This is a genomic window from Galbibacter pacificus, assembly GCF_029603165.1.
GTDB classification, from domain to species: Bacteria; Bacteroidota; Bacteroidia; order Flavobacteriales; family Flavobacteriaceae; genus Galbibacter; species Galbibacter pacificus.
The window spans coordinates 576,715-634,385 of record NZ_JAQSVC010000002.1 but is presented as its reverse complement, the minus strand read 5'-3'; the positions used below and the strand labels follow the sequence as shown (position 1 = coordinate 634,385).

Sequence of the window (57,671 nt, the reverse complement as noted above, 5' to 3'; positions counted from 1 at the left end):
TATAATATTTTTTTGTAGATTTAGAACAGATTTTAACAGCACAAAATTTTGGACCAACTAATTAAGATTCTAATTGTCGAGGACAATGTAATCATTGCAGACGACATGCAATCCATGCTCGAAGACATCGGGTACGAAATCGTGGCAAACGTAGTAGATTATGAAAGTGCCGTAGAAGCACTCTCAAGCCAAGATATAGACCTAGCGCTCGTGGATATTGTTCTCGCATCGAAAAAAACAGGGATAGACCTGGGAAAACATATCAGGCAAAATTACAACATCCCCTTTATTTTTGTAACCTCAAACTCAGACAAAGCTACCGTAGAGAATGCTAAGAGTGTAAAACCAAACGGTTATTTGGTAAAACCATTTGAACAACAGGACCTTTTTACTTCAATAGAGATCGCGCTTTCCAATTTTAACGATGAGACATCGGTTATTACGGAAAGATCGGCCGTAGAAGAAGAGGACGATGGCAAAATGGTTTCCAACTCCGTATTGCGAAATTCAATCTTCGTTAAAAAGAACCAACATTACTACAGGATTCCTTTTGACGATATTCATTATGTCAAAGCAGATAATGTATACCTTGAAGTTTATACCGAAGACAAAACCTTTTTGGTTCGGTCGGCTTTAAAGGATTACCTGGAAAAATTGCCTTCCAAGCAATTTTACCGTGCTCATAAGTCGTATATTGTTAATATCGATCAAATTGAAGCCATCAATACAAAAGACATCATGATAAATGGGAAAAACATTCCCATTTCCAAGGAATTTAGGGAGTTTATTCTTTCAAATATGAACTCTTAAAATTTCGTTAACAACACAATGTAGTCTTTTAACCACATAAAAAGAGGAGTATACAACAATAATTTTTTAGTATTAAGTAAGCAGTATATATTTGGAGTGTTGTTAGTTAAAAATTGATTAAGCCCCAATATATCAATTAAAAACGCAAAGCCTTAAACCTATACTATTACTTACTACTACCTACCTAATTAAATGGTATTTAAAAAGAGTTTTAGAGCAATCTAAAACTCTTTTTTTTGTTTTCAACTCAACCAAGAATAGAGAGCCAAAATTTACCAGAAAGTATGTTTGCGAACATATTTGTGCTTTATACAACACTATATGCCGTTTACACAACAAAAATTATTATTCCTCTAAAAGAAGCCATAAGTTAGCCCTGTTGATAATTAAAAAGTTGGTTAATAGCAAAGACAACTTATTTTTTCATAATGTTATTATAAAAGAGTTTTAAGTCCCCCCTTAAAACTCTTTTTATTTTAAAAGGCAGTCAATTGCTTACATGTAAAAATGTATTATTCTTCACAGAATTTCATATTTAAACTTTTTTACCACATAAAACTCTTCTTATACAACAAAAATTTACTTTTTTCGGTTATATAGACTAAGTTTACCGCGCTGTTAAGATGTTAATTATATAATAATGACGCTTGGAGGATTAATTATTATATATGTTATCTGAAAAAAAGCCTAAATATTGCATTTAGGCTTTTTTAAAGTTTTATATTGATGGCCAACCAGCCTGGAACATGTATTCGACCTATAAAGGCCGGTTCATGCCACAGTGCCAACGGAAAATAAAAGCCCATTTTATGGGATTAAAGTTAGAAATAGCATTGCAACGCTACACAACATATAAAAAGACCGTTTTTTTGTTCTTGCTGCTTAATGCAGTTGTAATTTGCTATGCCCAAAAGGGCGATACCGTTAACAACGATCCTTTAAAGGAGTTTTTAAAGATTAATTCTATCGAAGAACGTTTCAATTACTTTTTTAATACTAATAACCGTTACCAGATTAGCTCGGCATATACTTGGCTGGATTCCATAAACAAACCTTTAATTGAAGCCGAAAAATACAAGGATTCTGTTACCGTATTTAAGTACAAGACTATTTTGGCCCAGCTTTATTACGATGTTGGAAACTACGATAAAGGGGCTTTAATAGCCGAATTGCTATATCAAAAAGAAGGAAAACTGGGCAGGGAAGTAAAAATACAGTTGCTTAAAACGCTGGATAAGCTTTATGAAGAGCTGCAATTGTACGACAAGCAATTGGAAATTAGAAGGGACCTTAAAAATGCCGGGGTAGCTATTGTCCTGTATGATGTATATGCAGAATTGGGCTTGTACAGACAAGCAATGATGGAATATGTAATTGCCAATAAAACCAAACTGGAAACAAGCAACGACGAATTTTATAAGGCAAAGTATTACAACGATCTTGGAGTTTATCTTTTAAAAGATGGTTCCATATACACGGCGCTAAAAGACATAGAAACTGCCAAAAAAAGCATCGATAATTACCTAAAGGATACCAGTATCAGTGTCGACAGGTTTAACGAAGCCGTCTTCTTAAAAGGTAAAATAGAAAGCAATTTAGGAAAATGCAAAATGTTCCAGAGCAAATTCAAGGATGCACTCCCTTATTTAGAGGCTGGGGTTTCTGCCAGTAAAATACACGATAATGGCATGTATTCCAAAACCACGGTCGATTTATGGGGCAATATTGCCGAATGTTACCTGGAAATTAACAATCTTGAATTGGCAAAGGCATATCTGGACAGTATTGTCCAGCAGCAAAAAGTAGTAAAGTCCAACTCGGTTAATTACAATCGCTTACGGGCCAATTTTTACTTAAAAGACAGTTCCCCCGATTCTGCTTCGCTTTTTTTTAAAAAATATGTAAAACTTAAAGATTCGGTAGATTATAGCAGTAGAAAGAAGCAATTGCTGAGTCTTTTGGTGCAATTCGACCTTAAAAACCAAAAAGAAACCATAGAAAGGCAACGCCTTAACCTTGAAAAAAATAAGGCAGAGATTTTAGAACGGGAAAAGGCAATCTATCTAAGTGTTTCTGCGCTGGCATTATGTATACTTTGTGTAATTGGGTTGATTGTTGCGTATTTAAAAAGTACAAAAAACAAACGCCTAATTGAAAACCAAAAGCGAATTATAGAAAACTCGTTAATAGAAAAAGATTCCCTGCTCAAGGAGATCCACCACCGCGTAAAAAACAATTTACAGGTGGTATCGAGCTTGTTGAGCATTCAAACAAAAAATACCAAAAGCAAGTCGGCCATAAATGCCTTGGAAGAAGGTAAAAGCCGGGTAAAGGCAATGGCATTGATTCATCAAAAATTATATCAAAATGAGGATCTTTCGGTCATTAAAATGCAGGAATACATAGAATCGTTATCGGCAAGCATTCAATCCGTATACAAAAAAAACGGAGACAAAATTCACATACACATCAATGCAGAAAGTTCAGAACTGGACGTAGACAGGGCTATTCCCATTGGTTTGATTTTAAACGAGCTCATTTCCAATTCTTTTAAATATGCATTTGAGCACGGCAACAAAGGAAACATATACATTAGCTTGATAAAAGAAGAAGACAACAGAATATTGTTTGAATATAAAGACGATGGCATGGGGCTCCCCGAAGGATTCGATACCGAAGTGTCCGGCTCAATGGGAATGAACCTAATAAGAAGGCTTGCCAATCAGCTCCGTTCCAAAATAAATATCGACAAGAATTTACAAGGTGTTCGTTTTTGGTTTTATTTCGATTAAATTTCCTTAATTTTAGGCTGGGAAATCATGATTAATTATGATTTTGTGCTTTGTTTAATCAAAAAATCAAACTGATGAAGATTACATTTTACGGACATGCTTCTTTAGTAATCCAAATAGACGACATACATATTTTGGTAGACCCGTTTATTTCGGGCAACGAAAGGGCTTCGCACATAGATCTCGATGCCATAAAAGCCGATTATATTTTGGTAACCCATGCCCATGGAGATCATGTCCTGGATGTCGAAAACATTGCCAAGCGAACAGGCGCAGTAGTGGTCTCTAATGCCGAAATAGCATCTCATTACGGTAAAATGGGCATTGAATCGCACCCAATGAACCATGGTGGAAATTGGGACTTCGAGTTTGGTATTGTAAAATACGTAAACGCAATACATTCGTCCTCCTTTCCCGATGGCTCTTATGGCGGACAACCCGGCGGATTTGTAATAGAGAGCGAGCATAAAAACATTTACATAGCCGGCGATACCGCACTTACAATGGACATGAAGCTCATTCCGTTGCGCACCAAGTTAGACTTGGCTATTTTGCCCATTGGGGATAATTTTACAATGGGTGTGGAAGACGCCATTACGGCTTCAGATTTTGTTGAATGCGATAAGGTTCTTGGTTATCATTTTGATACTTTTGGATATATTGAAATTGACCACGAAGATGCCAAAAAACAGTTTTATAATGCCGGAAAAGACTTGATGCTATTAGAAATTGGTGAAAGTATAGAACTGTAAATGAAGGCATCTTATAAAAAACATTTACTTCATTTTAAACGTCCCAGCGGAACCTCAAGAGGGATACTTACCCATAAGGAAACTTGGTTTATTGTTATTGAAGATGAAGGAAAAACCGGTATTGGCGAATGCGGTATTTTACGCTCGTTAAGTATTGACGATACTCCAGATTATGAAGAAAAGCTTAATTGGGTCTGTAAGAATATACAATTGGGAAAAGAAGCCTTGTGGAAAGCTTTGTTGGAGTTTCCCTCAATACAGTTTGGTGTAGAACAAGCTTTTTTATCACTTCAGAGTAAAAATAAATTTGAATTATTCCCTTCAGATTTTACACAGGGAAAAAGCGCAATCTCCATAAATGGACTCATTTGGATGGGCGAAGAAAAGTTTATGAACCAGCAAATTTCCGAAAAAATAGCGGCTGGCTTCAATTGTATAAAAATGAAAATTGGCGCCATTGATTTTGATACGGAATTCAAACTCTTAAAGGCCATAAGAAGTAGCTTTTCAGCAAAAGAAATAGAACTTCGCGTAGATGCAAACGGTGCATTTTTTCCAAATGAAGCCTTATCAAAATTGGAAAAACTAGCAACGCTGGATATCCATTCCATCGAGCAGCCCATAAAACCCGGCCAATGGAAAAAAATGGAACAGTTGTGCCAACAAACTCCGCTGGCCATTGCTTTGGATGAAGAATTAATTGGCATTTTTGATGTAACAAAAAAGCAAGAACTGCTACAAACTATCAAGCCACAGTACATAATTTTAAAACCAAGTTTAATTGGCGGTTACAAAGGCGCAGAAGAATGGATCTCACTTTGCAATAATATGGATATAGGTTGGTGGGTAACAAGTGCCTTGGAGAGCAACGTAGGGCTCAATGCCATAGCTCAATGGACGTATACCTTGAAAAACCCATTGCCGCAAGGTTTGGGAACGGGCAGTTTGTATACAAACAATATAGATAGCCCGTTGGAGGTTAAAAATGGTGCCTTGCATTACAATACCCAAAAAAACTGGAACAAAAATTTAATTACAAGTTAATTCCCATTAAAGGGATTTTATTTTATAGCATATGTATTTAAAACAGGTATTTAATTACAAACACGAATTTTGGCGGTATTTATTGGTATCGCTTATAATAATAGTTGTAAGTCAGATAATGCAGATTCCCTTTGTCCTAGCCATTGTTTACAAAGAGGGTGCGGGCGTCCTTACCAGTGGAGACACTACTGCGCTATTGAGCGTACTGGAACCCAACCTTAATTTGTTTTTAATGCTGTTGCCATTTGCGGTTTGTTTACCGCTTTTGTTTGTATTGGTAAAGGTATTCCATAGTCAATCTATTACGTCCTTAACAACGGGAAGGAAAAAAATTGATTGGAAGCGTATTTTCTTTTCTTTCGTTTTGTGGGCATCGATTTCAGGGATACTTATTATGGTAGATGTGTATATATCTCCAGAAGATTATCAACTTAACTTTAAACTGGTTCCCTTTCTTATTCTTTTCGTTCTCGGTACCTTATTGATTCCTTTGCAGACCAGCTTGGAAGAATATATTTTTAGAGGATATTTAATGCAGGGCTTTGCAGGTTTGTTCCTTAACCGATGGGCACCGTTGTTAATGACATCCCTTATTTTTGGCAGTCTGCATGCTTTTAATCCCGAAGTCTACCAATTGGGCTATGGAATAATGGTTTATTACATTGGCACGGGATTGTTTTTGGGCATATTGACCTTAATGGACGACGGTATGGAGCTCAGTTTGGGGTTTCATGTCGCCAACAACCTTATTACTGCATTGCTTGTAACGGCCGATTGGACAGCTTTTCAAACACATTCCATTTACAAAGATGTTTCCATACCAGAACTGGGTTACGATGTGTTTGTGCCCATTTTTGTGGTTTTCCCTATTTTGTTGATGGTGTTTTCAAAAAAATACAATTGGTCCAACTGGCAAGAAAAATTAACGGGTAAAATAGAGAAGCCCCTTACTGTTGAAAAAATATCGGAAACTAATAGCCATTAAACTTTTTTATAAGAACAATCCGTTTTAATTTTATTCGGGATATTATTAACATAAAAGAACGAGTAAAAAAAATGGACAATATACCTTCTTTTGATAAAGTGCATTTAAAATTTAAACTGAACGGAACCTATTACGACCGTGAAGATTTAAAAGAAGTTGCCTATAGTTTTGTAAAAGAGGGCGAACCTTACGAACAATCCATAGGAGACTTTTTAATGGATTGGTTGAACGATAAGGACCATTTATATGTGCGTACTTCCGGCTCAACGGGTACGCCAAAACACATTCGGTTGCAGAAACAATTTATGGTCAATTCGGCCATTGCTTCAGGGGATTTTTTTGGTATTTCTGTTGGCGACACCGCTTTGCATTGCCTTCCCGCCGAATATATTGCCGGAAAAATGATGTTGGTGCGCGCCATGATACTCGGCTTGGAAATAGACTTGGTAGCGCCATCGCTAAATCCCATGCGCGAAATAGACTCGAATTACCATTTTTCGGCAATGATACCATTACAGGTTTACAATTCGTTGCCAAAACTTAATCAAATAAAACAGCTTATTGTAGGTGGTGCCCCGGTTACCAAAGAATTGATAGAGGCCGTTCAAGAAAAGCATACCAATGTATACGAAACTTATGGAATGACCGAAACCGTTACCCATATTGCCGCTAAGCAAATCAATAATTTTAGGAACAAAGAAGAAATTGAAGAAGCACATTTTAAAATATTGCCCAATATAACCATTGGGCTGGACCAGCGTGGGTGTTTGGTAATAGATGCTCCAAATATTGCAGAAGAAACCATTGTAACCAACGATTTGGTTGAATTGATCAATGCCAATGAATTTGACTGGAAAGGGCGTTATGACAACATAATAAATTCGGGCGGTATAAAATTAATCCCGGAACAGTTGGAGAAGAAGATGGCAGGAATTATTGAACAGCGTTTTTTTGTCTATGGAATAGCCGATAAGGAACTTGGAGAAAAATTAGTGCTTGTGGTTGAAGGCCATAAAGACGATACACTTCAAGAAACTTTGAAGAAATCCAAAACGCTAAAAAAACACGAATGCCCAAAAGAAATCTATTTCACTGATGCCTTCGTTGAAACCGAAAATGGCAAGGTTATCCGCGAAGCTAGTTTGAATAAAATTACAATGTAAAATCCTGCAAGGTCTTTTTTTGACCTTGTAGGTTTTGGACCCTGTACGTTGTTGATTGTAGTGTTTTTTATTCGGGTGCTAAATCCATTTTTTGGTTTCGTAGTTCTACGTTAAAATTGATTTTTGCATTCAATGCTCGAAACACTTTTAAAATAGTCTCAAACCTGGCATCGGTTAGATTATTCTCGATTTTAGAGATTTGTGCTTTTTTTACGCCAATCAATTCTCCAAGTTGCGTTTGAGTTAGTTTTCTTTCTTTTCGAGCTTGTTCAATTGCTTCGCCAATTAAATCAAGTCGCAATTCATTTTCATACGCATCCCTTTCTATAGTTCCTTTTTTTCCTATATACTTGTCTTTTACTTCATCAAATGAATATGTTTTCATCGCTTTCTATTTTTAGATTGGAAGTACTTGTTCATTAGTTCCGTTGCTTTGTCAATTTCCTTTTTAGTAAACAAATTTAATTTTCTACAAGGTTGTAAAAAACTTGCAAGAAATTAATTCCCACTATTTCCAAATACAATAATCAAGTTTGAATAACCCCTAAATTAAACGGTTTTTCAATAGGAGCGTGGTTGGCAGCTTCAATGCCCATGCTTATCCACTTCCGGGTATCGAGCGGATCTATAATGGCATCGGTCCATAAATGGGCAGCGGCATAGTAGGGTGAAACTTGTGTATCGTATTTAGATTTTATGTTGTTAAAAAGCTCTTCTTCTTTTTCTTTGGTAATTTCTTCGCCTTTCTTTTTTAATGAGGCAGTTTCAATCTGCAATAATACTTTTGCAGCCTGCGAACCGCCCATTACCGCAAGTTCGGCACTTGGCCATGCTACAATTAATCGCGGGTCGTAAGCCTTTCCGCACATGGCATAATTTCCGGCTCCGTATGAATTTCCAACAACGACCGTTAATTTAGGTACTACCGAATTACTAACGGCATTTACCATTTTTGCGCCGTCTTTAATAATCCCACCGTGTTCGGACTTGCTTCCCACCATAAATCCGGTAACATCCTGCAAAAACACCAAAGGAATCCTTTTTTGATTGCAATTTGCAATAAAACGCGTGGCTTTATCGGCCGAATCGGAATAAATAACCCCGCCAAACTGCAATTCGCCTTTCTTTGTTTTAACCACTTTGCGCTGGTTGGCCACAATCCCCACTGCCCAACCATCAATACGTGCATATCCGGTAATAATGGTTTTTCCAAAGCCGTCTTTGTATGCTTCAAACGAATTGGCATCTACCAACCGATCGATAATTTCGTTCATATCGTATTGCTCGGTCCGGTTTTTGGGCAGAATACCATAAATATCTTCTTGTTTTTCAAGTGGTTTTACGGCTTTTTTTCGGTTAAATCCCGCTTTATCAAAATCGCCTATTTTATCCATTATATTTTTAATGGTATCCAACGCATCTTTGTCGTCTTTGGCTTTATAATCGGTCACACCGCTAATTTCAGAGTGGGTGGTAGCACCGCCCAAGGTTTCATTGTCAATGTTTTCGCCAATGGCCGCCTTTACCAAATAGCTTCCTGCCAGAAAAATGCTTCCGGTTTTGTCAACAATAAGTGCTTCGTCGCTCATAATGGGCAAATAAGCACCTCCGGCAACGCAACTTCCCATAACGGCCGCAATTTGGGTAATTCCCATACTGCTCATTACAGCGTTGTTCCTAAAAATTCTTCCGAAGTGTTCTTTGTCAGGGAAAATTTCGTCCTGCATGGGCAGATACACGCCGGCGCTATCAACCAAATAGATAATGGGCAACCTGTTTTCCATGGCAATTTCCTGTGCCCTTAAATTTTTCTTTCCGGTAATAGGGAACCATGCCCCGGCCTTAACGGTGGCATCGTTGGCAACTACAATACACTGTTTACCACTTACATAGCCAATTTTTACAACCACCCCGCCCGATGGGCACCCGCCGTGTTCTTTGTACATGCCATCGCCTGCAAAAGCACCTATTTCTATGCTGTTGGTGTTTTTATCCAGTAGGTAATCAATACGTTCACGGGCAGTTAGTTTACCTTGACCGTGTAATTTTTCAATTCGCTTCTCGCCACCGCCAAGATGCACCTTTGCCAATTTTTGCTTTAATGCCGAAACCGATAATTTATTGTGATCTTCGTTCTGATTGAATTTTAAATCCATTTAAAATATGTATTTCCTGTAATATAGAAGTTTTTGGCAATTCATGTCCGTCAAATCAAGAAAATAGTAAAAACTCCTGGTATTTTCTGCTAAAATACAAAATCAACCTTTATAGAATTATCTAATATTTCCTTAAATTGTACGATATTTGCCAACCTAAAATATGAAACCCTTTAAATCTATTAAAAGTTATTGTACATGGGAATGAATAAAAATACAATTTTAGCCTGGGCTACGTGGATTATGATTATTGTTGGAATTGCATTGATAGCCTTGGGCGCTTTTAGATATGATGAAGTTGCCGGTTATGGTTTTGCATCGGTTGGAATAGGCTTTTTTGCCATCGCCTGGGTATTTAATGCCCTAAAAGGAAGGGTTTAAAATAACCAAAGCAACACCCCAAGCCAATACCTAAAACACATACCAAATACCAAAATACCAAAAAAAGAATATATGTCAGACGATAAAAAGGTGATATTCTCCATGTCGGGAGTATCAAAAACATACCAAAGTTCCAATAAACAAGTTTTAAAGGATATTTATTTAAGCTTTTTCTACGGAGCCAAAATCGGGATACTCGGTTTAAATGGTTCCGGTAAATCTACTTTGTTGAGGATTATTGCAGGCGAAGAAAAAAATTATCAAGGCGATGTAGTGTTCTCTTCGGGATATTCCGTGGGATACTTGGCGCAGGAACCTCAGTTGGACGAGTCCAAGACCGTTATTGAAATTGTAAAAGAAGGCGTGGGCGAAACGGTTGCCATTCTTGATGAATACAATAAAATTAACGATATGTTTGGCCTGCCGGAAGTATATGAAGATGCCGATAAGATGCAAAAACTAATGGACAAACAAGCCGAACTGCAAGACAAAATTGATGCTACCAATGCTTGGGAACTGGACACAAAGCTGGAAATTGCCATGGACGCCTTACGCACACCCGAGCCAGATACGCCCATTAAAGTACTTTCTGGTGGAGAACGCAGGCGCGTGGCTTTATGTAGATTGCTATTGAAACAACCCGATATTTTACTACTGGACGAGCCTACCAACCATTTGGATGCCGAATCGGTATTGTGGTTGGAGCAGCATTTGCAACAATACAGTGGAACGGTAATTGCCGTAACGCACGACCGTTATTTTTTGGATAATGTTGCGGGATGGATTTTGGAATTAGACAGGGGAGAAGGCATTCCTTGGAAGGGGAACTATTCTTCTTGGCTGGACCAAAAATCGAAGCGTTTGGCACAGGAGCAAAAACAGGCATCCAAACGCCAAAAAACATTGGAACGAGAGCTGGAATGGGTACGGATGGCACCAAAAGGACGGCAGGCCAAACAGAAAGCCCGTTTAAATAATTACGATAAATTATTGAATGAAGACCAAAACAAGCTAGACGAAAAGTTGGAAATTTATATTCCCAACGGACCGCGTTTGGGAACCAATGTTATTGAAGCAAAAGGGGTTTCAAAAGCCTTTGGTGATAAATTATTGTATGAAGACCTTAATTTTAAACTGCCACAGGCCGGAATTGTGGGCATTATCGGTCCGAATGGTGCCGGGAAGACCACTATTTTTAAAATGATTATGGGCGAAGAAACTCCCGATAAGGGTTCTTTTGAAGTTGGAGAGACCGCCAAAATTGCCTATGTGGACCAATCGCATTCCAATATAGACCCGTCGAAATCCATTTATGATAACTTTTCCGATGGACAGGAATTAATCATGATGGGCGGAAAACAGGTAAATACGCGTGCATATTTAAGCCGGTTTAATTTTGCCGGAAGCGAACAGAATAAAAAAGTTGAGGCTTTGTCGGGCGGGGAGCGCAACCGCTTGCATTTGGCCATGACTTTAAAAGAAGAAGGAAACGTGCTTTTACTCGATGAGCCTACCAACGACCTGGATGTAAATACCCTTCGTGCTTTAGAAGAAGGGTTGGAGAATTTTGCAGGTTGTGCCGTGGTTATTTCTCACGACCGTTGGTTTTTAGACCGTATCTGTACGCATATTCTTGCTTTTGAAGGAAACTCGGAAGTATATTTCTTTGAAGGAAGTTTTTCTGATTATGAAGAAAACAAACGTAAACGCCTTGGTGCCGATGTAACGCCAAAACGTATTAAATACAAGAAATTAATACGCGGATAATATTTTTTAAAGTATAATTCAGTTTGAGCAATGCTTGAATTCTTGGTTTTGTTCAAACTGAATTAAATTTTTAATGAATTGTTATTGAAAAAGTAGCCTCAAAACTTTTATTCCCCTCAAGTTTAATAAGCCCCTCTTTCTTTTTAAAATCGCCATTGGTATTTTCGTTATCCGTAATGCCAAGCCATGGTTCTATACAAACAAAATCTCCGTTGGTTTTTGCCCAAATGCCCAAATAGTCAAAATCGGTATAAGAAACAGTAAGGATTTTACCCTTGGTTTTATGCGCCAAGCTTATTTGCTTAGATTTTAAATCCTTAAAAATAAGGGCGTCGTTTTTAAAAAGTTGGTGTTGCAACTGTATTTTGTCGGTATTTTCTAGAAAAGGAGCGGTCTTTCCATTTTGCAGGCCTTCATTATTGATTAAATGCCTGTTGCTATTTTCTGTTTTTTCAAATTGAAGTTCGTAATCATTATAATTTTCGGTTTCGGTTTCGGTTTCGGTAAGCGGACATTTGAATGCCGGATGACCGCCCAACGAGAACAACATTTCATGATTTCCGTGGTTTACAATTTCATGCTGTATACGGAGTGCTTTTCCTTCAAGGGAAAAAGTAATGTTAAACTCAAATTTAAACGGATAATCCTTTAGTGTTCCCTCATCATACTTGTATTGAAAAGTAATGCTCTTTTCTTGATGGTCTGTTACCGACATATTTTCATTATTACGGATAAAACCGTGTTTTGGAACACTGTATTTTTCCCCTTCATATAAATAAGAACCGTTTTTTAAGGCACCAATTATGGGGAAAAGTACCGGCGCATGGCTGCCCCAAATACTTGCATCGCCCTGCCACATGTATTCTTGTCCGTTTTGGTCTTTAATGTTGCATATTTCAGCCCCTATTTTGGTGATTTTTATTTCTAAATGTGAGTTTTTTATGGTGAGTTTTTCAGAATTTTTCATGAATTAAAGCTTATTAATGGATACTTGTCAAAAGTATTAAAACCGAATCATTTATTTAAAAAAGTTGGCTATATTTAATCGGGTTCAAACAAATTAAATACCTGTTGTTATGAAATGCCCATAACTAAATTTAGATACCAACCGGAATGATAATTGAGGGCATTCCATCTGACCATTAAAAACGATAAAACATTAGCAGATGAAAAAAATTATAGCTTTTGCCGGAAGTAATTCTTCTACTTCTATTAATTACGAATTGGTGAAATATACCGTTTCCTTAATTGATGATTTTGACATTCAGTTACTCAATATGACCAATATGCCTTTTCCCTTATTTAGTGAAGACGACGAAAAAGCAAATGGATATAAAAATTCCTTAATTGAATTAAAAGATGATATTTTAGAAGCCGACGGAGTTATAATTAGCGTTAATGAACACAACAGCAATCCATCGGCCTACTTTAAAAATTTAATAGATTGGCTGTCTCGTGTAGACAGGAAGTTTTTGGCTGACAAATATGTTTTTTTAATGGGCACTTCCGCAGGAAAAAGAGGGGCAATTGGATCTATTACCGTTACCGAAAATATGCTTCCGCGTTTTGGTGCAAAGGTTGAAAACGTGTTTTTTTTGCCGTCTTTCAACGAGAATTTTTCAATAAAAAAAGGAATCATCACCAATGATGAGCTAAAAGCCAAACACAAGGAACAATTGGGGAGTTTTTTAAACAAACTTTAGTTGTTTGGTTGGTCGCCCAGATTTTTTTGCGCAAGTTCGTCGGTAATAAATGGTAAACTTATATTGAATGAAAAATAATGACTTTTATTGTTTCCGTCTATAAAAGAATCCTTAAAAACATCGGTAAACCCTTGACCATAACGCAGGCTTACGTATAGCCCTTTTCCGTTTCTTTTGTATTTTAGGTAATAACTTACATTGGCAACCAATCCATAATCAATATTATTGGCATGTATACCGACCGATTGTTCAAAGTCCCCAATATCGGCACTAAATGTGGCATCTACATTTTGTTTAAACGACATTTGCGGGGCCAAGCCAAGCCTTAAGTTGGAATTGGGGATGTTGTAATATACAAAAATGGGCATCTGGATGTAGTTCATGGAAATGGTGGTAGGCACATCTGTATATATATTGTTTAAATACACATCTGGACTGTTCAGGGAAAAAGACTCCATATCAAAACTACGCTTGGATAAAAAATAAGCGGTTGGGCTAACAGACCAAGTATCGTTAATTTTTAAATTGCCTGCAATTCCAAAGTTTACGCCAATATTGGGTTTGTTTCCGTCTATGTTCCCAACATTTGTTAGCGGAACACCAATTTCCATACTGATATTGAATTTTTTAGAAGCAACTTTGTCGCCAAACAAAGCAGCAAAAATAGCGGCCTGAGCATTTGCCTGATAACCAAAACATGCTATAAATACAAAAACAAGCACTGTGTTTAAGACTTTTAGGTTTTCTTGACGTTTCATGACTGTTAAATCGGTTGATTACTCAAATGTAGCTATTTTATACTATTAATTTTAGAAAAACACATCTTGAGTACTTAAAAAAGCTTCTCCATTTTTGCTTTAATTTCTTCCAAGCAAAGATTTCCCAAACTTCCTTTGTGCGTATGCGCAATGTTCCTTTTAGGTTTAAAAGTCCCGTTTTCTATAGCTTCGCCCATTTGTTTGTAGGCATCGCGAAACGGAACACCGCTAAGGACAAGGTCGTTTAACGTATCTACACTAAATAGGTAATCGTATTTTTTATCGTCGAGGATGTTATCTTCTACAATGATGTTTTGTATGGAAAAAACCATCATTTCCAAACACGATTTTAACTCCTGAATTGCAGGTACAATAATTTCCTTGGTCAATTGAAGGTCCCGGTGATATCCACTTGGCAAATTGGTGGTCAACATGGCCAGTTGATTGGGAACGGCTTGAATTTTGTTGCATTTTCCACGGATAAGCTCAAAAACGTCCGGATTTTTTTTATGTGGCATGATGCTGGAACCGGTGGTTAATTCGTTCGGGAAAGTGATAAAGTCGAAATTCTGACTCATATACAAACAAATGTCCATAGAAAACTTGGCTAAAGTAGAAGCAATGCTGCTTAACCCAAAAGCAGTGCTTTTTTCAGATTTTCCTCGGCTCATCTGCGCGGCGACCACATTGTATTTTAGCGTTTCAAAATCGAGCTCGGCAGTGGTGAAATCTCTGTCGATAGGGAAGGAACTTCCATAACCGGCGGCGCTTCCCAAAGGATTTTGATCTACAATTTTATGGGCGGCATCAATAAAATATAAATCGTCTATCAAACTTTCGGCATAGGCTAAAAACCAAAGCCCAAACGACGACGGCATGGCTATTTGAAGGTGCGTATACCCGGGCAATAATATATTTTGATACTTATCGGCTAAATTAGTGAGTACATCAAAAAGTTCTTTGGTACTTGCTTTTATTTGTTCGAGTTCGCTTTTGAGGTATAAATTTACCGCAACCAAAACTTGATCGTTTCTGGAACGGGCGGTATGGATACGTTTACCGGTATCGCCTAATTTTTCGGTAAGTAAGTATTCAATTTTAGAATGTACGTCCTCAAAATTATCTTCAATGGTAAATGTACCATTTTCAATGGTTTGACCAATGTTGGTCAATTCTTTTACAAGCAGACTTGCTTCGTCTTCTGTAATCAACCCGATTTTATAGAGCATTTTGGCATGCGCCTTCGATGCCAGCACATCGTATTTGGCAATAACCAAATCCAGCTCCCTATCGGAGCCGACCGTAAAAATATCTATTTTTTTATCTGTAGAAAAGCCTTTTTCCCAAAGTTTCATGTGTTGTATAGTTTGTAAAGTTGAAAGTTTGTAAAGTTTTAATGTTGAAATGCGAAGTTACGAACTTACGTTGTTATGGTGTGTGTTTACTTTTAATTTTCCAACTATTAAAATAAGTCCGGTTATGAATTATTTTAATGACATTTAAAAAATTTCACAGAACATTTTCCAGCAATTTTATATACAAATCGATGCCTTCTTCAATTTCCTGTACGTATATAAACTCGTTGGCCGAATGTGATCTGGTGGAATCGCCGGGACCAAGTTTCAACGAGGCGCAGCTTAGTGTTGCCTGATCGGAAAGGGTGGGAGAGCCGTAGGTTTCCCTGCCCAGTTCTATTCCTGCTTTTACCAACACATGGTCTTTTGGAATGGCAGACGAATTTAAGCGAATCGATCGCGGAGTGACCTCGCACGGAGCTAATTTTTTTAGGGTTTCGTATACTTCTTGGTTGCTGTACTTGTCGTTTACTCGTACATCGATAACGAGTTTTACATCGGCGGGCACTACGTTGTGCTGATTTCCGGCTTCTATTTGCGTGACGGTCATTTTTACGGGGCCGAGGACTTCCGAAATTTTTTCAAACTTATAATCTTTAAACCACTGCAAAACCTCGATGGTTTTGTAAATGGCGTTGTCATTATTCGGGTGCGCTGCATGGCTGGGCGTGCCTTTTACCAGTGCATCAAAAACTACCAAGCCTTTTTCGGCAATGGCCAAATTCATAAGTGTTGGTTCGCCCACAATGGCCACCTCTATTTCTGGAAGATGCTTTAATACCGAATTGAGTCCGTTTGGACCGGAGCTTTCTTCTTCGGCAGATGCTACAATTACCATATTGTACTTTAAATTTTTTTGCTGATAGAAATATGTAAATGTAGCAATTAAAGAAACCAGACAGCCGCCAGCATCGTTACTCCCCAAACCGAAAAGTTTTCCGTCTTCGATATGTGCATTAAATGGATCTTTGGTGTATGCCGAATTGGGTTTTACGGTATCGTGGTGCGAATTTAAAAGAAGTAAGGGTTTGCCTTCTGTATAATCTTCATTAAAGGCCCAAATATTGTTGTTTTCCCTTTTAAAAGGAATTTTATACCTATTAAACCAAGCCTCAATCAACGCAGCAGTTTTATCCTCTTCTGAAGAAAAAGATTGTGTTTGTATAAGCGATTTTAAGAGCTCTATGGCTTCTTGTATAAGTTGTTGTATGGTCATTTTATTAGTTCTTATGTTTGTATTGTTCTGAGTTGATTTAGTTTGGTATTTATGTGAAAAAAAATATTCTCACTTTGTCATGCTGAGCTTGTCGAAGCATTTTTTACAATAACCCTTCGACAGGCTCAGGGTGACATTTTCAATTTAGAATGTGTTATAAAGTAATCGTTGTTCTTATTTCCTTTTCATTGCCAAGCATATCGACGCTTCCAATGTATACTTTGTGCACATTTTTTTCGAGTGCATGAAAACAGTTGTGGAGTTTGGGGAGCATTCCGTCTGCAATAATGTTTTCTTTTATCAATGCTTGGTATATTTCTGTATTGATATCTGTAATTACCGAATCTTCATCTTCAATACTGCGCAAAACCCCTTTCTTTTCAAAGCAATAATACAGTTCTGCCTCAAATTCGTTTGCCAATGCAATGGCAATTTCCGAGGCAATGGTATCGGCATTGGTATTGAATAGTTGGCCATCGCCGTCGTGCGAAATAGCGCAACAAACGGGAGTAATGGTGTTATTGAGCAGTAATGAAAACATATTGGTGTTTACATTGGTAATATCGCCCACAAAACCAAAATCGTGTGTTTTTACAGGGCGTTTCACCGATTTTATACTGTTTAAATCGGCGCCCGAAAGTCCCAGGGCATTACAGTTTTTGGCTTGCAGTTTGGCAACAATGGTTTTGTTTACCAAACCACCATATACCATGGTAATGATATTCAAGGTCTCTTGGTCTGTAATTCTCCGCCCATCTACCATTTTGGTTTCAACACCTAGTTTTTCGGCCATTTGTGTTGCCATTTTTCCACCGCCATGAACCAGTATTTTTGGACCTTCAATCTTACTGAAGTTTTCTAAAACCTGCTCTAACGCAGTTTCTTTTTCTATAAGGTTACCGCCTATTTTTACGATTGAAAGTTTCATGTGTTGTAAAGTTGAAAGTTTATTTGAAAGTTTATAAAGTTGAATGTTTGTAATGTTTGTAATGTTTGAAAGTTGAATTTGATTTTTTTGATTTTGTATGCATGTTTATTAATTATAGAATACTTGTTGTCTTTACTTAAAAAAGTTTATTGCAGGGATGAATTTAAAATTCTTATTTCGATAAACTCTTAAAGTATTTAATAAGATTAAAATAATATTATATACGTACAAAATAATGATCGGGATATACATCTTTAATATGGTTGCGGGCTCTATAAAGCTTCCAAATATTTTAAACATTCCAGAAAACAAAAAAATAAAATATGTGAACAGGAGAACCGACCAAGTTATTTCAAAATTTAGAATAGCTTTCCCCAGTTTACTTACATTCTTTAATTTATCATTTTTTAGGATCCAAAAAATTAAAGGAATAATAATGCCTAATAACGGAAAGAATAAAAACCCAAGTGGGGATAAAGCCATTACCGTTATATACCCTTTGTCATCTTGAATTTGCCAATCTATTATTTCGTCTGGAGTGGTATTTAATGCTATTGCTAATCGTTTTAAAGAATCTCCCCGCGGAGTTGTCTCTCCATTTTCTATTCTTTGAATTGTCCTTAAGCTTAATCCGGATTTTTCTGCTAAAAGTTCCTGTGTCGTTCCTTTTAAATTCCTTAATTCTTTTACTCTTTTTGATAAATTTAAGTCACTCATTTTTTTAAGTTTTAATTTGAAGTAAAAGTATTAATGAATAAATGTTTTATGTAACGTCTGCAACATGTCATTCTTACGTCATTTTTGTCAAACAATTAATTCTCTGTACATTTTCATTTCTATAATTAATCGAATATTTTTACTTAGCCACTTAGCCACTTAGCCACTTAGCCACTTAGCCACTTAGCCACTTAGCCACTTAGCCACTTAGCCACTTAGCCACTTAGCCACTTAGCCACTTAGCCACTTAGCCACTTAGCCACTTTATTACTCGGCTACGTTTTTCAATATTTCCTTTAAAACCGCTTGTGCAGCATATGTTCTGTTGTTTGCTTGCTGAATAACGATGGATTGATTGCTGTCCAAAACTTCATCGGCTACAACCACGTTTCTCCTTACCGGTAAACAGTGCATGAATTTAGCTGTTTTTATTTTGTCAAGTGTAAGCATCCAGCTTTCATCGGTGCATTTTATCTGCCCGTAATCTTTATAACTGCTCCAGTTTTTGGCATAGACAAAATCGGCATTTTTTAAGGCTTCCTCTTGATTGTATACAATTGGTGCGTTTCCAGTAATCTTTGGGTTTAATTCATAGCCTTCGGGGTGGGTAATGCAAAAATCGACATCGATCATCTGCATCATTTTAGCAAAAGAATTTGGCACGGCATGTGGCAAAGCCCGCGGGTGTGGCGCCCAGCTTAATACTACTTTTGGACGTTTTTTTTGTTTAAATTCGGTAATGGTTATAGCATCTGTTAAGGCCTGTAACGGGTGCGCCGTGGCACTTTCCATATTTACCACGGGAACCGAAGCATATTTTTGAAAACTTTTAATAACCTGTTCTTCTTCGTCCTTTACTTTATCGGTGAGTGAAGGAAAGGCCCTTAAAGCAATAATGTCTACATATTGCGAGATAACCGCCGCGGCTTCTTTAATATGTTCTGCTGTACCGGCATTCATAACGCTTCCGTCTTCAAATTCAAGTCCCCAACTATCCGAATTCAAATTCATGGTTATAACATCCATCCCTAAATTTTGCGCTGCTTTTTGAGTACTTAAACGCGTACGTAAACTGGAATTGAAAAATAGGAGGCCGATGGTTTTATTTTCTCCTAATTTTTTAGAGGAAAAAGGATTGGATTTTAAAGAAATGGCTTCAGAAATCAGGGTGTCTATGTTATTTATATCTTCAAGGTCAAGGAAGTGTTTCATTACGGTTTAAGAATTTATAATGATGAATTAATACTTTAAATTAATGGATTTAATTATTTGATTATCAATATTTTTATCTAGTTATAATTTTAGTGTATGGAATATTTCCAAGTACGGTTTTGGTTATAAAATTCTCTTCCATACCGTTTACAATCCATGTTTCTATGTTCGATTTTACTGCAATTTCAATGGCATCAACTTTAGACTTCATTCCTCCCGTTCCATGCGATGATTTTCCATCGGCTACTTCTTTTATCAAGCTTTCAAAGCCCATAACTTCTCGAATGGTTTCCGGGGTTCCATTTTGCATCGATTTTTTGGTATATATGCCATAGGTGTTGGTTGCAATAATCAATAAATCGGCTTTTAAAAGTGCGGCGGTCATGGCGGCCAGTTTATCGTTGTCGCCAAATTTAATTTCATCGGTGGCAACGGTATCATTTTCATTTATAATCGGGACATAATCGTTCTGTAAAAGTATATTGATGGTATTTACAATATTGTCTTTGGATGTTTTGCTCTTAAAATCGGAATAAGAAAGCAAGCATTGGGAGATATACAGGCCCAATTCCCTGAAGTTTTCCTGATAAATACGCATTAAATGCAGTTGCCCAATGGATGCAAGCGCCTGTTTTACGTTAATTTCCTTGCCATTGCCCTCTAACTTTACAAATTGTTTGGCTGCGGCAATGGCGCCCGAGCTAACAATAATAAACTCATATTCGTTTTTTAAAGAAGCAACTTGCCTGGCAATATCTTCTATTTTACCGCGGGAAATATGGTTGGTTTCCCGGGTCAGGGTATTGGATCCAATTTTTAGGACAATTCTTTTTTTGGTTGATGGCTTCATTTTTTTCCGAAATGACATAAAAAAAGCCCAAAAAGCATAACTTTTATACATGTTTATAGTGTATGGAATTACTTTTTGGGCTTTTATCTATAGGCTTGTTATATTAAAAATCATTCAATTTTTGTAAAAGCGGTATTTTGATTAATGGTGTTTAAGATAAAATTATCTTCCAGACCATTTACAATCCAAGTTTCGATATTTGCCTTGTTGGCAATCTCCAAAGCAACCACTTTCGAGCTCATACCACCGGTACCGTGCGAAGATTTATCTTCGTCTACCACTTCTTTTTTAAGGTCGGAGAAATCGCTTACTTCTTCAATAGTTTCGGGCGATCCTTCCTTAAACGATTCTTTGGTATAAATACCGTTGGTATTAGTGGCAATAATCAATAAATCTACTTTTAAAAGTGCCGCGGTCAACGCTGCCAATTTATCGTTATCTCCAAATTGTATTTCGTCGGTGGCAACAGTATCGTTTTCATTGATAATTGGAATGTAACCGTTGTCTACCAATATATTGATGGTGTTTACAATATTCTTTTTTGAAACGTCTTTTTCAAAATCAGAATAGGAGAGGAGGCATTGCGATGCCAACAGCCCCAATTCTCTAAAGCTTTCTTGAAAAATACGTATTAAATGTGGCTGGCCAATGGATGTTAAAGCTTGCTTTACATTGATGTCTTCGCTGTAAGTGCTTTCCAGGTTTACAAATTGCTTGGCAACTACCTTTGCGCCGGAACTAACAATTACAAACTCGTAATCGTCTTGCAGTGCTGCAATTTGCCGACCTATATCTTCGATTTTCCCTCTTGATATTTGATCTGATTCTTTTGTAAGCGTATTGGAACCTATTTTTAATAGAATTCTTTTTTTCTTCTTTTTGGGCTTACTCATTTTTCTGTTTTTAAATTATAGTTGTGTTTATTGCTCAGAGAGCTAAATATTCCGGTTTGACCAGAATGGATTATCAAATTTTTATTGTTAATTATTTCTGTTATCTAATTTGTCCGTTACCGTGAATATACCATTTGTTGGTAACCAAATGCTCAAGCCCGATGGGTCCTCGCTGGTGCAATTTATCGGTACTTATGGCCAATTCGCCACCCAATCCTAAGGCTCCACCATCTGTAAATCTAGTTGAAGCATTATGATATACTGCGGCAGAATCTACTGTTGTCATAAACAAATCGGCTACATCATTATCCTTGGTAATAATAGCTGCCGAATGCCCGCCCGAATATTTGTTGATTTTTGCAATGGCATCTTCAACAGAATCGATAACGCCAATTACAATTTTATAATCTAAAAATTCTTCATACCAAATATTATCATCTTCAATTACAGTTACACTGTCAAAATTATTCAATTCCTTATCCACATGGACATCTACATTAAATTCGGCTAACCGATCTAATAACTTGGCTACAAAATCCTTGTAATTTGGAAGGTTGGTATCTATTAAAACCTTGTCCAGTGCATTACATGCGGATATTTTTGCGGTTTTGGCATTGATAATAACCTTCATGGCCAAATCAAGGTCGGCATTTTTATGAACATATACAAAGTTGTTTCCCCGGCCACTTACAATTACAGGGCAATTTGCGTTTTCTTTTACAAATTGAATCAACCGTTCCCCGCCACGTGGTACAATAAGGTCTATTTGTTGCGTGGGGTTTTCTAAAAAAGCCTGAGTCTCCTGTCGGTTAAACTGTAAATATTCAACCCACTCTGTTGAAACATTGTGTTTTTTCATGGCGCGGTGCCATAAATCTACAATCAAAAGGTTGGAATTTAGCGATTCCTTTCCACCTTTCAGCAAGATTTTGTTCCCGGATTTAAAGGCAATCCCGGCTGCTTCAACAGTTACGTCGGGTCTGGATTCATAGATAATCATAATGGTCCCAAAGGGGGCCGTTTTGTTAAAAATGTCCATTCCGTTATCATGCTTAAAATGAAACCGCTCTTTTCCCAAAGGATCTTCTTGCGATGCCAATTCTTTTAACGACGCTATCATTCCGTCTATTTTAGCATCGTCTACCTTTAGGCGGTCTTCCATGGCAAGATCTTCGCCATTGTAGCCGTCGAGGTCTTTTTTGTTTGCTTTTATAATGGCATATTGCTCCTCGCGGATCAATTCTGCCATTGTTGTTAATACATTATTTCTTTCGGAAATTGTCAGTATTTTATTCATTACAAATTTTGATTTTTTAAAACATCGGACAAAGCTTCAAAAAAGCTGTCCATATGATGCTTTTGAATCGTTAATGGCGGTAAAATTCTTAATAAGTTCTTATTTGACGAGCCGCCGGTAAATATTTTTTTCTCGTAAATAAGCGCTTTTCTTATTTCTGATACATTTTGTCCAAACTCCATTCCAAGCATGAGCCCTCTACCTTTAAGTTTTTGTAAACTATTGATTTTCTTGGCTTTTTCTTCAAAATAAGCAGCTATTTCATTCACATTATCGATCAATTTTTCATTTTCAATAACGTCCAGAACAGCAAGCGCAGCAGCACATGCCAAGTGATTGCCTCCAAAGGTAGTGCCCAGCATTCCGTGTTTGGCTTCAAATTTAGGGTGTATTAAAACCCCGCCAATAGGAAAGCCGTTTGCCATGCCTTTGGCAACTGTAATTATGTCAGGTTGAATGTCATGATGCTGAAAGGCAAAGAATTTCCCGCTTCTTCCGTAACCGGATTGAATTTCATCTAAAATTAAAGCTACATGATGTTTTTTGCACAATTTGACCACTCCTTGTAAAAACTCGGTGGCGGGCTCGTCTAATCCGCCAACGCCTTGAATGGGTTCAATAATAACCGCACAAACGTCACCGAACGCTAATTCATAATCTAAAGAGTGAAGTTGGTTAAAAGGAAGGAATGTGGTGACGCTGTGCTGGTTATTAATAGGAGCGTTTATAGCCCTATTGTCTGTAGCTGCAACTGCTGCAGATGTTCTTCCGTGAAAAGCATTTTTAAAAGCAATGACACGCGATTTATTGGTGTGAAACGATGCTAATTTTAATGCGTTTTCATTGGCTTCTGCCCCAGAATTGCAGAGAAACAAACTATATTCCTCGCAATTAGAAAGCCTTCCTAATCTTTCTGCCAGCTCCACTTGAAGCGGATTTTGAATGGCATTGGAGTAGAAGCCCAATTTGTTTACTTGTTCGGTAATGCGTTCTACATACGTAGGATGAGCATGGCCAATGGAGATAACGGCATGGCCTCCGTAGAGGTCTAAATATTCTTGCCCGTTCTCGTCGTAAACATACACGTCTTTTCCCTTTTCGGGAGTAACGTTGTATAAAGGGTAAACATCAAACAGTTTCATTTATTGTATACAGAGTTTATTATTTTATTGTTAAGCCGTATTCCTTGAAGGTGTTTTTGGCTTTGGTCCTTATTTAATATCGCTAATTCGTTTATAAGCGGCCATAATTCCTTTTATTACGGCAGAGCTTAGCCCATTGTGTTCCATGGCATTCAGGCCTTCAATGGTGCATCCCATTGGGGTGGTTACGTTGTCTACCTCAACTTCGGCATGTGTACCGTCTTCTATTAATGCGGCGGCACCAATAGCTACCTGAGCCGAAATTTCCTGTGCCTCGTGCGGGTGAAAGCCCATTTGCACGCCACCTTGTGTCAATGCTCTTAAAAAGCGAAGAAAGAATGCCGTGCTGCTTGCGCCCAATACGGTTGCCGCTTGCATGAGGCGTTCTTCGATAACCATGGTTTTTCCAATGGTCCCGAACATTTTTTCCACAAACGATACGTCTTCATGCTCCATATCGTCGGCACAGATAAACGACATGGATTGTTGCTTAACGGCGGCGGTATTTGGCATGGCCCTTATTACTTTGTTGTTTGGAACAATTTCGTTGATTTCGCTAATGGAAACCCCGGTAACGGTAGAGATTAATATTTGATCGTTTTTTAGGTGCCCCTTTATTTCGTTAAGAACGATTTTTAAAATTCTTGGTTGAATACAAAGGATAACCCATTTAGATTGTTTTATGGCCTGCACATTGTCTGCCGTAACAGAAACACCTGCCTGTTTTTTAATAATTTCCAGATTTTCGTCTGATTTGTCTGCTACTAAGATGTTCTTTGGATCAAATAAATCGCTGGATGCGAGTCCTGTAATGATCGATTTTCCTAGATTTCCTGACCCAATAACGGTAACTTCCATTTTGTTTTGTTTTTTAGTTTTAGAAATAACTTCCTTTTAATTTAAGTCCGTCGCATTCATCAAAACCAAAAAGTAAGTTCATGTTTTGCACTGCCTGACCAGAGGCGCCTTTTATTAAATTATCTATGACACTAGTGATAAGCAGCACGTCTTCGTGCTTGTGAAGATGTATAAAACAATTGTTGGTATTTATTACCTGTTTTAAATGAACTTCTTTGGTTGATAAATGTGTGAACGGGTCTTTAACATAAAAATCCTTGTATAAATTCCAAGTTTCTTCCAAACTATTTTCAAATTTCATATAAGATGTTACAAAAATCCCCTTGGTGAAATTGCCGCGTTGCGGAAGCATAAAAATGTTTGGTTGGTTGTTCTGGAGGCTCACAATACTTTGATTGATCTCCCCTAAATGTTGGTGTGTAAATGGTTTGTACCAGGAAATATTATTGTTTCTCCAACTAAAATGCGATGTCGCCGATGGAGAAACCCCGGCCCCGGTACTTCCGGTAATGGCATTGATATGAATATTGGCTGCCAACAGGCCTTTTTTTGCCAAAGGGAGCAATGCCAACTGAATGGCCGTAGCAAAACACCCCGGATTGGCTATATTTTGTGCATTTTTAATTTTTTCTTTTTGCAGTTCGGGCAACCCGTAAACAAATTCCCTTTTTTTGTAATTAGAGTCTTTATCCAGTCTAAAATCATTGCTTAAATCAATAACCTTTGTTTTTGCCGAAAAAGAATATTCGTCTAAAAAAGCTATGGAATTACCGTGCCCAAGGCATAAAAAGAGTACATCTACCTCTGGGTTGATAGTATCGGTAAATTTTAAACTACAACTACCAACAAGGTCTTCGTGCGTTTCGGCAATAGGCTTCCCGGCTCTTGTTGTGCTATATACAAAATCTATTCCGGCGTGCGGGTGATTTATTAAAATCCTGATGAGTTCGCCTCCTGTATATCCTGAGCCTCCTATAATTCCTGCTTTAATCATTTTTTTATGCTGTTTGTTGCTGTGTTGTTATGCTGTTATACTGTTATGCTGAGCTTGCCCGCCTGCCATGGCATTTCGGGCAGGTTGAAGCACTGTTCAAAAACCCTTCTACATACTGAAGCTAAATTCAGCACAGGTGCTCAGGGTGACATTTGTTAATCAATTATGATTGACCGACTGATGGATTTTTGCCGCATTGGCATTTATTTTGATAAATCCTTTGGCTTCATCGGCGCTCCAGCCCTTGTTCATTTCGCCATAGCTGCCAAATTTGGCATTCATTAAATCGTGTTTCGACTGGATTCCATCAATAAAAAACCGGTACGGATGCAAGCTCACCCATACATCTCCAGAAACATTTTTTTGAGTATCTGTTAAAAAAGTTTCGATGTTCCGCATAACCTCATCCAAGTAATTTCCTTCATGCAATAACATTCCGTACCAATTGGCCAGATAATCTTTATGCTGCTGTTGCCATTTGGTCAATACGTGTTTTTCCAAAGTATGGTGTGCTTTAATAATTACCATGGGCGCGGCGGCTTCAAAACCAACCCTTCCTTTTATGCCGATAATGGTATCGCCAACATGGATATCTCTTCCAATGGCAAATTGCGAAGCTATTTCGTCCAGTTTTTCAATAAGTGCTACAGGTTTTCCCTTTTTTCCGTCAATTGCACTAAGTTCTCCTTTGGTAAAAGTCAGTTTTACTTTTTGTGTTCCCATGTTTTCAAGCTGACTTGGGTAAGCTTCGCTTGGCAGGGGCAAGTGGGAGGTAAGGGTTTCGTCGCCACCAACGCTGGTTCCCCATAAACCTTTATTGATGGAATATTTGGCTTTTTCCCAAGCCATGTGCACTCCTTTACTTTTTAGGTAATCTATTTCTTCCTGTCGGGATAGTTTATTGTCCCGAATTGGTGTGATAATTTCAATTTCGGGGGCCAAAATCTGAAAAATCATATCAAACCGTACTTGGTCGTTTCCGGCCCCGGTACTTCCATGGGCAATATATTTTGCTCCATTCTCTTTGGCATAATTTACAATTTCGATAGCCTGCACAATCCTTTCTGCACTAACCGATAGCGGATAGGTATTGTTTTTAAGTACATTTCCATAAATAAGGTATTTTACTACTTTATCATAAAATGTTTGAACGGCATCAAGGGAAACATATGTTTTAGCACCCAAAGTCAATGCCTTTTTTTCAATTTCTTGTATTTCTTCTTTAGAAAAACCTCCGGTGTTAACACTTACGGCATGTACTTCGTAACCACTTTCCGATAAGGATTTTGCACAATAAGATGTGTCCAGGCCGCCACTGTATGCCAATACTAATTTCTTCATTTTTTAGATTCTTTTTCTTTCTTTTTTTCTTTGTTAAGAAATAGGGATTCTTTAATGTTTTTTAATCGTGTAAGTACTTTAGAATCGTACTTGTGTTTGTGCTGCGCTTTTTTGTTTTTTTCTTTTTCTACCGGATCGTACAGCATTCCGGTACACAGGCACATTCTTCCTTCGTTTCGGGTTAGGATATCAAAATTTCTACAGGTTTTGCATCCGTTCCAAAAACTGGGATCGTCTGTAAGCTCAGAAAAAGTAACGGGTTCGTAGCCTAAATCGTAATTAATTTTCATCACGGCCAAACCTGTTGTAATCCCGAAAATTTTTGCATCGGGAAACTTTTTTCTGCTGTGTTCAAAAACCTTCTTTTTAATATCGGTAGCCAATCCTTTTCCCCTAAAATCAGGATGAACAATCAGTCCCGAATTGGCCACGAATTTTCCGTGCCCCCATGTTTCAATGTAGCAGAACCCGGCAAATTTTGTTCCTTCAAGGGCAATCACCGCATTCCCGTTTTGAATTTTGGTGGTAATATATTCAGGAGTACGTTTGGCAATACCGGTTCCGCGCTGTTTTGCAGATTCTTCAATGGTATCGCAAATTTCCTGGGCATAGCCAATATGCGTATCGTTTGCAATAAGTATTTGCATTCAATTACCTTGTTAAAAAATTAATGAAAATTTGAAAATGTTTTTTTGAAAGGGGAGCTGGACACACCTAGCTCCAAAAAGAATATCGCACCCTTACGGGCGACGACGGCGTGGGAAACGAACATGGCGAACAGGAACCAATACATATGAAGGCGTCGTTAATACAAGCAACGCTTTCAATGTGGTTATAATATTTCTAAGTTCTTTTTGCATAATGCAAATATTCGTTCTCTTTGTTTAATTCTACAGTACAATATTAGCAATAATAATTAGATTAAAAAGCGTAATCTTTGTTAAATTTGTAACAAACTAACGTAAACCTTATTTAATCTATGGTTAGAACTGTTAAACAATTCAATACAAACAATATTGAAGTGTTTAAAAACAAATTGTTGCAATGGGCAGCGCAATTCAATGAAGTTGTTTGGCTGGACAGTAATCAATACCGGCAATCGCACAGCAGTTACGAGGCTGTTTTGGCCGTTGAGGCCTTTACTTCCCTAAAAACAGATACCCAAAATGCATTTTACGATTTAAAAGAATATCAGAGCATTACCAACGATTGGCTGTTTGGATATTTAACGTACGATTTAAAGAATACCGTTGAGGAACTTACGTCCGATAATTATGATGGATTGGAGTTTCCCGATCTTTTTTTCTTTCAGCCCCAAAAATTATTCTTGTTGAAACAGGGCACTGTGGAAATGCATTACCTGAAAATGATTGATGACGAAATGGAAAATGATTGGGAAACTATTCAAAATATAGAAATCCCAAGTAAAGAACCGCCAAATCAACAGGATGTAAAAATAAAATTACGCATACATAAAGATGAATATTACAATAAAGTAAAGGAAATGCTTCGCCATATTCATCGCGGCGATATTTATGAAGCCAATTTTTGTCAGGAATTTTATGCTGAAGATACCGAAATAGACCCTTTAAAAACTTTTTTAAACCTCAATGCTATTTCCAAACCGCCTTTTGCCACATTTTTAAAACACGATTGCCATTATTTATTGTCGGCTTCACCCGAAAGATATATCCGCCGGGAAGAAAATACCATTATTTCCCAGCCCATAAAAGGCACTGCCAAAAGGGCCCTTACGCCCGCCGAAGATAAATTATTGGTTGAAAAATTGAAGAACGACCCGAAAGAGCGTTCTGAAAATGTAATGATTGTGGACCTGGTTAGAAACGACCTCTCACGCATTGCCGTGAAAGGAAGCGTAAAAGTGGAAGAATTGTGCCAAGTATATACTTTTTTGCAGGTACATCAACTTATATCTACCATTCGTGCAGAAGTTGCCCCCGAAACCAATTCCGTCGACATTATTAAAGCAGCCTTTCCCATGGGGAGCATGACCGGGGCGCCCAAGGTTTCGGCCATGAAAATTATAGAAAAACTAGAAGAAACCAAACGTGGTTTGTACAGCGGGGCAGTGGGCTATTTTGCGCCAAATGGCAATTTCGACTTTAATGTAATTATTAGAAGTATTTTGTACAATTATAAAAAAAGATATGTATCTTTCTCCGTCGGAAGTGCCATTACCGCACAATCCATTCCCGAAAATGAATACGAAGAATGTTTGATTAAAGCCAAAGCCATGCGGCAGGTGCTAGAATAAATATAGAATATACTAAAACGATTAAATAAATGAAAAAACTGGTTCTTTCCCTACTTTTTGTAGTTGCTTATTCCCTAAATGCACAAAATAACAATCCTGTTTTTCCCGGTTGGTATGCCGATCCGGAAGGAATAATTTTTAACGATGAATATTGGATTTTCCCTACGTATTCTGCTCCGTATGAAGAACAAGTGTTTTTTGATGCTTTTTCTTCCCCCGATTTGGTACATTGGACCAAGCATGAAAAAGTATTGGATACATCTGCGGTAAAATGGGCAAAACGGGCCGTTTGGGCACCGTCTATTATTGAAAAAGACAATAAGTATTACTTGTTTTTTGGCGCGAACGACATACAGAACGACCATGAATTGGGCGGGATCGGGGTAGCCGTTTCCAATGCACCGGGCGGCCCGTACAAAGATTTATTGGGAAAACCACTTATTGATAAATTCCATAACGGCGCACAGCCTATCGATCAGTTTGTGTTTCACGACCAAGACGGACAGTATTATTTAATTTACGGGGGATGGAAACACTGCAACATTGCAAAATTAAATGACGACTTTACGGGGTTTGTTCCTTATGAAGACGGTACCGTTTTTAAAGAGATTACCCCTGAAGGTTATGTTGAAGGCCCTTTTATGTTTATACGCGATGGAAAATACTATTTTATGTGGTCTGAAGGAGGATGGACAGGACCAGATTACAGTGTGGCCTACGCCATCGCCGATTCGCCCATGGGGCCTTTTAAGCGTATTGATAAAATATTGCAACAAGATCCAGAAATTGCCAATGGAGCCGGGCACCATTCTGTAATTAAAGTTCCGGACGCCGACACGTATTATATTGTTTATCACAGACGTCCGATGTCTGAAAAAGGAAGGGATTTCCGCGAAACCTGTATTGAAGTCATGGAGTTTGATGAAAACGGACACATACTTCCCGTTAAGATCACCAAAGAAGGTGTAAAAGCGCATCCTTTAAAAAAATAAAACCTTATAAACCAAAACCCGCAAATTTTTTGAAAAACTTGCGGGTTTTAATTAGCTATTGTAACAGTATTTTAAATAATTCTAACTAAAAAATAGCGTATTTCATTACAATTTACGATTTTAGGGGTAACTAACCATTACCCCAAATCCATTTATGGAATACCAAGGTTATCATTTTTATTGTCGAAATAAACGCTTGTTTGGCCAATATTGGCATAGGGAATCACCAAAATCAGCAGTAATATTAGTGCATGGCATGGGCGAGCACAGTGGGAGGTACACAAGTTCTTTAATCCCGGAATTGGTTCATGCAGGATATGCCGTTTTTAGTTTCGACCATTTTGGTCATGGCCATAGTGAAGGAAAACGTGGACATTGCCCAAGTTATAAAGCTGTTTTGGACAGTGTTGAAGCTGTGTTTGAAAAAAAAGAAGAAGTGTTTCCTGGGCTCCCGGTATATTTATACGGGCATAGCATGGGTGGAAATGTGGTGTTAAACTATGCTATGCAGCGTAACCCCGAAATTGAGGGTATTATTGTTACGAGTCCGTTTTTACGTATGGCATTCGATCCACCCAGCTGGAAAATCAATATGGGCAAAATTTTTTATTACATACTTCCTTTTGTAACAATGCCCAGCGGGATTGAGCCCAAATACATATCAAGGGATGAGCGGGAAATTGAAAAATATAAAGAAGACCCTTTGGTGCACGATCGCATAAGTCCAAACTTTACCTTTCCTTTTATAAAATGGGGCGAATGGGTGCTTAACAATGCCAAAGCGATTGAGAAACCAATATTATTGCTTCATGGAACTGGAGATTACATTACAAGTCATTGGGCAAGCAAGGCTTTTGCAAAACAATCAGATTTTGTTACCCTAAAACTATACAAAGGAGGCTACCACGAATTGCACAACGACCTGGAAAAAGAAGATGTCTACAAAACCGTTATTGAATGGTTGGACGGTCAATTATATGGTGAAAGGGTAAGTCAATAGCACTTTTTTTTGCTGCAAAGTATTTATTTTAATAACTTAAATATCATCCCTTTTGCAATAAAAAATCAAAACATATTCATTTAAAAATGTCTTTAACTACTTTTGTGATATGTTAGAAAAATTCCATCATCATATAAACGGGCATTTGTCTTTTTTATCTTCATCACGTATTGCAGTTGCCGTGAGCGGTGGAATAGACAGCATGGTTTTATTGTATTTGTTCCATCAATTAAAAATGGATGTTTGTGTCCTGCATTGTAATTTTCAGTTACGCGGTGCCGTAAGTGATGCCGATGAGCAATTTATTCAGAAACAAGCAAAAAAATACGGGATTCCTTTTTACAGTGTACGTTTTGATACCAATGCGTATGTTGAAAAATACAAAACATCAACACAGATTGCCGCAAGGGATTTGCGGTACAAATGGTTCGAGGAACAAAAGGACGTTTTGAATTTTGATTATCTATGCACGGCACATCATGCCGACGATAGCCTTGAAACGTTTTTAATAAACTTGTCACGGGGCACGGGTTTGCAGGGCTTAACGGGCATTCCAGAAGTCAACAACTATATTGTGCGCCCCTTGTTGTTATTTTCGCGCGAAGAAATCCAAGAGTTTGCAATTCATAACAACATACTTTGGCGGGAAGATAGCAGTAATGCCGAAACAAAATATTTGCGCAATAAATTGAGACACGATATTATTCCGAAGCTAAAAGAGATAAATCCTGCATTGCTAAATAACTTTAAACGTACCGTTGAAAACCTAAAAGGGGATGCCAAATTGATAGAAAACAACATCGTAAAATTACGATCGGATATTTTTATTGAAGAAAATGATAAAATCATTATTGAAATCGATAAATTAAAAAGCCTTTCCCCAAGGCTAACATATCTATTTTACCTCTTTGCCGATTATGGTTTTACCGAACCTAACGAAATTGAAGATATTTTGCAATCGCAAAGCGGAAAACAGCTTCTTTCTGAAACCCATAGACTGGTAAAAGACCGGGATTCCATCATTATAACTCCTGTTGATTTTCAAAATAAAGAGGAAATATATTGTATCTATGAAGAAAATAGCCGGTTAACAACACCAATCAATTTGTCTATAGATTTAGTAGACCATATAAACACGTCGAACCCTTGTACAGTCTATGTTGATAAAGAAAAGTTAAAGTTTCCCCTAAAACTCAGGAAATGGAAAAATGGTGACTATTTTTACCCCTTTGGAATGCAAGGGAAGAAGAAAATAAGTAAATACTTTAAAGACGAAAAATTCTCGCTTCCAGATAAAGAACAACAATGGTTGCTTTGCAATAATAACAATGAAATTATTTGGGTTATTGGTCACAGGGCCGATAACCGATATAAAGTAACCGAAAAAACGAAGCAAATAATTAAAATTGAAAGCGTTGATGCGTAATTTACTAATTGGTTTTATACTTTTATTGACTACTTTTTTACAGGCACAGGAACCGGTAAAATGGAGTACTTCCGTAGAAAAAATATCTGAAACAGAATACAACTTAATAATCAATGCAGAAATTATCGAGCATTGGCATTTATATGCACAAAACCAGCCGCTTGGCGAGGAAGCAGCAATTATTCCAACCGAGTTTACTTTTCAAAATGTAGGCAAGGACATTGAATTGGTGGGCGGCATAGAGGAGGGCGAGCCCGTAACTGAATTTGATAAAATATTTGAAATGGAACTGGCCTATTTTGCCAATAGCGCCACATTTAAACAGCGTATAAGGCTTATAAACCCCGAAACGCCTTCGGTTATTGGGCTGGTACAATATCAGGCCTGCGATGACGAACGTTGCATATTTAGGGATGCCGATTTAGGTTTTTCCCTTGACGGGAACAAAGTTTCTTTTAATAAGGAAGTAGACGGCCAAAGCATTAATTTAATCGAAAATTTGGAACTGCCCATAAAAAACAAAGACCTTTTAAATTACGAGCAGGGTGATAGCTCTGGGCAGGAAAAAGATCTTACCAGTTTGTTCATACTTGGGTTTTTAGGCGGACTTATAGCATTGCTTACGCCTTGTGTGTTCCCAATGATACCGCTTACAGTTTCATTTTTTACCAAGCAGTCGGGAAATAAAAGAAAAGGAATATCCAATGCGGTGCTTTATGGCGTATTTATCATTGGGATTTACATGGCTTTGAGCATTCCCTTTCACTTTTTAGATTCCATCGCCCCCGAAATTTTAAATAACATTTCAACAAATGTATGGCTCAATGTAATTTTCTTTGTCATTTTTATCTTTTTTGCATTTTCGTTCTTTGGGTTTTACGAACTTACCTTGCCTTCGTCTTGGGGAAATAAAATGGATTCGGCATCGGGTTCCGGAGGGATTGTAGGCATATTTTTCATGGCATTAACATTGGCCATTGTATCTTTTTCGTGTACGGGTCCCATTCTGGGCTCGTTGTTGGCAGGCTCGCTTTCCAACGATGGCGGTGCTACCCAGTTAACAGTTGGTATGACTGGCTTTGGTGTTGCCTTGGCATTACCGTTCGCACTGTTTGCACTATTCCCAAATATGTTGAAGTCATTGCCTAAATCCGGCGGTTGGATGAATACTACCAAGGTAATACTTGGTTTTTTGGAGCTGGCACTGGCATTTAAGTTTTTATCAAATGCCGATATGGTAGAGCATTGGGGAATACTCAAAAGGGAAGTATTTATCGGGATATGGATTGTTATTTTTGTGGCCATGGCCTTGTATGTGTTCGGACTTATCCGTTTTCCGCATGATGGCCCCAAGAAAAAACTAAGTTTTTACAGGGCTATTTTTGGGATTGCCATTGTTTGCTTTATTATTTATTTGGTTCCCGGGCTTCAAAAGTCCAAAGAATCCAATTTAAAAATGCTTAGTGGTTTTCCGCCTCCCGTTTTTTATAGCATTTATCCACAGGAAAGCAATTGCCCATTGGGACTTACTTGTTTTAAGGATTTTGAAGAAGGCCTGGCCTATGCCCAAGAGCACAACAAGCCCATTTTGTTGGATTTTACGGGTTGGGCATGCGTAAATTGCCGTAAAATAGAAGAAAATGTATGGAGCGAACCCGAAATTTTTTCGTTACTGAACGAAAATTATGTGCTTATTTCTTTATATGTGGACGACCGAAAAAACCTATCGGAAGATGAACAGTTCAATTTTAAAACAGAAAATGGCCGCGTAAAGGAAATAAAAACCATCGGGGATAAATGGGCCACCTTTCAAACCATTAACTTTAGAACGGCTTCGCAACCTTATTATATTTTAATGTCGCCAAGCTTTGAATTGCTTAATCCCCCACAACAATATACCGATGCCGTAACTTATTACGAATGGCTTAAATCCGGGTTGGAGAATTACAAGGAAATAAAATAGGCTGCCTTATCTATAATTTCCATAAGTAGAGCAATTCCACAGAAAAAAATGAACGATTACAAAACACTCGAGACCGATAGGCTTTTAATAAAACCAACTACCACAAACGATGCCGATTTGGTGTACAAATTGTTTAATACCCCACATTGGATTCGATATATAGGCGATAGAAAGGTAAAATCTATAAAAGCTGCGGTTGCTTATATTGAAAACAGCATGCTTCCCCAGCTTAAAGAATTAGGCTATTCCAATTATACCGTTATTAGAAAATCGGACCAAATAAAAATAGGGAGCGTAGGCCTATACGATCGGGAAGGGGTAGAAGGGATTGACATAGGTTTTGCCTTTTTGCCCGAATACGGAAAAAAGGGATATGCATTTGAAGCATCCAAAAGATTGTTGCAGGCTGCTTTTGAAGATTTTAAGCTGAAAGAAATAAAGGCCATAACCAAAAAAGACAATATTTCGTCGCAAAAACTTATCGAAAAGCTCGGTTTAAAGTTAGAGGGAACCACAGGGCTTCCCAATGAAACAGCCGAATGGTTGCTTTATAAAATAGAAATAACCGCTTTTTCTATAGCCAAGTAAACGGTCTCGGCTATGAACAGTTGGGAATTTTAAGCCCTGACTTTTCGGTTTGGCACCGACCTCTGTTTTATGTTCATACTTTCGTTTTATCACTTTCGCCCCAATTGTTTATAGGAGCCATTGTTGGCGGTAGTTTTTTATTGGTATTTTTCCAAAGCTTCCTTATATATTGCTTCGGTTTGGTCTTTAAATCTACTTTTATTAGTTAAAAATACATTCAGCTTCTCAGATATACTTTTGTAGATTAGTTGATGTGCTTTATTCGCTAAAGTATTTTCATCGTAAACATCCATTTCAAAATCATCTTCTGTAGCGAAATCTAAAAGTTTCAATAAATCATCTTTTTCTATTTTGTCAATTTCAGTCCATATTTCAGGTTCGTTTTTGTCTTTTATAAAAAAGGCTTGGTTATCATCAATCTTTAAGAATTTCATAATTCATTGTATTTCGTTGGTTGTATGCTTCTTCTCCTGCTTCAAGACAGTTCATAAGTACATCTAAATTTTTAATCAATTCTCCATCAACATTTTTTAATGTTTTACTTGTAGGATGCCCAAAAAAGACTTTATATTCTACATTTCCACTGTTAACTAATTTTTGTGTAAAAACAAGATGGTTTGGATTGATTGAAGCTCCAATGGTACTATTATGAGTGACTACAATTACAGGGATTTCTTTTGCAATTTCTTTAATTAACTCGTTTACTTCACTTTTTAGAAAAATATTATCAAATGAAGATTCAGGCTCATCAATAAGTAATAAGTCGTGTTTTAAGGCATCACTTATTTCGTGAAGCAAATTGAATTCCGAGCGTTCACCTCCAGAAACCTCATAACCGTGTTTATTTAGTGTTCTGTAATCTATGTCCACAAAATATTTATAGAAATCAGTTTCTTCAATTCCTACATTTTGAAGTGCAATTAAAAATTTATATGGATTCTCATAATTATTAAATGCTTCGCTAAATCCTAAATTAGTCTTGCTTTTCTTTTTAAGCTGGTTTGCTCCAGTATATTTTTTAGTTTTTGCCAAGACTTTAAAACCTCTTATCTCCTTACTGTCAATTACTTTTTCTGTTTGAACATTCTTAACAAGTCTAGTAAATTTTTGAACTTTAATTTTTTCAAATTGAATTTTTTCAAAATCAACATCCTCAATTGAAGTTGTTGTTGAACGAAATCTCAAACTTTCTTTTATTGATTCAATTAGACTATTTGTCCAATCCTTTTTTAGATTCTTTTCATAAAGTTCATTGTGTTTTTCGATAAGTTCAGTTCTGTAATTAAGTTCTTTAAACTATCATCAGTGATATGCTTGTTGACAATGTCTTTATACTCATTAGTTTCAAGTAAGGTTTCTGTTGCCGAGATTAGTTTTTTTAGGTTTTCTAAATTGTCTAATGTAAATTTAGTTTCGTTATATATGAAAATGTATCTAAATTATCGCTTTCTGAAGCATACTTTTTAAGTGAACTTAAATATTTTTCGAGAGAAATATCATTTGATTTAAGGTCAATTTCGTTAACATCTAAAACGACATCTTTGAATTCTTTTAAATAGTTTTCGGTTACTAAACTGTGTCTTGTTGTAACTAATTTTTTAAAATTTTCTTTATCGTTTTGAAGCAGAGAGAATTGTCTTAAATATTTTACATTATCAAAGTTATCGCAAATCTTGTCTAAAGTGTAAGTTTTTCCAGAAGAACGTCCGCCAACAATAACATTTAAGCCCGTTGATAAAATTATACCGTCATCTGTAGCTTGGAAAAAATCATTACCATCTTCTTTAGAAAGAAAAACCTTTGTTTTGTCATATAAACAACCTTTAATTGCGTTTAAGGTTGTGTCTTCTGCATCTACGAATGTTTGTTTGGTGGGATATGAAGGCATATTTTCAACAAACCTAGTCACTAAATATTACAGGTGTTAGTTTGTCCGCTTCTTTAATACAAGCTTTAAACTTTCTCAAACTCGTTACCTCTCCAACAAAAATGTTGTCTCCAAATTTTGTTATTGTGTTTGGTTTGATATTTGGTTTTTTGTCGTAATGTGGAATTAAAAGATAATTGTTTAGGTTTGGGAAAATTTCAATTAGTTGTTCATAACTAATTGAGTCATCTTTCGTGGGAATTAAGTCTTTTACTTTTTGACATTTTAAATTAAAGTCATCAAGTAGTTCATTTTCTGAAATCAGAAGTAAATGACCACTTTCTAAATCAATCTCTATTCCTGGGAAAACTTTTATATTTAACTCTTGACAAATGTGTTCAAATTGGATTTTGTCAAACAAGTTATGGTTTGTAATTGCGATACAATCAATTTCTAATAAATCAACATATTCTTTTAGTGATTCAATATTAAAATCGAAGTATCTGTTGTCACTAACAGATTGAACAGTATGAATATGTAAATCTATTTTTTTCAATTTTCACGGTTTTCTTTTAAAATTACCGCCAACTCGTATATAACGGTAAAAACCCTCTTCGGGAGAAAGAGGTTACATCTCGATGTATTTGTTTTTAATGCCATAAAGTACAAGGCCTATGCGGCTTCTTACGTCAAGTTTTTCGAATAAACTTTCCCTATATCCATCAATGGTCTTGGGCGACAGGAACATTTCGGCAGCAATTTCTTTATAGGTCATTTCTGTACAGGCAAGTTTTAAAAACTCTATTTCCCTGTCTTTTAGTTGAATGCCATGATCGTCGTTTTGCTTTTTATCAATGGTATCGAGCAGTTTATTTGTAATCCTGTCGGAATAATAAAAACCCTTTTCAATAACATCGTTCAGGGCATTTTCAAAAATTTCGGGATGAATATCTTTTAGCAGGTATCCTTTGGCACCAAGGCGCAACATTTTAATAATGGTTTCTTCGCTATCGTCCATGGAAAGGGCAATGGCTTTTTGTGCAGGATGGTTTTCTTTTAGCCATTCCATGGTTTCTATGCCGTTCATTATTGGCATATTGATGTCTAATAATACAATATCGGGCATATCGTTTTCATTCAATGCTTCAATGAATTTTTGACCGTTCGTAGCATGAAGGGTTACATGATATTCATTAAATGAATCAATCAGGGAAGTTAGCGATTTAGCAAATAAAGAATGATCGTCTACAACTGCAATACTATACTTTTTCATTTTTGGTGGGCTTCGTTGGATACTTCAAAGTTACTGAAACTCCTTCATTTTTTCCAGTTTTAATTGAAAAATTTGCGCCTATCAATTCGGCTCGTTTCCGCATGTTTAGCAGGCCCGTGCCCTTTTTTTCAGCTTCAATATCAAAACCGATTCCGTTATCGGTTGCATTTACATACAGTTCATGTGATAAATATTTTACAATTATGGTAAGAAGTGAAGCTTTAGAATATTTTACAACGTTCGAAAAGCATTCCTGAAAAATCCTAAAGATAATGATTTCGTCTTTCTTGTTGATATCATAAGGAATTCCTTCAACATCGTACTCGATGCGTAAAAAATTGAGTCGCTTAAACCTATTTATTTCATTTTCCAGCGATTCCTGAAGACCGATATTCGAAACAAAGTCGGTGTTCAATGCATGAGAGAGCTGCCTGAGCTCCTTAAGTCCTTGCCCCAACACATTAGAGGCTTCTTCAAAAGATTTTTTTTGTTCGTCGGGAACGTCTGTTTTTAACATGTTCAGCTGCATTTTGGCTACAGAGAGCAATTGCCCGATATTGTCGTGCAGTTCCCAACTAATATTTTTAAAAGTCTGTTCCTGTATTTCCGTTTGCGCCTTTGCTAGCTCTTGCTCGAATTTTTGGCGTTCTTCGGCTTTTTCTATTAAAAGTTGTGTTTTTCGGCGTTGGTATGCCAAGAAAAAGCTTACAACAAATACAATAAGAATTACTATAAGAACACTTACATATACAATAAGACTTATAATTTCTTTTTCGTTTTCCATATAAATAAAAGAGCGCTGTAATTTCTAAAAAGGTACAAAAGCGCTACATAAGGTTAATCTAAAATTAATAGGGTCTTTACAAATTTAATTGAACTCGCCATTATTAAAAGGGCTATTTTCCCCTTTTTTAAAATTTAAACGGAATGCTTTTGTTATTTAGGGTACTTAACGGCTAGATTAACCATGCTTGATTTCTCTGGCATTTATTATAAAACCTGTAATAAAACTACCGTAAAGTATAAAATTCGAGAACAATAAGATGCTTAAATAGATTCCTTGATAGTTGTAAAATATCTTTGTGAACATCATGATAGGGATGGTAAGCAAATAATAAAAAAGGGAACCGGCCACCAACCAAAAGGAAAGTTCTTTATAGATTTTTAGAATTTTATTGGAATTAAAGACCTCTGTAAAATATAAAATAGTGGCGATTAATATAGCGATGGTCCCCGATATGCGTATTATCATCAAGTTTCTGGTGAAAAAGTCGGTTTTGTTCAACCATAAATCCAAAACTACTAAAAAACTGTACACTATAAATAAAAGGTAGATAATGGTTTGGTGCTTTTTTCTTTTGACCAATTCCTTGAAAAAGAACAAATAAAAATAAAAAGTTAGTATCCTGAATATGTTATAAATCCAACTATTTCTTTCAAATAACCTGTCCGGAAATATGCTTTTTGCAAAAATTGTTGTCCCCGATTGCGGATAATAATAGCAGTATACAATAAAAGAGCCTATTAATTCGGTAATTATAGTGGCTAAAAGTAAATACAAAAAATACCGATTGGGGGTATGTCGGTATTTCTTGTAAGTAATAAGTGCAATAATTGTTGTTAAAATAATTATTGCCGGGATAAAAGTTCTAGTAAACTGCATACATTTTTTTTAGCCTTTTGGCGGTGGCCAGTCGTTATAACCATCGTTATAAGAATCGACATCTTGGATCATTATGGGTTCGGCGGCTGCACTTTTTAGCGAAGCGGTTTCTGCTTTAGTCCCCGTTGGTTTTATAAAACCGGAAATATCGCCGTCTTTTTCGTCATCTTCATACATGCCAAGGGAAAAACGCAGGCCAAGGTCGGTATATCCTTTTTGCTTTGCTTCTTCTTTAAAATACTTGATGTATTCTTCCAATTCGTCTACAGACCACCAGAATTCGCATGAAAAATCTTTGCCAAACTCTTTTTTCAAAGCTTTCCGGATAGTTTTAGCAAACTTCTCCTCTAATTTTTGTGCCTTTTTTGGCGTGATACATTTTTTAGGTTTTTTTGCCATTTTTTGTTGGTTTATAATTAATTACATTTTAAGGCAAATGGTCTGCAAAGTCAGAAAAAACCTTACAAACCACTCACGTTTCAATGCCCTAAAATAAGTACTTTCTGTATCACTCCCTATAAAACGAGAATATTTTTGATGAAATGCTGTTAATTTCTGATATATCTATAAAAAATAACAGCGTCTAATTACTAAAACACAAATACTTCCGATGCCTTATTTTTTATAATACTCCAATAAATCGTTTAGTTTGGATGTGGAATCTTCCAGTCCACCAATACGGTTCCTCAACAGCCAATATTCCTGATGTTTATCAATTAAAGGCTGAAGTTCGTTAATAAGGGAATCTTTTTCATTTTGTGGAATGTTTTCAGTAGCATAACCATTGGCTTTTAGCCTTGCAATACCCAAATGGATACCGTGCTTGGCCAGGTTGGCAGCCTGTTCGGTTTCCTTTAGGATAATATCGGCATCTGGGGCGGTTGGTTTTCCTTGGTGCAATTCATCCAAGGCATCGTTAATTTCCTTTTCGGCAGCTTCCAAGCCCTGAATAGTGAGGTGTTTGGTCTGGTAATGCCCTTTCATGGTCCACATGTACCTTCTTAACATTAAATGAAAAGCATTTGCATTTCCGTTGGGAATATTGGCCTTTAAATAGGCATCACCGAGTTTTAAGATAGCTTTTCCGGTATTTCCGGTGGCATCCTCAAACACATAATGGTTTAGTTGAAACTCCAGATTGCCCAGTGTATCATCGGTATAATTCCAAGAATAGGCAGCGCCAACCAGTAAGGGCGCATAAGTAACCGAAAGTGGCTGAAAATGTCCATAATCGCCCCAATTGGTATTTAAATATCCCTTGGCATTGTTTTTTTGGCCTTGGACGGCCGCATTTTTTAGGTTTTCAAAAGCATTGTCGTTCCTTCCAATTTCCGAGCGCCATGTAGAAGTTCCGGGACATACATAAAAATCGATGCCTGCATTTTTAAATTTTGGCAAATTTTCGTCAAAAGGGTAGGAGGCACTATATCCCCAAACCAAAGCAGTCATGTTTTTAGGCAATTCATCAATTAATTCGGGATGGTTTAAAATAATATCGCCCCAAAATTGGGCTTCATAACCTTGCCTGTTCACCTCGTTGTTTAGTTTTTTCAGGTATTCCAGATAAACTTCGCCCTTGCCAATTTTTTCGCATGCTTCTTTAGACTTTCCCAAACATAATTCAACGGTTTCGTCCCCGCCTATATTGAAATAGTTGCTCGAAAAATTGGGCAATAATTCTTCATACAGGCTTTTCATCAATTCAAACGACCTTGGATCTACAGGGTTCAAACTTGTCCGCTTTCGGTTTCCCCAAATGGTCTTGCAGTCGGTAGGGCATTCGGCTAAATCTAAGTAAGTATCGTATTTCAACCAATTTTCCATATGCCCAAAAGAATTCTGATTGGGCACTAAGTCTATATGTTTTTTTTTGCAATAGGCATCTAGCTCCTTAATTTGCCCTGGCGTGAACGGACTTGCATTTTTCCATACTTCTTCATGGTTTTTGTATGCAAAGGTATGTTCTATGTAGAGTTGGAGTTCGTTGAGCTTCCAAGACGAAAACTTGTCTATTAATTGGTACATGGTTTCCATAGTAGGTACCTTGTCACGGCTTACATCCAGCATAACGCCACGTCTTTCAAAATTGGGCCAATCTGTTATTTTCAAGCACGGTACGGCTTTGTTTTCGGTAATGGCATACAATAATATTTGAAGCAGGGTTTGCTTGGCATAAAACAGCCCCGCGGGGTCATGGCCAATTAACTCAATGGTACTGGGTGTTATTTTTATGGAATATCCCTGTGGTTTTAGGGAAGTGGAGTCGATTTTTAAAACAATGTCGGCCTTTGGCGTGTTTGGTGTAGGAAACAGTTTTAATTCCCCATTAAAATCTTGGGTATTTAAAAAAGTAACAATATTGTTGATATATGCCGCATTTTGGAAAGAAAAGGAGTTGCAGGTATCAACAATTTCAATTTTTTGCGGGGGATTGATTAAATATTGTTTTAAATCCTGTCCCGATGCGCCCAAGTATATAAGGCTGAAAAAAAGTGTAAAGAATACCGATTTCATAAATATTAAAATTGTTAGAAAGGGCAATATACTAATTTTATGTTGTTACGGGGCTATGCTGTTATGATGTTGATAGTTACTCGTTGTTCGCATTTGTTGGCCTATTAACAATTAACCATTAACTATCGCAGTCACTTCGAGCGTAGGGAGAAGTCACATAATAATATAATGAGTCAATAAGTAAAAAAGGGAAGGTTTTTAGGTTTAGTATAGAGTACAGGGCGCAGAGTTCAAATTCACCTAACAAAGACCAAAGAGCAAGGTTTCAGGTTCATTTTCATGCCGTTATGTTGTTACGGAGCTTATGCTGTTACCAGTGGACTTGACTATTAACAATTAACAGTTAACCATTAACCATTAACAAATAACTAACTAGCACCTAATCCCTAATCCCTAATCCCTAATCCCTTTTCACTAATCCCTTTTCACTAATCCCTTTTCACTAATCCCTTTTCACTAATAACAATTAACCATTAACTATCGCAGTCACTTCGAGCGTAGGGAGAAGTCACATAATATAATGAGTTAATAAGTAAATAAGGGAAGGTTTTTTGGGGTTAGTGTAGAGTGCAGGGTTCAATGCTCAGGCGATTCTCCTTTGTCGAAGTGACTTGTCTTTGAATAAGAACTGTGGATTATTATTAGCACACAAACAATCATCAACGTAACAACATAACAACCAGCTCATTAACAGTTAACAATCAACTTTGTGCATGGAACCATGAACAGAAACCACAAATTCCTTCTAATTGTTTGTAAATCAAATATTATAGTTGTAAATTTGCACTCCTTTTTAGCAAAACCAAGAGGAAAAAGGGAAGAAAACTAAATATTTATATCAACACCTTCTGATGTTAATTATTGTTAACCTCTTGATTTAACACAGAATACAAATTTTATATCAGCACATGGCTGAAACTAAAGAAACACAAAAAGAGCAAGTAGCAGAAACAAAATCTGCTGAAGCAAAAACTGAAGTAAAAGAAACAATTTCTAAAGATGAGTTTCTTAAAAACTTTAACTGGCACAATTACGAAGAAGGAATTGACCAAGTTGAAGACGAAAAATTAAAAGAATTCGAAAACTTAGTTGAAGAGAACTTTGTTGACACAGCAGATGAGGAAGTTGTAGAAGGAACTGTGATTCACTTAACAGACAGAGAAGCGATTATCGACATCAACGCTAAATCTGAAGGTGTTATCTCTTTAAACGAGTTTCGTTACAACCCTAACCTAAAAGTAGGGGACAAAGTTGAAGTTTTAATCGACGTTCGCGAAGATAAAACAGGTCAATTGGTATTATCTCACCGTAAAGCCAGAACTATCAAGGCTTGGGATAGAGTTAATGCAGCTCACGATAAAGGTGAAATCGTTAATGGTTTTGTTAAGTGCAGAACTAAAGGAGGTATGATCGTTGACGTATTTGGTATCGAGGCGTTCTTGCCAGGTTCTCAAATTGATGTGAAACCTATCCGCGATTACGATGCATACGTTGGTAAAACAATGGAATTTAAGGTGGTTAAAATCAACCACGAATTCAAAAACGTTGTTGTTTCCCACAAAGCGCTTATCGAGGCCGATATCGAAGAACAGAAAAAAGAAATCATCGGGCAGCTTGAAAAAGGTCAAGTACTTGAAGGTACCGTTAAGAACATTACTTCTTACGGGGTATTCATCGACCTTGGCGGCGTAGATGGGCTTATCCATATTACAGACCTTTCTTGGTCGCGTATCAACCACCCGAACGAGGTTGTTGAACTAGATCAGAAATTAAATGTTGTAATCCTTGACTTTGACGATAACAAGTCTAGAATTCAATTAGGTCTTAAGCAATTACAGAAGCACCCATGGGAAGCTCTTGGTGAAGAAGTAAAAGTTGGTGATAAAGTTAAAGGCAAAGTAGTTGTTATTGCAGATTACGGAGCGTTTATTGAAGTAGCCGACGGTGTTGAAGGACTAATCCACGTTTCTGAAATGTCTTGGTCTACACACTTACGTTCTGCTCAAGATTTCGTAAACGTTGGAGACGAAGTAGAAGCTGTTGTTCTTACATTAGATAGAGAAGAGCGTAAAATGTCGCTTGGTATCAAGCAATTAACACCAGACCCATGGACAGATATCACTTCTAAATATCCTGTAGGTTCTAAGCACACAGGTATTGTACGTAACTTTACCAACTTTGGAGTATTTGTTGAATTGGAAGAAGGAATTGATGGATTAATTTACATTTCCGATCTTTCTTGGACCAAGAAAATCAAGCACCCATCCGAGTTTGTAAACGTTGGAGACAAACTAGAAGTTGAAGTTCTTGAATTGGATGTAGAAGGGCGTAAATTGAGCCTTGGACACAAGCAAACTACAGAAAACCCTTGGGATAAATACGAAGCAGAATTTGCCGAAGGTACGGTTCACACCGCTGAGATTTCTGAGATTGTCGACAAAGGCGCTACAATTGATTTCAACGAAGATATCGTTGCATTTGTACCTTCACGTCACTTAGAAAAAGAAGATGGCAAGAAATTGAAAAAAGGAGAATCAGCCGATTTCAAAATCATTGAATTCAATAAAGAGTTCAAAAGAGTTGTTGCTTCTCACACAGCTATCTTCAAGGAAGAAGAAGAGAAAAATGTTAAAGCTGCTGCCAAGCGTAGCAACCAAGCAGAGAAAACTACGCTTGGTGATGCAAATGCAGAGCTTCAAGCATTGAAAGATAAAATGGAAGGAAAAAAATAATTTCCAGATCATTTAAAAATTAAAACCACGCCAATGGCGTGGTTTTTTGTTTTTTTGAAAAAGGCCTTGGTGGAAAAGTTAAAATATCTATTGAATTATAAAGCAACAGCCTTTTTATATACCCTTAAACAACGTTCCCGGGCTTCTTTATGGTCTACAATAGGGTTTGGGTAGGTGAGTTCATCATAATCTTCCACCCATTTTTTTATATATTTTAAATCTTTATCAAACTTTTTTATTTGTGTAGTGGGGTTAAAAATCCTAAAGTATGGAGCCGCATCAACACCGCTTCCGGCTGCCCATTGCCAGTTACCAACATTGCTGGACATTTCGTAGTCCAATAGCTTTTCAGCAAAATAAGCCTCTCCCCAACGCCAGTCTATTAGCAAATGCTTGCATAAAAAACTGGCCACCACCATACGCACGCGGTTATGCATGTACCCGGTTTTGTTTAATTGACGCATGCCGGCATCAACCAGGGGGTAACCTGTATTCCCTTCGCACCATTTTTTAAATTCGGCTTCGTTGTTTCTCCATTTAATGCGGTCGTATTTCTTTTTAAAGCTGTTATGTACCGTTTCGGGAAAATGCCATAGCACCTGCATAAAAAACTCACGCCAAATCAGTTCGTTCAAAAAGACCTCATTCTTGGCTTTAACAGCATGCAGAACAACTGTTCGTAAGCCAATGGTTCCAAACCGTAAATGGGGACTAAGGCTGGTTGTGCCCTTTTGAGCTGGAAAATCCCTTGTTTTTTTATATGCATCCAGCGTTTCAGGAGACAAATCGTAATTTTTCACTTCAATTATAGAAGTTGTAAAACCTATATCGCTTATACTCAATTGAGGCAACCTCAAGTTTTTTATAAAATTATCGGCATGAGCAGTAGCATCAAATGTTTTTATTTTTGTTGCCCCGAACAAGGTTTTCCATTTTTTCATGTACGGGGTGTAAACTACATAGGGAGTGCCATCATCTTTCACGACTTCGTCTTTTTCAAAAATCACCTGATCTTTAAATGTTTTAAAATCAATCTTATAAGACTTCAAGAGATTATGTAGTTCTTGATCCCTTTTTTGGGCGTAAGGCTCATAATCTTGATTGGCATATACGGTATTTATGGAGTAAGTATCAATTAAACTTTTAAAAACTTCCTTTGGATTGCCATAAAATAAAGCCAGCGAACTATTATAATCTTTTTGGAGCATGGACCTTATTTCTTGTACTTTTTTAAAGATAAAGCTTACCCGCGCGTCGTTTTTGGGTAATTCAGTTAGAATATGGGGGTCAAAAATAAATATGGGAATAACGGGGTATTCGCTTTTTAGTGCTTCAAACAGCGCCTTGTTATCATTCAGTCTTAAATCCCTGCGGAACCAGAATATGTTATAATGTACTTTCACCTTACTTTTTTTCATATATAAAAATACTATTTTGTTTAAAAAAAATAAACACATATTAAACAAAATAATTATTTAGAAAAATCCTTTTTAAGGTTTTGTTAACAATTGAGAATTATCTTATGCGTAAATTCGTTAGCATCTAACTAATTAAATAATCAACCAAATGAAAAGATTAATTTTAGCTGTATGTGTTGCCTTTGTATCTTATTTAGCTGAAGCCCAGATACAAACCCCGCAACCAAGTCCGAAATCCAAATTAGAGCAAAAAGTAGGTTTGACAGACGTAACCGTAGAATATTCACGCCCTTCAATGCGAGAAAGGGTTATTTTTGGCGATCTGGTTCCTTACGGACAAGTGTGGAGAACTGGTGCAAACCAAAATACCATAATTACATTTAGCGATGATGTTAAGGTTGGCGGAACTCAATTGAAAAAAGGAAGTTATGCATTGTATACCAAACCCGGGCAAGACAATTGGGAAGTGTATTTTTATAACGATACCAATAATTGGGGAAATCCCGAAAAGTGGGATGAGAGCAAAGTAGTGGCCAAAGTTTCGGCTGAAGCTTATGAATTACCTTTTGATGTTGAAACTTTTACTATTGATGTAGATAACCTTACCAATAACGGAGCCAGCTTTGGAATTTTCTGGGAGAAAACATATGTGTCCGTTCCTTTTGAAGTGCCAACGGTTGAAAAAACACAGGCAAACATAGAAAAGGTGATGAACGGACCAAACGCAGGCGATTATTATGCAGCAGCGGTATATTATTTACAAGAAGACAAAGACTTGGACAAAGCCGAAGAATGGATAGATAAAGCGGTGTCCATGCAAAAAGAACCGCCTTTTTGGATGTTAAGGCAAAAATCGCTTATCCAAGCTAAAAACGGAGATACAAAAGGAGCTATTGAAACTGCAAAACAATCGATGGCCGCCGCCGAAAAGGCAGGGAATCAAGATTATGTAAAACTCAACCAAAAATCCTTGGAAGAGTGGGGGGCCATGTAATTCAAACTCGGCAATAAATACCTATAACATAATAATCTGAAAGAGGCTGTCTAAAAAGCCCTATTTAAACTTGTTTTGTCAGTCTGAGCTTGTCGAAGACTTGTTGACATTCAGTGAATTATGCTTCGACAGGCTCAGCATGATATCAGGATTTACAGCTTTTTAGACAGCTACTTTTTTTGTCAATTTCCTTTAAGATATACTGAATAAATTTCTGCGGAAGTCCATTCTTCATTCATTCTAAAACCGATTTGTCATGCCGGACGGTCCTTCCTTTTAGGTACATCAACCGAAGGTCTTCGAGGATTAGGTACAAGCAAGGAACAATTACCAAAATTATGGAAGTCGCAAAAATAATTCCAAAACCCAACGATATAGCCATAGGAATTAGGTAAAAAGCCTGACTGGAAGTTTCCAGGATGATGGGCGTTAGGCCGCCAAATGTTGTTAAGGTGGTCAACATGATGGGCCGAAACCTACGAAGTCCGGCTTCGTGTATGGATTCATAAATAGAATTGCCTTTTTTTCGTTGTATGTTTGCATAATCAATCATAATCAACGAATCGTTTACCACCACGCCCGAAAGTGCAATAACGCCCATTAAGCTCACCAAAGAAAGGTCGTAGCCCAATAAAATGTGCCCGATTACAGCGCCAACGATACCAAATGGAATAGCCATCATGACCACCAAAGGCTGTATATAGCTGCTAAAAGCTACGGCCAAAAGCGCATAGATAAGCATCATGGCAATAATAAAGCCGCTGCGCAATGTATTTGTAGATTCTCGCATGTCTGCCTGGCTTCCTTCAAAAGACCATGTAAGTCCGGGATAATCGGAACGTAATTGTGGCAATATTTCGCTGTTTATGCGGGCCATTACCCTTCCAACGCTATTGGCAGGCTCGGTATCCATACCTACGGTTACAACCCGTTTTCCATCCCTTCGGTTAATAGTGGTAAACGCTTCTTTTTGAGTTACTTCAACAATATCCAGCAAAGGGACTTCAATGCTGTCTTGTGTGCGAATAAGTAAGTTTTCCAGATGTTGAATGTCCTTACGTTCTTCAATAGGGAGCTTTACCCGTATTTCTACTTCGTTTATGGTACGCAATTGCCGCATTGATAAGGCACCAAAAAAGGCGTTTCGAACCTGGCGCCCTACTTCCGAAGATGTTAACCCTAAATTTCTTCCGGCGGGTAGCAGTTTAAAATCGTATTGTAGTTTTCCCTTATTGTAATTATCGCTTACGTCCCGGGTATTTTCAAATGCATTCATTTTTTCCACAAAAGCCTGACTGGCACGTTCCAGAACATCTATTTCAACATGGCTCAAATCAACGCTAATGGCTTGTTGTGCTCCGCCTGGGCCGCGTTCTGCCTCAAAAGTAATTTGGTCTACCCCGGTAATGTCGCCAATATTGTCACGCCACAACTCAATAACTTGCCCGGCTGTCATGTCTCTTTGGTCGGGGGGGAGCATAACAATTTCCACATCGATAAAGTTTTGGCCGCGCACATTGGTTTTTATTCCTTCGGCAACTTCGTATAAATTATGTTCATCAAACATGCGTTGGGTGGCCGCGGTAATTTCTTCGGCCACGGCTTCGGCTTGGTCTGGCGTAGTCCCTACGGGCAATCTTACCCCGGCTTCGATTTCATCGGCAGCTACTTCGGGCATCATGATCATTCCCATATGGTCGCTATATCCATAACCGCCAACCATGATGAGGATTGCAACGGCAATACACAATGTAATATATCTAAATTTCAAACATTTATCTAGAAATGGCCGGTAATACCTGTCGATTATGGTATTGAATCCATTGGCAAATTTTTCCTGCCAGTTTTCCAGTTTCAACAGCCATCCTTTTTTCTTTTTCTTTTTAAGATGTGCCAAATGGGAGGGAAGTATAAATAACGCTTCTACCAAAGAAACTGCCAGGATTACAATTACCACTGCCGGTAATGGCCACCAAAATTTTCCTGTTTCGCCGGGCATGAAAAGCAAGGGAACAAAAGCTATAATGGTAGTAATGATACTAAAAATAACGGGGTTTGATACATCTTTGGTGCCTTCAATGGCCGCTTGAATGGGGCTTAACCCACGTTGCCTGTACTCATATACGTTTTCCCCGACCACGATAGCGTCGTCTACAACAATTCCTAAAACAACAAGGAAGCCAAACATGGATATCATGTTGATGCTCACGCCAATGAGAGGTAAAAACAGCATTCCGCCAATAAAAGAAACCGTCATTCCAATCATTACCCAAAAGGCAAGTCGGTATTCCAAAAAGAGCCCCAAGATTATTAACACGATAAAAATGGCCATAATGCCGTTTTCGGTAAGCAGGGAAAGCCGTTCCCTGTAATCTTCGGCACGATTGGAGTCGATGCGATATTTTACCCCTGGCGGTAATTGAAACTCTTCCATGGTCTGCAATACCGTTTTTTCAATATCCAAGGGAGATTGGTCGCCTACGCGGAATATTTCCAAATCGATAGAAGCTGTTTGGTTGAACTGACCATGAAATCCGGTTTCTTCAAAACCATCGGTAATCGTGGCAATATCTGATAATTTTACCTGTGCCCCCGACCCGGAAGAGATAATTGTAATATCTCCAAATTCTTTTGCCCATTGTTTGCGTTCCTGCATCCGCAACAGGATTTCACCCGATTGTGTTTCTACGGCCCCGGCGGGCACATCTTCGCTACTATTGGCAATGATATTGGCTACTTGCCCTAATGTAAGTTGGTATTGTTGAAGGTTATGTCTCGATATTTCCACACGGGTTTCATATTCGGGCACATACCCCAATTCTACCTGAGTAATATTTGGATTGCTCAGAAAGCGGTTTCGAAGGCGTTCGGCCAATTTCCGTAAGTTCCAGAAATCAATATCGCCATACAAGGCTATTTGCATAACGTCACGCTGTTGGTCCTGCAAGGCAACTTCTGGCTGTTCAATATCATCGGGAAAAGTACGGATGCGGTTTACGGCCTGATCGATATCCTGAAACACTTTCATCCGGTCACTTCCTGCAATCAATTCTATTAAAATACTTCCCGAGCCTTCTTCAGCGGTTGAAGTAATTTCTTTAATACCTTGGATTCCGCGAACGGCTTCTTCTACTGGAAGTAATATTCCTTGTTCGACCTCTTCAGGAGCGGCTCCGGGATATACCACGTTAACTTCTACGAAATCTAATTGAAATTGTGGAAAAACTTCTTTTTGAATATTGAACATGGTCCAAATACCGGCACCAATAAGCACGATCATTAAAAGATTGGTAGCAATGGAATTACGTGCCATATAGGCAATGGCGCCTTCTTTTCGAGTTTCGCTATGTTCCTTATTTTCGGCCATTACTCTTTAACCTCTTGTTTGTTTTTGGTGGTTTGTGTAGAATCGGTTTCTGTACGTAACGGGATTCCCGTTGCTACCGTGCTTAAATTGGTGGTAACTACTTTTGCATTGTCTTCAATACCACTGTCTATATATGCATGTTCGACATCCGTTAGCACAATAGAGACATCCTTAATAACTAGTTTTCCGTCTTCCATAACCCACACAGTGTTGTTGTTCCGGATATAATCACGATCTACACGGGCAACATTCTGGACTGTTTTCCCTTCAATTTGAGCCTCGACAAAAGAACCGATAATTAATTTTTGGTTATTATCTTCCGGCATTTTATACGCTAACGGATCGGGAACACGAACGAGTACACGTGCCAGGCGGGTTTGGTTGTCCAGTGCTCCCACTTGTTTGTCTAAATAGCCAATTCTGTGTTCGTCCTCATCCCAAGCTGTGATATTTCTAATCTTGACCATTGCGCCATTTTCTTCTTCTGAACTGGGGAAAGAAAGCCATTTTAATTTTCCAAGTGGCACCGTAACTTCTACCCAATAATGCGCTGTTCCCACCAGACGCCCTAAATTATCGCCCGGTGCCACTTGAGAGCCTACCGTTGCATTCTGGTTGATGATATGTGCATCAAAAGGAGCGCGGAGTGTGCTCCGTTCTAAATTTAATTGTGCTTGGTCCACCGCAGCCTGTGCCGATATTACGGTTGCTTTTACGGCATTTAATTGCGGTTTTCTTAAAACAAGGTCTTGTTGGTCTTGAGAGAGCGTATCGCCTTCAATTAATTGCAGATCCTGTTGGGCAATAACCTGTCGGCCCATTTCTATTTCCAAGTTGGTTTTGGCCTGTAAAAGCTCGCTTTTTCTTAATTCCAAGGTGTTTTTATAATCGGCAGGGTCTATTTGCAACAAAACAGCTCCTTTTTTTATAAAACCACCAGGGGCAAATTTTGGGTCTCTTTTTATTACTTGGCCGCTAACCAACGGACTAATGATAACATCTTCTACTGGCCGAACGGTACCCGTTACTACAATTTTGGGCTTAAAGCTGCCTTTTTCAACTTCAACAACATGCACCAACATAGCCGTTTCTTTAACGGCGGCCTCACTTTTTGCCGTAGGTTCGGTAGCAAAAATAATTGCAGTAAATACAATGGCAACAAGTAAAATGCCCAAACATATAAAAACGACTTTTTTTCTGCTCATGGTTTCCGGTTATTCTTCTAATTGGTTTTCCCGCTCTGTTTTAAAGGCACCTGCCAATGCCCGGTAGAGCGAAATTCTTATATTTATCAATTCCTGCCTTGCAGAAAGCACGTCTCTCCGCAATTGTTGTTCTTGGTCCAAAGCCAGCAATACATCTAAATATTCACTTAGACCATTTACAAATTCAATACGCAATTGCCTGTTTGTTTTTTGAGCCAAGATCAATCGGTTTTCAAGAATAGTAATCTGTTCTTTTTGCATCTGTTCCTGGATAAGTGCATCTTCAACTTCCCGAAAGGCCGTTAAAACTGTTTGCCCGTATTGGTAGAGTGTTTGGTTTTTAACGGCTTCGGCTCTGTCTACTTCGGCATTAAGCCTGCCGCCATAAATTAACGGGGCTACAATATTAGCGCCTAGCGTATAGGCCCATTCTTCGAACAGATTATTAAAATCGTTGGAACGCAATTGGGTTGCAGCAGTTAATGTTAGTCTTGGATATCGGTTTGCAATGGCTGCGGCCATGTCCCTGTCGGCTACCAGAACCAAATTGTATGCCTGCTTTACATCGGGCCTTCTCCTAACAAGGTCCAACGGTAGTCCCGTATCTGGTATGGGTGGGAGTTGAGGCAAAGAATCGGGGTTTAGGCTAAGTTCGTTTTGCGGTGGCTTGCCCAATAATACGGAAAGTTGATTTTTGAGCAGCTCGATATTTGTTTGGTAAACAATTTTTTGATTTTGAGTAGCTTCCAGAAGTTGTTGTTGCCGTAAAATATCTGCTCCACGGATAGTCCCGCCACTAAAGCGCACACGAATGAGCTTCATGATATCTTGGTTAGTCTCGATTTGTTTGTTGGCAAGTTGTAATTGTTGCAATGCAGTTACATATTGAAACCAAGTAGCCGCAATTTCGGCAGAAAGCATCATGGCAGTAGCTTGGTAATCGAAATAAGATGCCTCTAAACGAAAATTAGCCGCTTGTTTGCTGGACCGTAGCCTTCCCCATAAATCCAGCTCGTATGAAGCAGTAAGCCCCAGCTGCGTATTTTCGCCACCTGCAAAATCGGGTTGGGGCCTGCTAATGCCTGTTTGCAAGCCAGCATCAATTTGTGGCCAAAGAAAAGAAGCTTCGCTTCGCCTAATGGCATGTGCTTCCATGACCTGTTCCCATGTGGCGGCAAGGTTCAGGTTCTGGTTAAGTGCAGAATCAATAAGAATATTTAATTGTTTGTCATTAAAAACCGTCCACCATTTATCGGGGATAACCTGGGTTCCGTTGTATGAAAATTCATCAGGGTTGTCTATAGGTGCTTCAACGGTATCTAATTTTGGGGCACAGTTTGTAAAAAACAAAAGGGCACAAAAAAGTAAGGGTACCCAAATATTTTGTGGATACCTGTAGGTAAGCGCTTCAAACCAGATATGATGTGCCAATTTTTAATAGTTCTGATTATCAATAAACTACAATTTACTATTTATAAGAAGTTTTTCAAAATAAAAAGAACTAATTGTTATATCTATGAGGAGAAGTTTTTTGTTGTTCATTACATAAACCTTTCCAGCATTCCCGCCCATTTTGTTTTTTTTGCATACGGAGCATACCGCAATGGAATATCCAGCCATGTGCCACGATTTACTATAGGCTTGCTGTGCGAAAAAGTATTAAAAGTTAATTTTCCGTGGTATGCTCCCAAACCACTATTGCCAACACCGCCAAAAGGAAGTTTTTTATTGACAAAATGAACAACTGTATCGTTTATGGCACCGCCGCCAAAAGAAAATTCATTGATTATTTTTTGGGCAAAAGCACTTCTCTTTGAAAAAACATATAGCGAAAGTGGTTTTTCGTATTTTGTAATGACCGACTTTATTTCTTCTTCATTTTTATAACTGATTATCGGAAGAATGGGGCCAAAAATCTCTTCTTGCATTAGTGGGCTTTCCAATGACGGCTCGTTAACGAGTGTAGGGGCGAGGCTGTTTTTTCCGTAGGAAACCCCACCAAACAATATTTCTTGCCCGCTTAATAGGTTTTTAAGCCGATTGGTGTGGTTTTCGTTAACAATATGAACATAATCTTTGCTCTCTTCGGGATTTTTGGTGTAAGCGTTAATAATTTCCTGCTTTAACGCTTCAATTAGTTGTGTTTTAATTTTTGAATCGACCAAAATATAATCTGGTGCAATGCATGTTTGCCCGCCATTTATAAACTTGCCCCAAACTATTCTTTTGGCAGAAAGTTTAATATTAATTTTTTCATCAACGATGCATGGGTTTTTTCCGCCAAGCTCCAAAGTAACAGGAGTTAAATACTTTGCTGCGGACTGGTATACTATTTTTCCTACATGCGGACTTCCAGTAAAGAAAATATAATCCCATTTTTCTTCCAAAAGTGTTTGTGCAATTATTTTATCGCCTTCTACAACCGTAACATATTCTTTTGGAAATACTTTTAAAATGATTTCTGAAATGATTTTTGAAGTGTTCGGGGTTAACTCCGAAGGTTTTAAAACAACGGTGTTTCCTGCTGCCACAGCCCCGATAAGTGGCGAAAGGGCCAATTGGAAAGGGTAATTCCATGGCGACATGATTAAAACCCTTCCGTAAGGTTCTTTTATAATTTTTGCAGCCGATGGAAAGTTCAGCAACGATGGGGTTACTCGTTTCGGCTTTGTCCATTTGTGGATGTTTCGAATAGCATCTTTCAAATCGCTTAAAACAATTTTGGTTTCGGTCAACAGTACTTCAAACTCTGGTTTTTTAAAATCGTTGTAAATGGCTTTAGCAATATCCTGTTCCCGGTTTTCAATTTCTTTTTTTAAGTCTTTTAAAACAGTTTTCCGCTTACTGATGTTTCTTGTATTCCCCTCGTTAAAAAAGGTTTGCTGAAGTTTTAATATTGAATTTATATGCGCTTCCATCGTATTTTATACTAAAAAAGTTTTTTCAATTTAGAAATTATAATTAATATTGTGTAGATGAATAAGAAAATAATTAATATCGTTTCTCTTCTTAATGTAGCCATTATTATTGGCTATGTCATTAGCTTGGTGATTGTTTTACTGAGGTAGGAGGGAATGTGTATTATTAAAGATAGATAATGTTCAAGCCTTCCTATAATCGGGAAGGCTTTTTTATTTCAGCAAAAATGAAGCATTTTTTAGTCATAGTCATTCGAATTATTGTGAGCTCATATTGAGTTGATACAGTTTCGCATGTCAAAATAATAGAAGGTCTGTATCAATTTTAATACAGTCCTTTTTTTATTGCAAAAAAAGCGGGAAACCCTTTAAAAAAGTCGGTATAGAACATATAAGAAGTTAATAAAATAATAAATCCATACGGTTGAATGTCCTAAAAACATGTATTTAATACACTGAAAATAAACTAGTTAACTATTTTATGATGCTGTTGGATTTAAAGTTAAAAAGAAAACCGGGCAAAAATTAGAAATACATTACTATAATTTTGAATATAATTAAATAATACTCGAAAATTTAACATATAAAGTGAATTTAAAAAAGTTTAGTCACCAAGTAACTCAAGACCCAACGCTTCCAGCTGCACAAGCTATGTTACATGCTTTGGGCTTAACAGATGAAGATTTACAAAAACCCTTTATCGGTATAGCAAGTACAGGTTACGAGGGGAATCCCTGTAACATGCACTTAAACGATTTGGCAACCCATGTAAAAAAAGGCACTGCCAATGCCGATTTGGTCGGTTTGATATTCAATACCATTGGGGTCAGCGATGGAATTTCCAATGGTACCCCGGGCATGCGTTATTCGTTGCCTTCAAGGGATATTATTGCCGATTCCATGGAAACGGTAGTGCAGGCCATGGGCTATGACGGACTGGTAACGGTGGTTGGCTGCGATAAAAACATGCCCGGCGCATTAATGGCAATGCTCCGTTTAAACAGGCCTTCGGTATTGGTGTATGGCGGAACGATTGCTTCGGGTTGCCATAACGGAAAAAAACTAGATATAATTTCTGCATTTGAGGCTTACGGACAAAAAGTGGCAGGAACAATAGACGAGACAGAATTTAAAGAGGTAGTCCATAAAGCATGTCCCGGTGCGGGTGCCTGCGGTGGTATGTACACTGCAAACACCATGGCTTCGGCCATTGAAGCTTTAGGGATGTCGTTGCCGTTCAATTCATCCAACCCTGCGGTGAGCGATGGGAACATTAAAGAGCAAGAGTGTGTAAAAGCTGGCGAAGCTTTACGATTGTTGCTTGAAAAGGATATAAAGCCTTCAGACATAGTTACCAGAAAGTCGTTGGAAAATGCTTTCAGGCTAGTAACCGTTCTTGGAGGGTCTACCAACGCTGTGCTTCACTTTTTGGCAATTGCCAAAGCGGCACAAGTAGAATTTACCTTGGAAGATTTTAAAAGAATAAGCGACAACACCCCATTATTGGCAGACCTAAAACCGAGCGGCAAATACTCCATGGAAGATTTACATGGTGTTGGTGGTATACCGGGGGTTTTAAAATATATGCTGGATAACGATATGCTACACGGCGATTGTTTAACGGTAACCGGAAAAACCTTGGCCGAAAATTTAAAGGATGTACCAAACCTTGTTGATGGTCAAGAAATTATTAAAGGGTTGGATACTCCAATTAAAGATTCCGGACATATACGCATTTTGTTTGGTAACCTGGCAACTGAAGGCGCCGTGGCTAAAATTACGGGCAAAGAAGGCCTGTCGTTTAAGGGAACGGCCAATGTTTTTGATAGTGAAATAGCCGTAAACGAAGGAATAAAAACCGGAAAAGTAAAAAAAGGCGATGTGGTTATTATCCGTTATGAAGGGCCCAAAGGCGCACCGGGAATGCCCGAAATGTTAAAACCCACTTCGTCCATTATGGGGGCTGGTCTGGGTAAAGATGTTGCCTTGATTACCGATGGAAGGTTTTCGGGTGGTTCGCACGGGTTTGTCGTCGGCCATGTAGCTCCAGAAGCACAAGTTGGCGGGAACATAGCATTGGTAGAAAACGGAGACGTTATCTCGATAGATGCCGTGAACAATACCATCAACATTGAAATTTCCGATGAAGAACTGGCTGAAAGAAGGGCAAAATGGAAAGCCCCCGAATTAAAAATAAAAAGAGGTTCATTATATAAATATGCAAAAACGGTTTCATCGGCTTCAAAAGGTTGTGTTACCGACGAGTTTTAGAGATGAATTCAATAAAATCAATTTGCTGATTGCGGAAAAATACCCGTAACTATAAAATTGTTACTTATGGAAGTAAAGACATTAAAGAAAG

51 protein-coding genes (2 of these 51 only partly in view) are annotated in these 57,671 nt (G+C 37.8%); 20 read left to right on the top strand and 31 right to left on the bottom strand.

The features are described from left to right. From PSF86_RS07285 to PSF86_RS07255, 7 genes are all read left to right on the top strand, one after another. Nucleotides 1-18, top strand: the 3' end of a protein-coding gene (locus PSF86_RS07285; RefSeq protein WP_277899398.1) for a 1,4-dihydroxy-2-naphthoate polyprenyltransferase. It extends 891 nt beyond the left edge of the window; 18 of the gene's 909 nt are visible here — the last part of the coding sequence; the start codon falls outside the window, past its left edge; it ends in the stop codon at nt 16-18. Nucleotides 19-48: 30 nt separating this feature from the next. Then, complete coding sequence (locus PSF86_RS07280) at nt 49-810, top strand: LytR/AlgR family response regulator transcription factor (RefSeq protein WP_277899397.1); 762 nt, start codon at nt 49-51, stop codon at nt 808-810. 809 nt (nt 811-1,619) lie between these two features. Then, a complete protein-coding gene (locus tag PSF86_RS07275; RefSeq protein WP_277899396.1) occupies nt 1,620-3,602 on the top strand; it encodes a tetratricopeptide repeat-containing sensor histidine kinase in 1,983 nt (660 codons plus the stop codon). 74 nt (nt 3,603-3,676) lie between these two features. Further along, nucleotides 3,677-4,354: a metal-dependent hydrolase gene (locus PSF86_RS07270; RefSeq protein ID WP_277899395.1), complete on the top strand. Its 678-nt coding sequence runs from the start codon at nt 3,677-3,679 to the stop codon at nt 4,352-4,354. Continuing rightward, on the top strand, nt 4,355-5,398 hold the full coding sequence (locus tag PSF86_RS07265) for an o-succinylbenzoate synthase (protein ID WP_277899394.1): 1,044 nt from the start codon (nt 4,355-4,357) through the stop codon (nt 5,396-5,398). A 31-nt stretch (nt 5,399-5,429) separates the two neighbouring features. Then, on the top strand, nt 5,430-6,383 hold the full coding sequence (locus PSF86_RS07260; RefSeq protein WP_277899393.1) for a CPBP family intramembrane glutamic endopeptidase: 954 nt from the start codon (nt 5,430-5,432) through the stop codon (nt 6,381-6,383). A 71-nt stretch (nt 6,384-6,454) separates the two neighbouring features. Continuing rightward, nucleotides 6,455-7,546: an AMP-binding protein gene (locus PSF86_RS07255; protein ID WP_277899392.1), complete on the top strand. Its 1,092-nt coding sequence runs from the start codon at nt 6,455-6,457 to the stop codon at nt 7,544-7,546. A gap of 67 nt (nt 7,547-7,613) precedes the next feature. On the opposite strand, the gene PSF86_RS07250 is transcribed toward PSF86_RS07255, so the two are convergent. Both PSF86_RS07250 and PSF86_RS07245 read right to left on the bottom strand, forming a co-directional pair. Then, nucleotides 7,614-7,931, bottom strand: coding sequence for a helix-turn-helix domain-containing protein (locus PSF86_RS07250; protein WP_277899391.1), 318 nt, complete (start codon nt 7,929-7,931; stop codon nt 7,614-7,616). A 142-nt stretch (nt 7,932-8,073) separates the two neighbouring features. After that, entirely contained in the window at nt 8,074-9,702 is a 1,629-nt protein-coding gene (locus tag PSF86_RS07245) for an acyl-CoA carboxylase subunit beta (RefSeq protein WP_277899390.1), read from the bottom strand. A gap of 198 nt (nt 9,703-9,900) precedes the next feature. Here PSF86_RS07245 and PSF86_RS07240 point away from each other — a divergent pair, with 198 nt between their 5' ends. Together PSF86_RS07240 and ettA are read left to right on the top strand one after the other, a co-directional pair. Beyond that, nucleotides 9,901-10,083, top strand: coding sequence for a CAL67264 family membrane protein (locus PSF86_RS07240; RefSeq protein WP_277899389.1), 183 nt, complete (start codon nt 9,901-9,903; stop codon nt 10,081-10,083). Nucleotides 10,084-10,155: 72 nt separating this feature from the next. Continuing rightward, complete coding sequence (gene ettA, locus PSF86_RS07235; RefSeq protein ID WP_277899388.1) at nt 10,156-11,850, top strand: energy-dependent translational throttle protein EttA; 1,695 nt, start codon at nt 10,156-10,158, stop codon at nt 11,848-11,850. Between the two features lie 70 nt (nt 11,851-11,920). On the opposite strand, the gene PSF86_RS07230 is transcribed toward ettA, so the two are convergent. Beyond that, a complete protein-coding gene (locus tag PSF86_RS07230; RefSeq protein ID WP_277899387.1) occupies nt 11,921-12,817 on the bottom strand; it encodes an aldose 1-epimerase family protein in 897 nt (298 codons plus the stop codon). 199 nt (nt 12,818-13,016) lie between these two features. On the opposite strand from PSF86_RS07230, the gene PSF86_RS07225 reads away from it, so the two are divergent. Further along, nucleotides 13,017-13,553 (top strand): NADPH-dependent FMN reductase, encoded by a 537-nt coding sequence (locus PSF86_RS07225; RefSeq protein WP_277899386.1) that lies wholly within the window; start codon nt 13,017-13,019, stop codon nt 13,551-13,553. On the opposite strand, the gene PSF86_RS07220 is transcribed toward PSF86_RS07225, so the two are convergent. The 14 genes from PSF86_RS07220 to PSF86_RS07155 all read right to left on the bottom strand — a co-directional run bounded on the left by PSF86_RS07220 (nt 13,550) and on the right by PSF86_RS07155 (nt 27,761). Further along, on the bottom strand, nt 13,550-14,311 hold the full coding sequence (locus PSF86_RS07220; RefSeq protein WP_277899385.1) for a porin family protein: 762 nt from the start codon (nt 14,309-14,311) through the stop codon (nt 13,550-13,552). The genes PSF86_RS07225 and PSF86_RS07220 overlap by 4 nt on opposite strands. A gap of 74 nt (nt 14,312-14,385) precedes the next feature. Further along, on the bottom strand, nt 14,386-15,666 hold the full coding sequence (gene argH, locus PSF86_RS07215) for an argininosuccinate lyase (RefSeq protein WP_277899384.1): 1,281 nt from the start codon (nt 15,664-15,666) through the stop codon (nt 14,386-14,388). A 154-nt stretch (nt 15,667-15,820) separates the two neighbouring features. Continuing rightward, nucleotides 15,821-16,882 (bottom strand): M20 family metallo-hydrolase, encoded by a 1,062-nt coding sequence (locus tag PSF86_RS07210; protein WP_277899383.1) that lies wholly within the window; start codon nt 16,880-16,882, stop codon nt 15,821-15,823. A gap of 154 nt (nt 16,883-17,036) precedes the next feature. Continuing rightward, nucleotides 17,037-17,810 carry an acetylglutamate kinase gene (gene argB / locus PSF86_RS07205; protein WP_277899382.1) on the bottom strand — a complete coding sequence of 258 codons (774 nt, stop codon included), beginning with the start codon at nt 17,808-17,810 and terminating at the stop codon, nt 17,037-17,039. A 132-nt stretch (nt 17,811-17,942) separates the two neighbouring features. Then, a complete protein-coding gene (locus PSF86_RS07200; RefSeq protein WP_277899381.1) occupies nt 17,943-18,527 on the bottom strand; it encodes a magnetosome magnetite crystal formation protein family in 585 nt (194 codons plus the stop codon). Nucleotides 18,528-18,794: 267 nt separating this feature from the next. After that, entirely contained in the window at nt 18,795-19,739 is a 945-nt protein-coding gene (locus PSF86_RS07195) for an N-acetylornithine carbamoyltransferase (protein WP_277899380.1), read from the bottom strand. 73 nt (nt 19,740-19,812) lie between these two features. Further along, nucleotides 19,813-20,589, bottom strand: coding sequence for a glutamate 5-kinase (proB, locus tag PSF86_RS07190; protein ID WP_277899379.1), 777 nt, complete (start codon nt 20,587-20,589; stop codon nt 19,813-19,815). 110 nt (nt 20,590-20,699) lie between these two features. Further along, nucleotides 20,700-21,482: a glutamate 5-kinase gene (gene proB / locus PSF86_RS07185; protein WP_277899378.1), complete on the bottom strand. Its 783-nt coding sequence runs from the start codon at nt 21,480-21,482 to the stop codon at nt 20,700-20,702. Nucleotides 21,483-21,582: 100 nt separating this feature from the next. Next, nucleotides 21,583-22,779: a glutamate-5-semialdehyde dehydrogenase gene (locus PSF86_RS07180; RefSeq protein WP_277899377.1), complete on the bottom strand. Its 1,197-nt coding sequence runs from the start codon at nt 22,777-22,779 to the stop codon at nt 21,583-21,585. Continuing rightward, complete coding sequence (locus PSF86_RS07175) at nt 22,779-23,921, bottom strand: aspartate aminotransferase family protein (RefSeq protein WP_277899376.1); 1,143 nt, start codon at nt 23,919-23,921, stop codon at nt 22,779-22,781. The genes PSF86_RS07180 and PSF86_RS07175 overlap by 1 nt, the downstream gene beginning before the upstream one ends. Nucleotides 23,922-23,990: 69 nt before the next feature. Next, complete coding sequence (gene proC / locus PSF86_RS07170) at nt 23,991-24,779, bottom strand: pyrroline-5-carboxylate reductase (RefSeq protein ID WP_277899375.1); 789 nt, start codon at nt 24,777-24,779, stop codon at nt 23,991-23,993. 19 nt (nt 24,780-24,798) lie between these two features. Beyond that, complete coding sequence (gene argC, locus PSF86_RS07165; protein WP_277899374.1) at nt 24,799-25,773, bottom strand: N-acetyl-gamma-glutamyl-phosphate reductase; 975 nt, start codon at nt 25,771-25,773, stop codon at nt 24,799-24,801. Between the two features lie 159 nt (nt 25,774-25,932). Beyond that, on the bottom strand, nt 25,933-27,114 hold the full coding sequence (gene argG / locus PSF86_RS07160) for an argininosuccinate synthase (RefSeq protein WP_277899373.1): 1,182 nt from the start codon (nt 27,112-27,114) through the stop codon (nt 25,933-25,935). Then, nucleotides 27,111-27,761 (bottom strand): GNAT family N-acetyltransferase, encoded by a 651-nt coding sequence (locus PSF86_RS07155; protein WP_277899372.1) that lies wholly within the window; start codon nt 27,759-27,761, stop codon nt 27,111-27,113. Before PSF86_RS07155 ends, argG begins: the two co-directional genes overlap by 4 nt. 332 nt (nt 27,762-28,093) lie before the next feature. On the opposite strand from PSF86_RS07155, the gene pabB reads away from it, so the two are divergent. The 6 genes from pabB to PSF86_RS07125 all read left to right on the top strand — a co-directional run bounded on the left by pabB (nt 28,094) and on the right by PSF86_RS07125 (nt 35,358). After that, nucleotides 28,094-29,389 carry an aminodeoxychorismate synthase component I gene (gene pabB, locus PSF86_RS07150; RefSeq protein ID WP_277899371.1) on the top strand — a complete coding sequence of 432 codons (1,296 nt, stop codon included), beginning with the start codon at nt 28,094-28,096 and terminating at the stop codon, nt 29,387-29,389. 29 nt (nt 29,390-29,418) lie between these two features. Further along, the gene (locus tag PSF86_RS07145; protein WP_277899370.1) at nt 29,419-30,381 is read left to right on the top strand and encodes a glycoside hydrolase family 43 protein; all 963 of its coding nucleotides are present in this window, start codon (nt 29,419-29,421) and stop codon (nt 30,379-30,381) included. A gap of 154 nt (nt 30,382-30,535) precedes the next feature. Then, nucleotides 30,536-31,381: an alpha/beta hydrolase gene (locus PSF86_RS07140; protein WP_277899369.1), complete on the top strand. Its 846-nt coding sequence runs from the start codon at nt 30,536-30,538 to the stop codon at nt 31,379-31,381. Nucleotides 31,382-31,490: 109 nt separating this feature from the next. Then, nucleotides 31,491-32,807, top strand: a complete 1,317-nt coding sequence (gene tilS, locus PSF86_RS07135; protein WP_277899368.1) for a tRNA lysidine(34) synthetase TilS — start codon at nt 31,491-31,493, stop codon at nt 32,805-32,807. Next, nucleotides 32,800-34,770, top strand: coding sequence for a protein-disulfide reductase DsbD family protein (locus PSF86_RS07130; protein ID WP_277899367.1), 1,971 nt, complete (start codon nt 32,800-32,802; stop codon nt 34,768-34,770). The genes tilS and PSF86_RS07130 overlap by 8 nt, the downstream gene beginning before the upstream one ends. Nucleotides 34,771-34,818: 48 nt before the next feature. Beyond that, nucleotides 34,819-35,358: a GNAT family N-acetyltransferase gene (locus tag PSF86_RS07125; RefSeq protein WP_277899366.1), complete on the top strand. Its 540-nt coding sequence runs from the start codon at nt 34,819-34,821 to the stop codon at nt 35,356-35,358. Between the two features lie 137 nt (nt 35,359-35,495). Here the strand turns inward: PSF86_RS07125 and PSF86_RS07120 are convergent, their stop codons facing one another. The 9 genes from PSF86_RS07120 to PSF86_RS07080 form a co-directional block, all read right to left on the bottom strand. Further along, entirely contained in the window at nt 35,496-35,792 is a 297-nt protein-coding gene (locus PSF86_RS07120) for a hypothetical protein (protein ID WP_277899365.1), read from the bottom strand. Then, the gene (locus PSF86_RS07115; protein WP_277899364.1) at nt 35,773-36,543 is read right to left on the bottom strand and encodes a hypothetical protein; all 771 of its coding nucleotides are present in this window, start codon (nt 36,541-36,543) and stop codon (nt 35,773-35,775) included. Before PSF86_RS07115 ends, PSF86_RS07120 begins: the two co-directional genes overlap by 20 nt. 211 nt (nt 36,544-36,754) lie before the next feature. Further along, on the bottom strand, nt 36,755-37,246 hold the full coding sequence (locus tag PSF86_RS07110) for a hypothetical protein (RefSeq protein ID WP_277899363.1): 492 nt from the start codon (nt 37,244-37,246) through the stop codon (nt 36,755-36,757). A gap of 13 nt (nt 37,247-37,259) precedes the next feature. Continuing rightward, complete coding sequence (locus PSF86_RS07105) at nt 37,260-37,781, bottom strand: PHP domain-containing protein (protein ID WP_277899362.1); 522 nt, start codon at nt 37,779-37,781, stop codon at nt 37,260-37,262. 72 nt (nt 37,782-37,853) lie between these two features. Further along, nucleotides 37,854-38,498 carry a response regulator gene (locus tag PSF86_RS07100; protein ID WP_277899361.1) on the bottom strand — a complete coding sequence of 215 codons (645 nt, stop codon included), beginning with the start codon at nt 38,496-38,498 and terminating at the stop codon, nt 37,854-37,856. Then, nucleotides 38,485-39,282, bottom strand: a complete 798-nt coding sequence (locus PSF86_RS07095) for a sensor histidine kinase (protein ID WP_277899360.1) — start codon at nt 39,280-39,282, stop codon at nt 38,485-38,487. Before PSF86_RS07095 ends, PSF86_RS07100 begins: the two co-directional genes overlap by 14 nt. Nucleotides 39,283-39,459: 177 nt before the next feature. Further along, on the bottom strand, nt 39,460-40,161 hold the full coding sequence (locus PSF86_RS07090) for a hypothetical protein (protein WP_277899359.1): 702 nt from the start codon (nt 40,159-40,161) through the stop codon (nt 39,460-39,462). 9 nt (nt 40,162-40,170) lie between these two features. Next, a complete protein-coding gene (locus tag PSF86_RS07085; RefSeq protein WP_277899358.1) occupies nt 40,171-40,560 on the bottom strand; it encodes a hypothetical protein in 390 nt (129 codons plus the stop codon). A gap of 216 nt (nt 40,561-40,776) precedes the next feature. Beyond that, nucleotides 40,777-42,675 (bottom strand): beta-N-acetylhexosaminidase, encoded by a 1,899-nt coding sequence (locus PSF86_RS07080; protein WP_277899357.1) that lies wholly within the window; start codon nt 42,673-42,675, stop codon nt 40,777-40,779. A gap of 908 nt (nt 42,676-43,583) precedes the next feature. Here PSF86_RS07080 and rpsA point away from each other — a divergent pair. After that, nucleotides 43,584-45,407, top strand: coding sequence for a 30S ribosomal protein S1 (rpsA, locus tag PSF86_RS07075; RefSeq protein ID WP_277899356.1), 1,824 nt, complete (start codon nt 43,584-43,586; stop codon nt 45,405-45,407). A 95-nt stretch (nt 45,408-45,502) separates the two neighbouring features. Here the strand turns inward: rpsA and PSF86_RS07070 are convergent, their stop codons facing one another. Next, entirely contained in the window at nt 45,503-46,825 is a 1,323-nt protein-coding gene (locus tag PSF86_RS07070; RefSeq protein ID WP_277899355.1) for a cryptochrome/photolyase family protein, read from the bottom strand. A 148-nt stretch (nt 46,826-46,973) separates the two neighbouring features. Between PSF86_RS07070 and PSF86_RS07065 the strand changes: the two genes are divergently transcribed. Beyond that, nucleotides 46,974-47,819, top strand: a complete 846-nt coding sequence (locus tag PSF86_RS07065; protein WP_277899354.1) for a DUF2911 domain-containing protein — start codon at nt 46,974-46,976, stop codon at nt 47,817-47,819. Between the two features lie 235 nt (nt 47,820-48,054). Here the strand turns inward: PSF86_RS07065 and PSF86_RS07060 are convergent, their stop codons facing one another. The 4 genes from PSF86_RS07060 to PSF86_RS07045 all read right to left on the bottom strand — a co-directional run bounded on the left by PSF86_RS07060 (nt 48,055) and on the right by PSF86_RS07045 (nt 55,309). After that, nucleotides 48,055-51,186, bottom strand: a complete 3,132-nt coding sequence (locus tag PSF86_RS07060; protein WP_277899353.1) for an efflux RND transporter permease subunit — start codon at nt 51,184-51,186, stop codon at nt 48,055-48,057. Next, the gene (locus PSF86_RS07055) at nt 51,186-52,391 is read right to left on the bottom strand and encodes an efflux RND transporter periplasmic adaptor subunit (RefSeq protein WP_277899352.1); all 1,206 of its coding nucleotides are present in this window, start codon (nt 52,389-52,391) and stop codon (nt 51,186-51,188) included. Before PSF86_RS07055 ends, PSF86_RS07060 begins: the two co-directional genes overlap by 1 nt. Before the next feature lie 9 nt (nt 52,392-52,400). After that, a complete protein-coding gene (locus PSF86_RS07050) occupies nt 52,401-53,822 on the bottom strand; it encodes an efflux transporter outer membrane subunit (protein ID WP_277899351.1) in 1,422 nt (473 codons plus the stop codon). A 110-nt stretch (nt 53,823-53,932) separates the two neighbouring features. Continuing rightward, on the bottom strand, nt 53,933-55,309 hold the full coding sequence (locus PSF86_RS07045) for an aldehyde dehydrogenase (protein WP_277899350.1): 1,377 nt from the start codon (nt 55,307-55,309) through the stop codon (nt 53,933-53,935). A 588-nt stretch (nt 55,310-55,897) separates the two neighbouring features. Between PSF86_RS07045 and ilvD the strand changes: the two genes are divergently transcribed. Both ilvD and ilvB read left to right on the top strand, forming a co-directional pair. After that, nucleotides 55,898-57,580, top strand: a complete 1,683-nt coding sequence (ilvD, locus tag PSF86_RS07040; protein ID WP_277899349.1) for a dihydroxy-acid dehydratase — start codon at nt 55,898-55,900, stop codon at nt 57,578-57,580. A gap of 66 nt (nt 57,581-57,646) precedes the next feature. Next, a protein-coding gene (gene ilvB, locus PSF86_RS07035) for a biosynthetic-type acetolactate synthase large subunit (RefSeq protein WP_277899348.1) crosses the window boundary here: on the top strand, nt 57,647-57,671 show its start. Its footprint extends 1,709 nt past the window's final position; the window shows 25 of its 1,734 coding nt (coding positions 1-25); it begins with the start codon at nt 57,647-57,649; the stop codon falls past the right edge of the window.

Excerpts from the sequence above, each read along its gene's own strand:
- PSF86_RS07255 (WP_277899392.1), top strand. The coding sequence starts at position 6,455 with ATGGACAATATACCTTCTTTTGATAAAGTGCATTTAAAATTTAAACTG.
- PSF86_RS07060 (WP_277899353.1), bottom strand. The coding sequence starts at position 51,186 with ATGGCCGAAAATAAGGAACATAGCGAAACTCGAAAAGAAGGCGCCATT.
- PSF86_RS07220 (WP_277899385.1), bottom strand. The coding sequence starts at position 14,311 with ATGAAACGTCAAGAAAACCTAAAAGTCTTAAACACAGTGCTTGTTTTT.
- PSF86_RS07065 (WP_277899354.1), top strand. The coding sequence starts at position 46,974 with ATGAAAAGATTAATTTTAGCTGTATGTGTTGCCTTTGTATCTTATTTA.
- PSF86_RS07265 (WP_277899394.1), top strand. The coding sequence starts at position 4,355 with ATGAAGGCATCTTATAAAAAACATTTACTTCATTTTAAACGTCCCAGC.
- PSF86_RS07130 (WP_277899367.1), top strand. The coding sequence starts at position 32,800 with ATGCGTAATTTACTAATTGGTTTTATACTTTTATTGACTACTTTTTTA.
- PSF86_RS07275 (WP_277899396.1), top strand. The coding sequence starts at position 1,620 with ATGGGATTAAAGTTAGAAATAGCATTGCAACGCTACACAACATATAAA.
- PSF86_RS07125 (WP_277899366.1), top strand. The coding sequence starts at position 34,819 with ATGAACGATTACAAAACACTCGAGACCGATAGGCTTTTAATAAAACCA.
- PSF86_RS07080 (WP_277899357.1), bottom strand. The coding sequence starts at position 42,675 with ATGAAATCGGTATTCTTTACACTTTTTTTCAGCCTTATATACTTGGGC.
- PSF86_RS07055 (WP_277899352.1), bottom strand. The coding sequence starts at position 52,391 with ATGAGCAGAAAAAAAGTCGTTTTTATATGTTTGGGCATTTTACTTGTT.
- PSF86_RS07180 (WP_277899377.1), bottom strand. The coding sequence starts at position 22,779 with ATGAATAAAATACTGACAATTTCCGAAAGAAATAATGTATTAACAACA.
- PSF86_RS07140 (WP_277899369.1), top strand. The coding sequence starts at position 30,536 with ATGGAATACCAAGGTTATCATTTTTATTGTCGAAATAAACGCTTGTTT.
- argG (WP_277899373.1), bottom strand. The coding sequence starts at position 27,114 with ATGAAGAAATTAGTATTGGCATACAGTGGCGGCCTGGACACATCTTAT.
- argH (WP_277899384.1), bottom strand. The coding sequence starts at position 15,666 with ATGAAACTTTGGGAAAAAGGCTTTTCTACAGATAAAAAAATAGATATT.
- PSF86_RS07175 (WP_277899376.1), bottom strand. The coding sequence starts at position 23,921 with ATGAAACTGTTTGATGTTTACCCTTTATACAACGTTACTCCCGAAAAG.
- PSF86_RS07045 (WP_277899350.1), bottom strand. The coding sequence starts at position 55,309 with ATGGAAGCGCATATAAATTCAATATTAAAACTTCAGCAAACCTTTTTT.
- argB (WP_277899382.1), bottom strand. The coding sequence starts at position 17,810 with ATGAAACTTTCAATCGTAAAAATAGGCGGTAACCTTATAGAAAAAGAA.
- PSF86_RS07225 (WP_277899386.1), top strand. The coding sequence starts at position 13,017 with ATGAAAAAAATTATAGCTTTTGCCGGAAGTAATTCTTCTACTTCTATT.
- PSF86_RS07270 (WP_277899395.1), top strand. The coding sequence starts at position 3,677 with ATGAAGATTACATTTTACGGACATGCTTCTTTAGTAATCCAAATAGAC.
- PSF86_RS07145 (WP_277899370.1), top strand. The coding sequence starts at position 29,419 with ATGAAAAAACTGGTTCTTTCCCTACTTTTTGTAGTTGCTTATTCCCTA.
- ettA (WP_277899388.1), top strand. The coding sequence starts at position 10,156 with ATGTCAGACGATAAAAAGGTGATATTCTCCATGTCGGGAGTATCAAAA.
- pabB (WP_277899371.1), top strand. The coding sequence starts at position 28,094 with ATGGTTAGAACTGTTAAACAATTCAATACAAACAATATTGAAGTGTTT.
- PSF86_RS07210 (WP_277899383.1), bottom strand. The coding sequence starts at position 16,882 with ATGACCATACAACAACTTATACAAGAAGCCATAGAGCTCTTAAAATCG.
- tilS (WP_277899368.1), top strand. The coding sequence starts at position 31,491 with ATGTTAGAAAAATTCCATCATCATATAAACGGGCATTTGTCTTTTTTA.
- PSF86_RS07230 (WP_277899387.1), bottom strand. The coding sequence starts at position 12,817 with ATGAAAAATTCTGAAAAACTCACCATAAAAAACTCACATTTAGAAATA.
- PSF86_RS07240 (WP_277899389.1), top strand. The coding sequence starts at position 9,901 with ATGGGAATGAATAAAAATACAATTTTAGCCTGGGCTACGTGGATTATG.
- PSF86_RS07200 (WP_277899381.1), bottom strand. The coding sequence starts at position 18,527 with ATGAGTGACTTAAATTTATCAAAAAGAGTAAAAGAATTAAGGAATTTA.
- PSF86_RS07155 (WP_277899372.1), bottom strand. The coding sequence starts at position 27,761 with ATGCAAATACTTATTGCAAACGATACGCATATTGGCTATGCCCAGGAA.
- PSF86_RS07250 (WP_277899391.1), bottom strand. The coding sequence starts at position 7,931 with ATGAAAACATATTCATTTGATGAAGTAAAAGACAAGTATATAGGAAAA.
- PSF86_RS07260 (WP_277899393.1), top strand. The coding sequence starts at position 5,430 with ATGTATTTAAAACAGGTATTTAATTACAAACACGAATTTTGGCGGTAT.
- PSF86_RS07110 (WP_277899363.1), bottom strand. The coding sequence starts at position 37,246 with ATGCCTTCATATCCCACCAAACAAACATTCGTAGATGCAGAAGACACA.
- PSF86_RS07100 (WP_277899361.1), bottom strand. The coding sequence starts at position 38,498 with ATGAAAAAGTATAGTATTGCAGTTGTAGACGATCATTCTTTATTTGCT.
- rpsA (WP_277899356.1), top strand. The coding sequence starts at position 43,584 with ATGGCTGAAACTAAAGAAACACAAAAAGAGCAAGTAGCAGAAACAAAA.
- proC (WP_277899375.1), bottom strand. The coding sequence starts at position 24,779 with ATGGAAGTTACCGTTATTGGGTCAGGAAATCTAGGAAAATCGATCATT.
- PSF86_RS07095 (WP_277899360.1), bottom strand. The coding sequence starts at position 39,282 with ATGGAAAACGAAAAAGAAATTATAAGTCTTATTGTATATGTAAGTGTT.
- PSF86_RS07120 (WP_277899365.1), bottom strand. The coding sequence starts at position 35,792 with ATGAAATTCTTAAAGATTGATGATAACCAAGCCTTTTTTATAAAAGAC.
- PSF86_RS07245 (WP_277899390.1), bottom strand. The coding sequence starts at position 9,702 with ATGGATTTAAAATTCAATCAGAACGAAGATCACAATAAATTATCGGTT.
- PSF86_RS07090 (WP_277899359.1), bottom strand. The coding sequence starts at position 40,161 with ATGCAGTTTACTAGAACTTTTATCCCGGCAATAATTATTTTAACAACA.
- PSF86_RS07195 (WP_277899380.1), bottom strand. The coding sequence starts at position 19,739 with ATGAAACACTTCCTTGACCTTGAAGATATAAATAACATAGACACCCTG.
- proB (WP_277899378.1), bottom strand. The coding sequence starts at position 21,482 with ATGAGTAAGCCCAAAAAGAAGAAAAAAAGAATTCTATTAAAAATAGGT.
- argC (WP_277899374.1), bottom strand. The coding sequence starts at position 25,773 with ATGATTAAAGCAGGAATTATAGGAGGCTCAGGATATACAGGAGGCGAA.
- PSF86_RS07085 (WP_277899358.1), bottom strand. The coding sequence starts at position 40,560 with ATGGCAAAAAAACCTAAAAAATGTATCACGCCAAAAAAGGCACAAAAA.
- proB (WP_277899379.1), bottom strand. The coding sequence starts at position 20,589 with ATGAAGCCATCAACCAAAAAAAGAATTGTCCTAAAAATTGGATCCAAT.
- PSF86_RS07070 (WP_277899355.1), bottom strand. The coding sequence starts at position 46,825 with ATGAAAAAAAGTAAGGTGAAAGTACATTATAACATATTCTGGTTCCGC.